Raw genomic sequence first — 57,671 nt, forward strand, 5'->3', positions numbered from 1 at the left:
CAGCCTGTTCTAGTGATTCACGGCCATGTACAAGTGTTGTCACTTCTTCTGCTAGACGGCGCTGTGCTTCACGCTTTTCAGGTGCTGTTTGTACTTTTTCTTCGTAAGATGCGATCTCTTCTTTTGATAAGAACGTAAAGTATTTTAAGTATTTCACGACATCACGGTCATCTGTGTTGATCCAGAATTGGTAGAACTCATAAGGAGACGTTTTTTCTTTATCTAACCAGATGGCGCCGCCTTCTGTTTTACCAAACTTTGTGCCGTCTGCTTTTGTGACAAGCGGCATCGTCAGACCGAATGCTTTTGCCCCTTCTGCTTCGGATTTACGGATCAGCTCAAGTCCAGATGTGATATTTCCCCACTGGTCACTTCCGCCGATTTGCAGCTTACAATTTTCATTTCTGTAAAGGTTTAAGAAGTCTAAAGACTGCAGGATGACATAGCTGAACTCTGTGTAAGAAATCCCTGTTTCGATACGTGAGCTCACGATATCTTTTGCCAGCATGAAGTTCACACCGAAGTTCTTTCCAATATCACGAAGGAACGTGATGACATTCATTTGGCTGATCCAGTCGTAGTTATTGACGATGACGGCTGGGTTTACGTCCGCTTCAAAATCAAGAAATTGAGAGAGCTGGCCTTTGATTTTCTCTGACCACTGTTCGACGATTTCTGCCGGGTTGAGTGAACGTTCTGCTTTTTTGAAACTTGGGTCACCAATCAGTCCAGTTGCGCCGCCAACAAGAGCAATCGGGTGATGACCTGCTTCTTGGAATCTGCGTAATGTCAAAATTGGTAATAGATGACCGATGTGTAAGCTGTCAGCTGTCGGATCAAAGCCGGAGTATAGCTTGATTTTCTCTTCTGCTAATAATTTTGTTAAACCTTCTTCATCTGTTTGCTGCTGAATTAATCCTCTGAACGATAGCTCTTCCATCAATTGACTCATTTCCAAATCTCCTTTTTTTACAATTCAACATAAAAAACGCCCCTTCGAATGAACGAAGGGACGATATATATCGCGGTACCACCCTGCTTAAAAGACAAAAAATCTCGTCTTTTCACTTACACTGATAACGGACAGATCCGTTCTTTCACTAATCAGGGCATGCTCCTTTTCGTAAAAGCGGTTCGTGAGGGTAATTCGAATATCTCTTTGTACTGACTCGCACCAGCCGTCAGCTCTCTTCAACAGGGAAAGATCATTCTACTGAATCTCAGTCAAAACCTTTTCATATTCAACTAATGTCATTTTTAACACACTTTTGATATCAAGTCAACTGATGAAAAAATTAATCTTCCATTGTCGAAAGGTCGCCAGCAGGTAAATTCAGCTCCCACGCCTTTAGCACACGTCTCATGATTTTTCCGCTTCTCGTTTTTGGCAGTTTGTCTTTAAACTCAATTTCTCGCGGTGCCGCATGTGCTGCGAGTCCTTTTTTCACAAACGTACGAATCTCTTCTTTCAGCTCATCTGTCGGCTCATATCCGCTTCTGAGCGCAATAAATGCTTTAATAATTTCACCGCGGACCGGATCTGGCTTTCCAATGACACCAGCCTCCGCAATAGCTGGATGTTCGACAAGTTTACTTTCCACCTCAAATGGACCGACCCGCTCTCCTGACGTCATGATGACATCATCGACACGTCCCTGGAACCAAAAGTATCCGTCTTCGTCCATATAAGCTGAATCTCCTGAAACATACCAATCTCCCGGCATAAAGTAAGATTCATATTTTTCAGGATTGTTCCAGATCGTATGCATCATAGAAGGCCAGCCTTTTTTAATGGCAAGGTTGCCCATCCGGTATGGCGGAAGTTCATTTCCTGCATTATCCACAATCGCCGCTTCTACGCCTGGAATTGGTTTTCCCATCGAGCCTGGCTTGATGTCCATGCATGGATAATTACAAATCAGCTGTGCACCCGTTTCTGTCATCCACCAAGTGTCGTGAATTCGTTTGCCAAAAACAGCATCTCCCCAGCGAATGACTTCTGGATTCAGAGGCTCTCCCACACTTAAGACATGGCGGAGCGAGCTGAGGTCATATTTTTGAATGAGGTCATCCCCTGCCCCCATGAGCATTCTAAAGGCGGTCGGGGCACTGTACCAAACGGTTACACCTAGTGATTCAATGGTTCCATACCACGTATCAGGATTAAACCGGCCGCCTAAAATCACATTCGTCGCCCCATTTAACCACGGTGAAAAAATACCGTACACTGTGCCTGTAACCCAGCCTGGATCAGCTGTACACCAGTAAACGTCATCTTCTTTCAAGTCAAGCACCCATTTACCAGTCTGACCTTGCTGGACCATTGCACCATGGACATGCAGCACACCTTTTGGCGTACCAGTAGATCCTGATGTGTAATGAAGCAGGAAGCCATCTTTTTCATCCATCCATTCAATTTCAAGCTCCTTTGCTGCCTCCTCAAACGCCTTTTCATAGTGAATTGTCCGGACGCCATCGACATCTTCGTTTTCACCGCCGACAATGATGACAGATTCAAGCTTTGGAAGCTCTGCAAATGGAATTCGCTCAAGCAGATCCGGTGTTGTTACGATCACCTTTGCCTCACTATTTTCTAAACGGTCTTTGACGGCGCCTTCCATAAATGCCTCAAATAACGGGCCAACGATCGCACCAATTTTAACTGCGCCAAGCAGAAGAAAATAGAGCTCAGGTGATCTTGGCATAAAGATAAACACGCGATCCCCTTTTTCCACATGCGCCTTTTCTCTGAATAGATTTCCCGCTTTGTTTGTATTGATTTTCATATCCCTGAACGTATACTTTTCATCCCGCTGTGAATCTTTGTAGTGAAGCGCCACCTTGTTCTGGCGAAACGAGTCCGCATGTCTGTCAATCGCTTCATAGGCTGCATTTATTTTTCCTGTTTCATACCAGGAGAAGTTTTTTCTTGCTTCCTCCCATGAAAAATCTTTGTATGCCTGCTCATAATCATTTAAATGATAATCCCCTTTTACTGATGGTAGCGTTTCCAATTTCATCAAACAGTCCCCCTTTGCATACGTTTACAATGACCATTATAGTATAGATGACTTTTTTTCTCAATTTTTAAAAAACTTCTGATGAAACCGTTTTAAATATTGCAAGATTTAAGATAGAATAGAGACGACTCACTAGAATTAGGGGCGGTGGATACGTGGAGCATCCTAAAACTTATTATTCAAAAACCATTGAGCGAGAAACAGGTTCCATCCTGATTGAAGGACCGGTACCTGCATCAGAGCTTGCGAACTATACGTTTCATGAAGGACTAACGGCATTTCGCACGCCTGAGGAGCAGAAACAAGCACTTGTTGAAATAGCAGATCTTCCAGAAGGACGTATTATCATTGCAAGAGTGGATGAGCTTGTCGTAGGTTATGTCACATATTTGTATCCTGATCCACTTGAGCGCTGGTCAGAGGGCAAAATGGACAATTTAATTGAGCTTGGCGCGATTGAGGTCGCTCCTCCATTTAGAGGGTGCTCACTTGGCAAGCATTTACTTGATGTGAGCATGATGGATGAGCAAATGGAGAATTACATCATCATTACAACTGAATATTACTGGCATTGGGATTTAAAGGGGACAAAGAAAAACGTTTGGGAGTACCGCAAAATGATGGAGAAAATGATGAACGCAGGCGGTCTTGTCTGGTTTGCAACAGACGAGCCAGAAATCAGCTCACATCCAGCCAATTGTTTAATGGCCAGAATTGGGAAACATGTGAGTCCTGATTCGATCGAGCGTTTCGATCGTCTTCGCTTCCATCAGCGTTTTATGTATTAACGTTCAATTCGTTTTTTTGGCAAAGGGGATTGGTAAACAATGATGATTGAACAAATTATGGAGCGTGATGTGATCACGCTGCGAAAAACCGATACGATTGAAGAAGCCATTCAAAAAATGAGTGCACACCACATCCGGCATATCCCGATCGTATCTGATCAAGGGTCTGTCATTGGGATGGTGACAGATCGGGATATTAAAAATGCCAGTCCAAGTATTTTTGAAACAGAGAAAAGGAAGCTCTTTATTCAGCGGCCAGTAGAAGAGATCATGGTATTAGAGACAATCACTGCTCACCCGCTTGATTTCGTTGAGGAGATATCAAGTGTCTTTTTTGAGCACGGAATTGGCTGTCTTCCAGTGGTGAGACGCGGCAAGCTTGTAGGTATTATCACAAAGACGGATTTGCTTCGTACGTTTGTAAGACTGACAGGTGCAGATCAGCCTGGATCGCACTTAGAGGTTGAAGTGGAGCAGATGACAGAAGGTCTCGCAGATATTACGGCCATTTTAAAGGAGCAGCATATTCAAATGCTGAGTGTGCTTGTGTACCCGCATGCAAATGAGGCATCTAAAGTGCTCGTATTCCGCCTTCAAACCATTCACGCAGATCATGTGACGAAGCTGATTCGCGCAAAAGGCTATAAGGTGCTCTGGCCTATGGAGCAGACGATCAAATGAAGGAAGCGACCTTTGTTTTTTCACCATCTTTTCAAACGTACCAATTTAATCAAGATCATCCCTTCAATCAGCTTCGTGTCTACTTAACTTATGATCTTCTTCAAAAAATGAAGGCGTTAACAGAGGATGAGATCGTCGCACCGCGTATGGCTACTTTGGAGGAATTAAAGCTTGTCCATACAGCAGATTATATTCAGGCTGTGCAGCGGGCAAGTGAAGGAAAGCTGTCTACGGCAGAGGGTGAACGATACGGTCTTGGCACTGAGGATACACCGATGTTCGCAGGCATGCATGAGGCGGCATCTCTCCTTGTTGGCGGAACATTAACAGCTGTTGATCAAGTGATGCTCGGTCATTCGCAGCATGCACTCAATCTTGGCGGCGGGCTTCACCACGGATTCAAAGGGCGTGCATCTGGCTTTTGTATTTATAATGACAGCTCTGTGGCGATTCAATATATTCAAAAGACATATGGCGCTAGAATTTTATATATTGATACGGATGCTCATCACGGCGATGGTGTCCAGTTCAGCTTCTATGACGACCCAGAAGTATGTACGGTGTCCATTCATGAAACGGGACGCTACTTGTTCCCTGGAACCGGACAAGTACAGGAAAGAGGTCACGATAAAGGCTATGGCTACGCCTATAATATTCCGCTGGATGCATTTACGGAGGATGAATCGTTTCTCGAAGCATATCGAACAGCAGTGACTGAGATTGCTGCTTTTTTTAAACCAGATGTGATTTTGACGCAAAACGGGGCAGATGCACACTACTATGATCCGTTAACTCATTTATCTGCCACCATGAAAATATATGAGGAAATTCCTAGACTTGCCCATGAGCTTGCGCATCAATATTGTGATGGCAAATGGATCGCTGTTGGCGGAGGGGGATATGATATTTGGCGCGTCGTTCCAAGAGCGTGGAGCCGCATTTGGCTTGAAATGAAAGGCATTACACCGCCAGTTGAGCTGCCTCAGGACTGGATTCAGGCATGGAATAAACAATCGCCTGTTACCCTTCCATCCACGTGGAGAGACCCTGACGATTTATATCCACCGATTCCAAGAAAAGCAGAAATCACAGAAAAAAATGCACAAACAGTAGAAAAAGCACTTATGCCTGTTAGAAGAGAAAAGAAAAAGGCATAAGAAAAGCAGGCTATCCCTCATAAGGTAGCCTGCTTTTTTTGCTTTATTTCGTTGATTGTCTTTCTTCAATTCTGTGCGGAAGCTCAACAATTTGATCGTCCACTTGTTCTTTGTTCATCAGCTTTGTGAGCAATCTCATCGCAACAGCACCAATATCATATGTCGGCTGAACCACTGTTGTCAGCTGAGGACGCACCATGAGAGAAAGTCTTGTGTTATCAAAGCCAATCACTTCTAAGTCTTCAGGAATAGATACCCCTCTGTCTTGTGCTCCATGAATGACACCTAGAGCCATTTCATCTGTAGCTGCGATAACAGCTGTCGGCTTGTCAGACTGCTCAAGCAGATGAGCAAGTGCTTCAATCCCAGAATCATAAGAGTAATCGCCTTCAGCGACGAGCGTATCGTCAAACGCTATGCCCGCTTCTTCAAGTGCTCGCTTATAACCTGCAAGCTTTCTCACGGAATTAATTGGTTCTGACATTGGACCAGAAACAAACGCAATTCGTTTATGTCCTTTTTCAACTAACAGCTGAACTGAGTCATAAATGGCCTGCTCATAGTTGATGTTGACGGATGGTGTTTGAGCCTGCTCTTCAACAGATGCTGCAAGAACAATCGGCACAGGAGAGCGCTTAAATTCTTCCACATGCACATCTGTGATATTTCCGCCCATAAAGACAATTCCGTCTACTTGTTTGCCGAGCATCGTATTTAACAAATGAAGCTCTTTATCTGTATTTTGATCTGAGTTGCTCAAAATGATGTTGTATTTATACATCGTAGCGATGTCTTCAATACCGCGTGCTAATTCCGAATAGAAGATACTAGAAATATCAGGGATGATGACCCCAACTGTCGTTGTTTTTTTACTTGCTAGGCCTCGAGCCACTGCATTCGGACGATAGCCAAGGCGGTCAATCGCTTCAAGCACCTTTTTTCTTGTTGTTGGTTTTACGTTTGGATTACCATTTACTACACGTGATACCGTTGCCATACTTACATTTGCTTCTCTTGCTACATCATATATTGTAACATTATTCACATAAATCACTCCTTCAAATACACTTCATATCTATAGCATTCACCAATTGGATAGAGACATGTCAGATACGAGGAAAATAATATCCTATTTGTCATTAAAACGATGAAAAGAGACACATAATTTTTCAATCTACATCAAAATGACATTCTTTTATGAAATTATACACGTTTTTTTGTCATATGAAAACGTTCCCTTTCTTTTTATAACTAAATTAAACAAACTTTAATCAGCTTGTTACCTGTAAATTGAATCATATTTCATAAAAAAACATCGAGAACGCCAGCTATGACAATGATCTTAGCAGATTCTATCGAATTTTAAAAATGAAAACATTGTGAACAAGCACTTTTTAGGGTTGCAATGTGCTTTCTTCCTTTCATTCCCAAACTTCATGGTATTTTCTCCATAAAAAAACCGCCGGGCAGTTATCCGGCGGCTATTTCTATCTATGATTACGCGTGAATATTCACAAGTGGTCTTAACGCATCTAACCATTTTTCAAATTGTGGAATGTCCATTTGCTGCGCTGAGTCAGACAGTGCAACAGATGGATCTGGATGTACTTCTGCCATGACACCGTCTGCTCCAATCGCAAGAGCTGCTTTCGCTGTTGGAAGGAGAAGATCTCTACGTCCAGTTGAGTGCGTCACATCAACGAAGACTGGTAGATGTGTCTCTTGTTTCAAGATTGGCACTGCCGAGATATCTAGTGTATTTCTTGTCGCTGTTTCGTATGTGCGGATACCGCGCTCGCAAAGGATGATTTGATCGTTTCCTTGGGCGATGATGTATTCAGCTGCATTGATGAATTCTGAAATGGTCGCTGCAAGACCGCGTTTTAAAAGAACTGGTTTCTTCACGGAACCGGCTTCTTTTAATAGCTCGAAGTTTTGCATGTTACGTGCCCCAATTTGGATGACATCGATATGCTCAATCGCTTCTTCAATATGAGCAGGATTGACAATTTCACTAATGACAGCAAGACCGTATTCATCCGCTACACGCTTTAGAATCTTTAGACCGTCTACACCAAGTCCTTGGAAGTCGTATGGACTTGTGCGAGGCTTAAATGCGCCTCCGCGAAGTAGTTTTAATCCCTGCTGTTTCGCTGCTGCCGCTACTTCTGCGACTTGCTCGTAGCTTTCAACGGCACATGGTCCAACGATGAAACGCTGCTTTCCATCACCGATCGCTTCCCCATTGATGTTCACGATTGTGTTTTCTGGTTTTTTCTTACGAGAAACAAGAAGTGCTTTGCTGTGGTCATCTTCTTGAAGCTCTAGACCTGCTTTGAAAATCTCTTTGAAAATATGCTGAATCGTTGAGTTTTCAAATGGTCCATCATTTTCTTCAAGAATTTGGTTCAGCATTGTGCGCTCTCTGACAGGATCATAACGGTTGACACCTTGCGCTTCTTTCGCTTTTCCAATTTCTTTTACAATGTTTCCTCTTTCATTGATCAGTTTTAAGATTTGAAGATTTAGTTCATCTGCCTGCTGCCTCAATTTTTCTAGTTCATTGTTGCTCATTTTTGTCATCCTTTCCTCTGCCTGCTCTCGCTTTTTATTTTTTCATTCTTTCATGATAGGGTTTATTATAAACAAAGATTTCGGAATTGTCACGAAAATTTTCTTTATTACCCAAACGCTTTTAAGCGGTAAAGTATTGTATGTAAGATTATAGCATACTTTTCGTTCAAGTAAACCTTTTTTTATAAAAAAAAACGTCAGCCGCTGCTGACGTTTCTTTTACAGATTATGTTCAAGCGCTTCTTTTGTAATGCTTGAGTGGGATGCATGCCACTTCACTTTTCCACCACTAAAGACGAGTGCTTGAGGACTTTCGTGCTTGACACCCGATTTTTCAGCCACGTAGGATGAAAGCTCTCTCGTGTTTTGAATTTGTAAGAAATACGTTGGCACGTCTTCATGTGCAGACGCAAATGCTTCAAACTCTTGAAAAGCTGCTTGGCTGATCGGACATGTCAAACTGTGCTTAAAAAAGACAAAGGTCCCATCTTGATTCGTTAGTTGATCAAACTGTTCTTCTGTTTCAATGAGTTGTTTTGACATGATGTTCTCCTTCTTCACTTCGAGCAGTGAGAGTTAGCCTTTAGTCGATTGTTCTACTTTTTCTTTGACATCTTTGATGCCGTCTTCAATTTCTGATTTTGCTTCTTGTGCTCTTACTTTTGCTTCATCTGCTACATCAGATGCTTCACTTGCCAAATCCGCTGCCGCATCTTCTGCTTCATTTTTCACGTGATTAGCTTTTCCAGCCGCACGCTCTTTTATGTCTTTCACTTTGTCTAAAATCTGGTTTGACTGCTCTGCTACAAGCTGAGACAATTCAGACGTTTTATCTTTCGCAATCGTCACATATTCAGTGCCTTTTTCTTTTGCATCTGTTGTGAGCCGGTCTGTTTTTTCTTTTAACGCATTCGCTTGGGTGTTCAAATCATCGCGAAGCTCTTTCCCTGACTTCGGTGCTAAAAATAATGCTGTTGTTGCACCAACAATTCCACCAATAAGTGTTCCGATCAAAAAGTCTTTGCTATTGATTCCGTCTTTGCTCATGATTATTCCTCCTATGCGAATATGGTTTATTTTTGTTGTTTACGCTGTTTCCATTTTTTATAAATTTCAAGTGCTGCGTTACTCCAGCTTACCACATCCGTCACTTTTTCTTGATTTCTTTCAACGGATGAAGAAACCGCACCAGCTGCCTGCTTTATGCTTGTATTAAATTGGTTGATCGAGCCGCCAATTCCCTGCACCGCATCCACAACTGTGCCTAGTTTTGCTGATTTGTCTTGAATATCTTCAGCAAGCTGATTCGTCTTATGTAGCAACTGTGCTGTCTCTGTGGTGATGCCTTGCATCTGACCTTCAAGACCCTCTAAAGTTGATGCAACATTCTTTAATGTCAGCTGTAAGGATTTTAACGTTTTGGACAAATAGATGACAAGAATGAGGAAAGCAATTGCGATCAGTGCAACGCTTAGATATAGAATAATAATCATCTGATACCTCCTTTGCTGCGGGCATATTCAATTCATTACCCTCTCGTTGTATCATTCAAACATCGCCTAGAATGACCGATTGAATAATAATTCTACACTTATTCGCTAATTCCTGTCCACAGCGAACGAAAAAAAGCGGCAGATGTTGACACATTTAGCCCATTTGTCACATTTTATTCAAAATAAAAAAAGTGCCGTGTTGAACGGCACTTTTCGTTTAAGCATTTATACAGCGACTTTTTCATAAGCACGCAAATATTTTTGAATGTCTCCTGCTCCCATAAAGATCAGAATCGCATCTTCGTGCGCTTTCAGCACAGATGTGTCTTCTTCCTCAATCAATTGGGCCTGCGGGATTTTTTCTCGTAAATCTTCAATGCTCAGCTTCCCAATGTTTTCGCGGGCTGAACCGAAAATATCACAAAGGTAGACATAGTCGGCTTTCTTTAGACTGTCAGCAAATTCACTTAAGAATTGCTGTGTACGTGTGAACGTATGAGGCTGGAAGACAGCCACAATATCACGGTCCGGATATTTTTGGCGAGCCGCTTCAATCGTGACCTCAATTTCAGTTGGGTGATGTGCATAATCGTCAATTAAGACCTGCTCACCGACCACTTTTTCATTAAAGCGTCGTTTCACACCGCCAAATGTCGTTAATGCGCCTTTGATAAGCTCTACATCAATGGACTCATAGTGACATAATGCAATGACAGCTAACGAGTTGAGGACATTATGATTTCCGTAGGCAGGAATGTAGAAGGTATCATAAAACGTATTGCGTACAAATACATCAAATGTGGTACCTTCCGTATTTTTCACAACATTGCGTGCTTGGAAATCATTTTCTTCGTTGAAACCGTAGTACACAACAGGTACCTTCGCTTGAATCTTTGGCAGATGCTCATCATCACCACAGGCAATAATGGCTTTTTTCACTTGAAGCGCCATGTTTTGAAACGCATCAAACACGTCATTAATATCCGAGAAATAATCAGGGTGATCAAAATCAATATTGGTCATGATCGCATAATCTGGATGATAGCTGAGGAAGTGTCTGCGGTATTCGCATGCTTCAAAGACAAAATACTCGCTGTTTTCTTTTCCCATTCCAGATCCATCACCGATTAAGTACGAAGTAGGTTTTGCTGCCTGCATGACGTGAGCAAGCAGTCCTGTTGTCGATGTTTTGCCATGAGCACCAGTAATCGCAACGTTTGTGAATGAATCCATGTATTCTCCAAGGAATTTATGGTATCGAATGACAGGAATCCCTTCAGAAAGGGCACGTTCAATCTCAGGGTGTGTATCAGGGAATGCATTTCCTGCGATGACCGTCATTCCCGGCTGAATATTATCTGGGTCAAATGGTAGAATTTTAATATTTCGTTCTTCTAATGCTTTTTGTGTAAAGATATGTTTTTCGATATCCGATCCTTGGACAGTATACCCAGTATCATGAAGAATTTGGGCCAGTGGACTCATACCTGTCCCTTTTATTCCAACAAAATGATAAACAGTCATAATTGTACCTCCAACAAACGTCTATCTGACTTACAGTATATGACGCTCATTTCAATTTGCAACTTGTGATTTTTGCCTCTAGCTGATCACAGATCGCAGCTCCAAATAAAGATTTTTTCCGATCTTCCTATTCTAATCAATATTAACTATGATTAGTATCCGACAACTTTCCCATTTCTAACACCTGCTTCCGCTTATTTTACATAAAAAAGCGTTCTGGCAGACATGCGAAAAGCGTCCAATTACAAAATTGCACCTATGTGCTATCATACCATGTTTATAAAAAAAATGAAGTGGTTTGTTTAGATCAACTGTTCTAAGTCACTCAGCGTCATGAGCACTTCTCTTGGCTTACTGCCTTTCGCCCCAGAGATCATCCCCTCGCGCTCCATCATGTCAATCAGTCTGGCTGCACGATTGTAGCCAATTCTAAATCTTCGCTGCAAACTTGATGTGCTGGCGCTATTCTGCTCGATGGCAAAACGGCAGGCATCCATAAACAATTCATCTTCGTCTGTAATCGCAGAGCCTTGGAGCATTAGTTCCTCCTGTTCAAAAAGGAACACTGGCTTACGCTGCTTTCTCACATGTGCTACCACTTGATCAATCTCACGGTCTGATACAAAGTTCCCTTGCAGCCTTGTCGGCTTGCCGGATCCATTTTCTAAGAAGAGCATGTCTCCTTTTCCGAGAAGCTTTTCTGCACCTGCCATGTCAATAATGGTTCTTGAATCAACCTGACTTGAAACAGAAAACGCAATTCTTGTTGGGATATTGGCTTTAATGAGACCTGTAATGACATCCACAGACGGTCTTTGTGTCGCAATCAATAAGTGAATGCCGCATGCTCTTGCTTTTTGTGCAATTCGGCAGATGCTTTCTTCGACTTCATTTGGGGCGACCATCATTAAATCAGCCAGCTCATCGATTACCACAACGAGATAAGGCAGTTTTTCACCCATTTGTTTTTCTTTCACAAGTTCATTGAAACGTTTAATTTCTCTCACGCCAGAGTGTGCAAATAGTTCATAGCGTCTTTCCATTTCATCCACTACCCATTTCAGAGCAGCAGTTGCTGTCTTGGCATCCGTGATGACGGGACTCACAAGATGCGGAATGTGATTATACGGCGCTAATTCAACCATTTTAGGGTCAATTAAGAGCATTTTCACTTCATCTGGTGATGCTTTAAACATGAGGCTTACTAAAATCGTATTAATGCAGACGCTTTTTCCTGAACCGGTTGCTCCGGCAATTAAGCCATGCGGCATTTTTTGCAGATCAACCACGACGGGCTGGCCTGAAATATCTAATCCGAGTGCCGCTGTTAAAGGAGATGGATTGTCTCTAAACGCACTGCTTCTGATCATTTCTCTTAAGAACACCATTTTACTGTGCAGGTTTGGCACTTCGATCCCGATCGTGTTCTTTCCTGGAATCGGTGCTTCAATTCGAATATCCTTTGCGGACAAACTAAGTTTAATATCATCTGACAGGTTCGTGATTTTGTTCACTTTGACACCTGGTTCTGGATGTACTTCAAACCTTGTCACAGAAGGTCCCTGTGTGACATGAACCACACTTGCTCTTACGTTGAAATTTTTAAGTGTCGCATTGAGCAGCTCTGCCCGCTCTTTCACCCATGTGCCGTCCTCTTCTTTTTGAGCTGGCGGTACGTCTAAAAGGGCGAGACTTGGAAAAACATACCCTTGTGTATCGGCTGCTTTCTTTTGCCCTTGCACGCGCTGATCGCTTTTTAACATCATGACATTAAACGGAACCGTAGAGGTTTGACCGCTTGCGCGTTGTGGCTGCGGAGATGTCTGTTTTGGTTCTTCTTTCTTGACTTCATGCGTTTGTTCTTGCTGCTCTGTCTGCTCAATGACCGTTTCTGCCGGTTCAGATGCAGTTTGTTCCTCTGTTAATTGTTCTACTGGCATCACTTGTTCTTCTTCAATTTCAGCTTCTTGAACCAGCTGATCTTCTTGAAAGTCATGTTTGACTGTTCCAGCTTCTTCAAATGCTGCCGCTGGCGCTTCTTCTTGTTTGTCTTCTAGTGGATCAGCTTCTAGTTCTTCCACCGGTTCTGCTGAAATGTTTTCTGTTAACGCCGCTTCTTCTGATGGAATGTCTACTTCCATTTCAATTGCAGGCTGCGAAGGTTCCGGTGTTTCGAAGGTCAACATGTCAATTTCCTCAATATGGTCAGGCTCGCCTTTTATTCCTTCGTCATTGCTTGAGACAGCCTGTTCCGGCTCAGACTCTACCGGCTGAGTCTGATAGACTTCTTCTTGCTGCTTATGTAAATCAGCTTCATATTGATCTTCTGGCTCATTTTCTTCTGGCTGGATGAACGGCTCTTCAGTTAAACGTTCTATCGTCGATTGAACATGATCTTGATAAGCGAGTTCCTCTTGCAATGTATGCGGGGTTACTGCTGGCTCTTTGTCCGTTCTCTCTTCTGCTAACGCTGAAGCCATTTCCTCGATACGTTTTTCTTTCTGTATAGACGGGATGTTCATTTGCTGTCTGACATTCCGTTCACGCTCTGCCTCTTCTGATAACAGTGTGACACGCTGCGCCGTTTCTTCTGCTGCTTTCCTTTGAACTGAAGCTGCTTCTTCTTTTGCATCTGCCCGTTTTGGACGCATATCCTGATGATAGCCATAGATCGGTGATGGAATTTGCTCTGGTTTGAATGGCTTTTTATTCATATCAGGCTGAAGCGTTTGTTTAGGCTGATAGGTTGTCTGCTTGGCCTTTGGCTGGCTTGATTTCACGCGTCTTCTCTCCTGCTTCACTCCATCACGCTGAGGTTCATCTGGAACGAGCGGAAAGCGAAAGTTGCCTTTTGGATATTCATAATACACTTTCGTATCTTCGATTTTTTTATATTCTTTATGCTGTTCAAAAGCTGGCTGCTTTGGTGCAGCTAGATCTTCTTCAGGTCTTGCAGCTTTTTCTTCTTTCTTTTCTTCTCCTAAAAATACACTAAAAAATTTATCTAACCAACTCATCATTTATCACTCACTTTAACTCCCCTTACGTTTTCTTGGGCGATTTTTAGTATACCATTGCTTTTTCATGCAGAAAAGCGAGAAAAGTGCCGCTTTATGCTGTTCATGCTGTTACAGATGAAAAAAAGTCACTAAGTACGTACTTAGTGACTTTTGGTATAACACATTCTTCGCTCCTATGTGCCCGTTTATGGGAGGTTAAGCTTTAAAGGGTTCACCAGCTTGGCGGCTTCCATCTAAAACAAGAATCCCTTTTTCAGCAGGTGCGTCTGGAAGATCTAACTCTTTCGCTGAACAAATCATACCGCTTGATGGAACGCCTCTTAGCTCAGCATCTTTGATGACCATACCGCTTGGCATCACTGCACCGACTTTCGCAACCACGACATATTGACCTTGGTCAACGTTTGGTGCACCGCACACGATTTGTAAAGTTTCATCGCCCACATCAACTTGGCAAATGTTTAATTTATCTGCATTCGGATGCTTTTCTTTTTCCTTTACATAGCCGACAACAAATTTTGGTGATAGATCCACAGTCAACGTTTCACTGACACCGTTTCTGTTTAAAATTTCATTGATATCTTGAACAATGGTTTCAGAAAGCGGGACAGATCCGCTTTCTTCAATTTTCATGTAAGTGGATGCATTGAAGATATTAAAGCCTGTTGTTTCTTTTGTTTCTTGATTGAAGATTCGTACAACATCTCCAAACGTCTCATGACCTACTTCTTCTCTCGTCACATCTTTCAATGAGATAAGGAGTGTGTCGCCTACACCTTCTGCATTATAAAAAACGTTCATTCTTCAAAATTCCCTTCTACTGCTGTTTTGGTCTGCTTTTTGCAAGTATAAAGATCGGTTCAAGCTTACCCTCATCATATAAAAATGACAATGCGGTAATCGGAACCGTGCCGCTGGCGAAGAAGCTCATCGACATCTGTCCTAAAATATCATAGCCTGAATCATTGCGAACATCTGCAATGATGAATACATCTTGATGGGGAACAGAAATTGCCATCTGCCCTTCTATTTTTTGCGCGTATTCTTGTAATAACGATTCATTTAAAAGTCTGCTGGCGTCATACCCGTCATTTGCACGGAAGAAATAAAACCGGTTGCCTGCCACTTCATCCATTTTCACCACTGTTTCTAGCGAACGGACGTTGAAGCTTGCAGTTTCTCTGATTCGCTCTTTTGTCCAGTTTTCCTTCTGAAGCATCTTTTCATCAATTAATCGGTAGGTGCTTCCAAGGTCAAGTGCATAGTAGATTCTCGTTTCAGCTGTATGCTCATCAAACACAAGCGGAATCCCATCACTTGATGCCTCAGGAAAGGAGGTGGAACGAATGACCGGATAGATCTGCTTTTCTTTTCCTGAGATGTGCTGCGCTTCGCCTTTCATGGCACTCAGCGCTTCTTTCACATAATAGACGATCTCATCAATTGTTTCATCAGGCTTTACTTCCCACTTTGCAATAATTGGCGGGAGCTCTAGTGTGATGCCTTTGCCTGTTTGTTTATCTTCAATACGAAGCGTATCTTTTTCCCGGTCAAACTCGTGTGACCAGCTGTCATTCGTCAGACGGCTTTTGAGTTCATTCGCAAGCTGTCTTGATGTCATTTTTGCCATCGTTTTAGACTCTCCTTTCGTTATTTAGAAAGAGAATCTGTTAAAAATGCTTCAATCTCTTCCTTTGTCTTACGATCTTTGCTGACAAAGCGGTTAATCTCTTGTCCGTTTTTAAAGACTAAAAAGCTTGGAATACCGTAAATTTCCCACTCTGCACAAGTGTCAATGAACTTGTCTCTATCGACATAGAAGTACTCAAATTCTGGGTAGTTTGCTTCAAGCTCTGGCAAGAATGGCTCAATAAATGTGCAGTCCGGGCACCAGTCAGCCGAAAATAGCAATACGGTTAAGTCTTCTTGAATCACTTTTTGTAATTCTTCGTTTGATTCAATTTTTTTCATGTTTCATTCCTCCAGTTTGTATGGTTAAATCTCCGAATTGTATATAGCCTTTCTTTCTCATCCATTCTGATACTACCAAACTAATCACTGCCGGGCCAACGATATGCAAGAGAGCGATCGCCAGAAATACAGATGGATGAAACCCCATGACGGTTAGGGTCATGAGCTGTCCAACAAGTCCGCTCGTTCCCATTCCCGCTCCTGCCGCATTATTGACCATCCCAAAGCCAATAATACCAATTGGCGCGAGAATCAGACCAGCAATCGTCGGCGGAATCAGGATGAGTGGGTTTTTCACAATGTTCGAAAGCTGCAACTTTGACGTTCCAATGCCGACAGCCGCAAGACCGCCAAAGCGATTTTCTCTAAAGCCTGCAGCGGCAAAGCCGACCATTTGAGCACAGCAACCAATCGTTGCAGCACCAGCAGCTGTTCCGCTTAAGTCAAGCATGAGCGCAAGTGCAGCACTTGAGATCGGAGAACTGAGAGCAAGTCCAACAATGGTCGCTACCAGTATGCCCATGATCAGCGGGCTTTGGTCTGTTCCCCACATGATGAGCCTGCCAAGCCCTGTCATCATGGCTTCAATCCCAGGTCCGATCAAAGCAGCGGTGAAAAAGCCAGTGATAATGGTGACAAGCGGCGTTAAAATAATATCAATTCTTGTCTCACCACTGACCAGCTTGCCGAGTTCCACACCAATTAATGCTGCGGCAAAGCTTCCAGCAGGCCCCCCAAGCTCTGCTCCTGCAGCGCCTGAGACAACACTTGCAAAAATGATCAAAGGAGATGCATGTAAACGGTACGCAACCGCTACACCGATCGCCGGTCCCATGAGCCCCATGGCGAGGGATCCCATTTTAATGATGAGCGGAAGTGATAACAGACCGCCTGCTGTTTTTAAAATCAGCCCTACCACTAATGTAGCAAATAGACCTAAAGCCATATAAGAAAGTGCATCAATAAAATACACCTTTGGCGAAAGGGAGATCCCCTTTCTTTTCAAATAAGTCATCAACGTCGTCTTCCCGCTTTCTCATAGGAAAGACGAAGAGGCCTGTCCTTCCTATTATATGTAGTATTCTTACGATGAAAAATAGTCTCTACCATGAATATCATAATCATATTTTTTTTGCTTTATCAAGCACTTCTTGTGTAACATGAAAAGAAACAGGACAAACCTTTACTAAGTTTGTACAAAAGGAGGAGATCGTTATGCAATTAACTGTCTATTTAGCTGGAGAAATTCATAGCCAGTGGCGTGATGAAATCAAGGAGAAAAGCCAATCTTTGAAGCTGCCAGTGACATTTGTCGGTCCAATGGAGAATCATGACCGCTCAGATAACATTGGTGAGGATATTTTAGGTGAGCAGCCGAATGCCATTTTCAAAGATGATGCTGCTTCTGATTTGAACAATTTTCGTACTGAAATTTTATTAAACAAAGCTGATGTCGTCATTGCGCGCTTTGGTGAGAAATATAAACAGTGGAACACAGCCATGGATGCATCTGCTGCGATTGCAAAAGGTAAACCTCTTATTTTAATCCGTCCAAAAGAGCTGCACCATCCGTTAAAGGAACTATCAAACAAAGCGAATATCACTGTGGAAACCGTGAACCAAGCGATCAAGGCGTTATCTTATGTGTTTGAACAGCAATAATAAAGAAGGCTGCTCTCATTGAAGAGGCAGCCTTTCAGATTGTTGACAAAGGGCTAAAATGATCTTGATTTTAGCCCTTTGTCTTCTATTCAGCGTGATAGAAAACCTTTGCAGTCTAGGAAGGACGAGCACCGGAGCGGAGCGAATGTGAGATTCGTGAGCACCGGCGCGCAGACCTGACACCGAATGCGAGGGTTTGTCTACACGCTGGAAGGCTGCTCTCATTGAAGAGGCAGCCTTTTTCTATCACATTTATACTTGTTGATAAATAGAGTCCACTGTGCTTTGATCACAATTTTTGACAAGGCGGACAATTAACTCTTTTGCCGCTGCGTAATCATCCACATGCAAAACAGAATGACTTGTATGAATGTAGCGTGCGCAAACTCCGATCACAGCAGAAGGCACACCTTGGTTTGAAATATGAACACGTCCAGCGTCCGTACCACCCGGTGATACGAAATATTGATATGGAATGTTGTTTGTCTCAGCAGTATCAAGCACAAAGTCTCTCATTCCGCGGTGCGTGATCATTGTGCGATCAAAAATACGCAGAAGTGCACCTTTTCCAAGCTGACCGAACTGTGTTTTGTCACCTGTCACATCGTTTGCAGGACTCGCATCTAAAGCGAAGAAAAGGTCTGGCTGAATCATATTCGCAGCTGCCTCAGCTCCTCTAAGCCCTACTTCCTCTTGAACAGTTGCTCCTGAATACAGCTGACATGAAAGAGATTCGTCTTTTAATTCTTTTAATAATTCAATCGCAAGGCCGCAGCCATAGCGGTTATCCCAAGCCTTCGCTAAAATCTTTTTTGGATTCGCCATTGGAGTAAAAACCGTTGCAGGAACGATTTGCTGTCCCGGGCGAACGCCAAGCTCTTTTGCCTCTTCTTCACTGTCTGCACCAATATCAATAAGCATATCTGACGGCTTCACAGGTTTGCTTTTTTGTTCTGGTGTGAGAAGGTGAGGAGGTGTACTAGAGACGACACCAGGAATTGGCCCGTGATCTGTATGGACATCCACACGCTGTGCCAGCATGACTTGGCTCCACCAGCCGCCAAGTGTTTGAAAACGAATCATCCCGTTTTTCGTAATCGATGAGACCATGAATCCGACTTCATCCATATGACCCGCTACCATAATTTTCGGTGCGTTTTCCGGCCCCTTGCGTACGCCAAACACTCCGCCAAGACGGTCTTGAATGAGTTCATCGGAATATTTCTCAAGTTCCTTTTTCATAAAAGCACGCACATGGTGCTCATTTCCTGGAGTTCCCTGTAATTCTGTTAAATTTCGGAAAAGCGACAATGTTTCTTCGTTCATTCTACAGTTTACCTCGTTTCTATGTAATGACCATATATATTCCTATAAAAATAACACTCACTTTATACTATAAGAATTCTTTCGGTTTTCCAAGTATCTCTCCAGAAATTTTGAATATGCTTTCAAATATTCGGATTCCTTAACATCAATGGACAAGTTTTGTATAATGGAAAAAACAGCAATACGGAGGTGCAGCACGTTGAAGTTAAAACATGTTCTGATTGGTGCGAGTATTGGCGTAGCCGCTGCAATTGTTGCAAAGAAAGTATTTTTCCCTACGTATATCTCGTCTGAAAAAGCATTAAAAATTGTGAAATCTGCTTTTAAACAGCGCGGCCCGATTGATGGCTCTTGGATTTATACTGTACCAGAACCGTATACCGTAAATGGTGAAACGATTGATGTATACAAATCTGGCATTACCCGCTCTGCCTTTGGCGAGCTTGAACAGTATGAAGTGATGATTGATGCCAAAACTGGCATGATCGTTGATGTAATTGATTCTGTTGCTTGATCAAGAAAGCTTCGCAAAGACGTATCCTTGCGAAGCTTTTTTTATATGGCTTTGATTTTTTTGTACACAGGATGCCACATAGCGTCCTGCACAGCCTGAATAAGATCATCAGGCGTTTCTTCTGCAATTCCTTCATCAATGGCTGCCTGCGCCACACGGACGGCTACTGTCGCTGAAACAGTTCGAAGCTGATCGACACTTGGCAGCATCGCTGCACCCGGCTTCCCAACATTGACCATGCTTGCAATGGCTTCAGCACTCGCAACAAACATACTGTCTGTCATCAACCTTGCTTTTGACACAATTGTGCCTAGACCAAGACCTGGGAAGACAAGGGCATTATTCGCTTGTCCAATTTCATATGTGACGCCGTCATATTCGACAGGATCGAATGGGCTTCCCGTTGTCACAAGAGCGCGCCCTTCAGTCCACTTAATCAGATCTTCCGGCTTTGCTTCTGAAAGAGGTGTCGGATTCGACATCGGTAAAATTGCAGGGCGCTCCACGTGTGACGCCATTTCTTTCACAATTTCTTCTGTAAATGCTCCTCCGACAGTCGAGGTGCCAATTAAGATCGTTGGTTTCGCCTGCTTGACGACCTCTAATAGATCAATCGAATGCTTTGGACCATTACGCGCATAATCTTTTACTTCGTCAGAACGCCTTGCATACGGCTTTTGAAATGGCTGAATGTCAGGTGAATCATCTGTGAGCAGCCCCGTTTTATCAATACACCAGAAATGATCGTAGGACTCCTCTTCTTTGACTCCATCTCTGACAATGGCATCACGGATTTGCTCAGCTATACCAATACCTGCCGTACCCGCTCCAAAAATGACGATTCGGTGATCTTTCAGTGGAACCTTCGAAGCCTTTGCACATGCCATAACTGCAGCAAGTGAAACGGCTCCAGTCCCTTGAATGTCATCGTTAAATGTACAAATACGGTCCTTATATTTTTCCAATATTGCACGGGCATTCTTTGTACCAAAGTCTTCCCAGTGAAGGAGTGCATTTGGGAAAGTAGCACGGGCAAGCTCGACATATTGATCAATGAACTGATCATAGCGCTCTCCTCGAACGCGGGAGTGCTGATTTCCAACATAAAGCGGATCATTCAAGAGACTTTCCTGGTTCGTTCCGGCATCAAGCACTACTGCCAGCACGCGGCTAGGATCAATGCCTGCTGCAGCTGTATAAACAGCAAGTTTCCCAACTGAAATGGCAATCCCGCCAACGCCCCAGTCTCCAATGCCTAAAATGCCTTCTGCATCAGTTGCAACGATCAAGTCAATGGATTCATCGACACCATAAGAAGCAAAAATCTCTTCCATGCCTTCCAGATCATCAATCGATAAATACAGGCCTCTCGGCTTCCGATACTCATGGCTATAACGCTGAATAGCCGTTCCTACAGTCGGCGTGTAGACAATCGGAAGCATTTCCGCCAAGTGCTCATTAAGTAATTTGTAAAAAAGCACTTCGTTTCTGTCATGAAGTGATGTTAAATACACATTTTTCCCTAGCTCATCCGGCTGTGCCTTAAACTGCTCATATGCACGCTTTGCTTGATCCTCTAAGGTTAAGACTTTAGGGGGAAGAAATCCCTTTAACCCGAGCTCCTCCCGCTCTTCCTTTGTAAATGCAACCCCTTTGTTTAAATAAGGGACTGACATGACTTCCATCCCTCTTAATGGTGTTTCGATCACATCACCATGTACACGATAAAATTGGTTCACCTGCACTCTTCCTTTCACAAGTTCATTTTGTCGTTATTTTGTGTGAAAGGCGAAAAAAACATACAGATGATCTTTTATCTTCCTGTTTCTCTTTTGATGTCGTGTGTAATCTGCCCATCTTCGTCCCATTTTACAGCACGATAAATGGCATCATGATAAAACAAGTACCAGGCATTTTTTTCTTCTGCATATGCCTGCCACTTTTGCTTGGCTGGAATCGAAGTCATTGGGTAATCATCATAAGCCAGAACCCAGAGTGGATTTTTATGAGCGTGTGTTGGCATGATATCAGCTAAATGAATCGCTGTTTCGCCCTCACTTGTGAGCGTTAAAATACTATGACCATTGCTATGACCGCCTGTATGATGCAGCTCGATTCCTTCTGTCACTTCGATGCTTTTTTCAAATGTGACGACTTGATCTGCCACAGGCTCCCAGTTTTCTTTCCAATATGTATTTCTTGAGCGAATGTTTGGCGCTCTCATTTCATCCCATTCGATTTTCGATGTGATGATTTTCGCCTGCTGAAAAACAGACACAAGCTTATCGCCTTCACGTTTTGTTAATCCGCTGGCATGATCGAAGTGCAGATGTGTCATTAATACGTAATCAATATCTGATGGGCGCAGGCCAAGGGCTGCTAGAGATTCTTCCAATTTGGTTTCCTCTGTCACGCCGTAATTGCGTTTTTGTTTATCTGTCAGCTTCCCTGATCCGATGCCGGAATCCACTAATAGATGAAGACCGTTCCACCGAATGAGAATTGGATCACATCGTAATTCAATTTGATTGCGGTCATTTACCGGGTATTTTTTTGACCATAATGGCTTTGGCACGACACCGAACATCGCACCGCCGTCCATGTGCGTATCTCCCCCGTTTAACCAAATCAGTTCCATTTCACCTATTTTCATTGTCTCCATTGCTGTCATCCCTCCTTTTTCTATCGTAGCAAATACAGCCAAAAATCGCATGCACCAATCTTTTCATAAAAAAAGCTGACTGCAATTTTTCTATTGCAGCCAGCTTGATATCACTTGTTATTCTGGGAATTTGACTTCTGATCGATAGATGGGTTGTCCCATAGACGAGAATTTCTCTTCATATTCAGTCATCACGTTTCCTTCTAAGCCGTCCTCATGTAAATCTAGGCTGACATACGTTAAAAGAAGGCCATATGCAGAAAAACTTTTTAAGGAATATTCAAATAACCCGCGGTTATCTGTTTTGAAATGCAATTCACCGCCTGGACGAAGAATATGTTCATATCGCTCTAAAAAGGTTTTAAACGTCAATCTGCGCTTTTCGTGTCTTGCTTTTGGCCACGGATCAGAGAAATTCAAATACACCCGGTCAATCTCATTTTCCGCAAACACATCTGTCAGCGTCTCAGCATTGATATTCAAAAGCTTTACATTTTCAACATCTGTCTCTTTGATTTTATCTACTGCTGTCACAATGACACTTTTAAATAATTCAATGCCAATATAGTTGATATCAGGATGAAGCTTGCCCATTCCAGCAATAAAGCTCCCTTTCCCTGTCCCAACTTCGATATGGATTGGATGATCATTTCCAAACAGCTCATGCCATTTCCCTTTATATTGCTCGGGACTTGATAAAGCAATATGAGCATTCTCAGCTAAGTAATCATCAGCCCATGGTTTATGTCGCATTCTCAATTTGATACACCTCTATTTTCTTTACATTTTATCAAGATACCATGAAACATAAAGACCCGCAAGACAGCACCTTCTATGTCCATATAAAAAGACCAGCCCTTCGCTTGAGCTGGTCTGCCGCATGTATAAATTGGGCGCTGAATGCACAGTTTAACCTCATAAATGACACGCAGGAAAGGAGCATTCGTATGGGTTTAAACCGTCAACATCAGCTTCAATTAATCAAAGATATTTTAACCGATCACCAGCTGGATTGCTGCGGGACTGTTGCAGAATATGAACAGGTGGGACGCGTGATTCAATTAATGCTGGCAAAAGAAGATCTGGATGCCGACATTCGTCAGCTGTTAACAGATATTTATGATTACAGCCAAAAGGGCACCTCTGTCAGTTCAATTGATGCACATATCGAGGAGCATCAATCACATCTGTCCGAGTGGGTCGAAAACATTCCACTGTCTTAATGGATGTTTAACCGTTTTAAAAGTGCATTTAGCTCCGCTTGCACTTCTTTTTGCGCCTTTTCATTTCCTTTTCTTTTATGCCAAACGACAAACGATACGGTTTCAGCGAGCACGTACCACGCCATGCGCTTTCGCAAATTGTCCGTCAGCGGGGCGCCGTACATAGAGAGCCAGCTTTCCCAGTTCTCTTCCTCAACATAATGGTATAAAAGCGGTCCAAGATCAATCGCTGGGTCTGCAATCATCGCCCCATCCCAATCGATCAAATAGAGCTGATTTTCATCTGTCAGCAGCCAATTATTATGATTGAGATCACAATGACAGACGACCTTGTCCTCAAAATGGACAGCCTCCACATTCTTCTCTAAATACTGGATTGCACGTGTAATGTCTTGTGAATCAATTTGCTCGTTTAATATGGATTGTTTCAGATGCATCAAAATGGATTCTGGGTCTAGAGAGTGCTTCTCTAATCGCTTCAGCATATCGAGCAATTCTTTTGATGTATGAATTTTTCTTAGCTGTTCTGCTACAGGACGATCATTCATGTCCTTTGGCTTCAGCTCTCTGCCGCTCAGCCAGTGCTGTGCAGTAATCACATCTCCATTTTCCATCCGTTTTGTCCAGACAAGCTTCGGCACAATGCCTTCAGCTGACAAAACCGCAAGAAACGGTGACGTATTGCGTTTTAAAAATAGCTTTTGGTCATTGTGTGTTGCGAAGTACGCATCTCCCGTAGCGCCTCCAGCAGGAGAGATGTGCCATTCGCTACCTAATATTTGTCCCAACCAGTTCATATCAATTTTCAACCCATCATTTCTTAAAATATTTTAAATCTTGCTTTTTTAGTCGACAAAATTCAGCCGATTGAGGATCAATTGGCTGTTTCTTTTTTTATTTATATGATCATAAAAACAAAAAGGACAGCTATTGAGAATGAGATGCTAAACAATAGCCGTCCTATAGATTTTATCGTTACCTTCTTATACTCGTCAAGCAAAACTAAAAAATCAGGACAAGAACCTTATGAAAAAGAAGGCTTTTTTCATGGTTCTTTGACTGCGGATATACCGCAAATTATTTAAGCACGTAATTTTAAGGATCGTTCACTTGCCTTCACAAAGACAGGCGTTGCACCGATCACTTCTCCATCTGCGTGAAATAAGATTTTTTCATCTGCTTCTAAGTACGCTTCCTCATGCTGAAACAGGGTAACCCCCTTCATCCCAAGGTGCTTTCGAAACACCATTGCACTTAGAAACACAAGGACTTTGAATGGATTCAAATCTGTGACAACCATCGTTTGAAAACCTGGCTGCCTTGCACTCACTTCCGGCGCTGCTTCCAGCCCTCCCCCGTAATACGGGTGATTGCAGACAATCACAAACCACACTTGGCGAAAGACTTTCTTCTCATTTTCAATAAATAGCGCAAGATCAAACGGCTTAAACGACCATAAAGAATGGAGAAATGACAGAGGATAGATGATAAAGCCAAACCCCAGCCGTTTCAGCCACTTTTTCCCTCTAAAATACACCGTTTTCCTCAGCACATGTGCGTCAAACCCCACACCGATATGATTGAGAAAGAGAACTGATTGCGGACTTTCGGCATGATCTTGAAAGGAGCCGAGAGAAAATGTTTTGGTGAGCATTCTCTTTTGCTTTTTCACTTCTTTTAAGACATCGTGACGATGAATACCTAGACCCTTCGCAGCATCATTCCAATGACCAGCAGGGACAAAACTAAGCTGTACATGATCGATTTCCTTTAAGCCATTCAGTACTTCATGAATAGTGCCGTCACCGCCAATGACAATTAAGCGCTTCAGCCTGTCATCCTGCATGGCACTGATTTGTCTTGCCAAAACTTCTGCATGACCTTCATGCTGGGTGAGAAACGATCGATAAGAGACCTCCACCTTTTGTAATTCTTTCTCTATGCTCCTCCATGTGCGGAGTCCTTTTCCATGTCCTGCTTCTGGATTAACGATAAAGTACCATTCATTCATATATTAGCTCCACTCAGGTGTCATTTTTCGTGACCTTCCGTCATTTCTTTAATCGAGCCATTCCTGCCTTCTTTTGCTGTCTGATTCACCATAAGCAAGCAATGCTTTTGTCGCCTTAAATTGCTGATGCTTTGTCGGCGCCGTATTTTTCCGCTGCTTTTCAAACCACTCTTCTGCCTTCTTCTTATCGACAACCTCCATCCCGTATGGAACTTCAGGTAAATCAATATATGAGGTTCGGCTGATGAGGATTTTTTTCACAGGAAGATCTACACCACTTTGCTGTAAAATCTTTGACACGACGGTGCCAGAGCGCAGAAGGCTTGCACACGGATTCAACACGGACTGTACAGCTTTGCCAGTCGCCCGTTTTTCCCAAAAACGTTCCTTCGTTCCGATATAGACGCTGTCTGGCTCGGCCTCTAAGAAGGATAAACAGATCACTTCGAGCGGCGTTATGAGTATTGGACATAATTCCATCTCAGCTTTTTGAATGAGCAGCACCGGCTTGTACATCACAAAATAAGAATCCGGAAGCTGTCTTGCAAGCATCCGCAGCTTCTCATCATACCGAATATGATGGGAAACGGTTGAAATATGTGAAATCGTCGAACTCGCCCATTTTAATTGCACCTCGAAGAGGTGATCCTTAAAAAAGTGAATCAGCTGCGTTTCATCGGTAGGAACGTTTCTGAAAACCCCTTGCTCTATATCTGTCGGCTCGTTAAAAAGACGCAGGTCCCGTTCCTTTTTCATATCGGCTTCTTTTTGCTTTCTTTTTAAGGAGAATTTCTTTCTCTTTTCTTCCTCTTGTTCAGGCGCTTGTTGAGGAATTTGGTCAGCCGGTTGCTGCGTCTCCTCTTTTGAAGCCTTTTTTAATTCGTCCCATCTTTGTTTTTTCAACCGATTGAATTGATTGATGTAGTGATACGGGTCCTGTTCATATCGTGATATATAATCTTGGATTTTGATAATTTGCGCCATCTGCTGCTCACTCCAACTTCTAGAATCATTTATGTAGTGTAAATTGTTTGATTGCGTGATAACGAGGGGTTTCCTTCGGACGTATTTCAAATAAAGTGATACGAGAAACCTCCATCACATATGGCTCTTTGCGTAAAGGCGCTTGCTTTTCATAAGAGTCCTCTGCGTTCCATTTGCGCGCGATCGTCATATGCGGATGAAACGGTCTTTTTTCAACAGGGTGTCCTGCTGACAAGACGGCTTCTTTCACCTTTTCTCTTAAGTGCATGAGCGGCTCACTTTCATGAGGCTTTGCAAAAAAGACTCTCGGGCGCTCCTTCGCACCAAACTGCCCTACCTCATTCAGCTCTAGTGGAAACGCAGACGCTTCATTTGAAAGAATGTCAAGCAGCTGGACGATCTTTTTTAAACGCTCTTCTGGAATGGCGCCTAAAAAGACAAGGGTCACATGGTAATCATGTGGTGCTGTCCATTTTTGAAAGTACAGTCCGCTCCTTTGATCAATGTCTTGTTTGATTTGATGCGCAAGTTGTTCAGGGATATGAATCCCTATAAAATAATGACGGCTTTCTGACACATTATCACCTGTCCTTTTTTAACAAACTTTACGAATCCCCATTGATGATAGTATAACTAAAGAAATGCGTAATGAGAAGAAAGGGTGTCATCTGATGAAAGTTGCACAAAATATAGCTGAGCTGATTGGCGATACACCGCTTGTCAAATTACAGCGGCTTCAGCCAGAAAATGCGGCGGCTGTTTACTTAAAGCTGGAATCATTTAATCCCAGTGGAAGTGTAAAAGACCGCGCGGCTTACAATATGATCATCGAAGCAGAAAAACAAGGGAAGCTCACAAAAGGAGCAACCATTATTGAGCCTACGAGCGGGAATACAGGGATTGGTTTAGCCATGAATGCTGCCGCAAGGGGCTACAAAGCCATCCTTGTCATGCCTGATACGATGACAAAGGAAAGAATCAATATTTTGAAGGCATACGGGGCGCAGGTCGTCTTAACCCCAGGAGAAGAAAAAATGCCAGGCTGCATCCGTAAGGCTGAAGAACTGGCTGCTCAAATTCCTCATAGCTTTATTCCCATGCAATTTGACAATAGAGCGAACCCAGATGCACATAGAGGAACAACAGCGGTCGAAATTATGGAAGCCGTAAAACAACTTGGACAGCCTCTTGGAGCCTTTGTCGCAACAGCTGGGACTGGCGGTACTATTACAGGAACTGGAGAGGAATTAAAGAAGGCCTTCCCTCATTTGACCATCCGTGTGGCAGAGCCGAAGGGATCTCCTGTCTTATCTGGCGGGAAACCTGGGAAACATAAGCTCGTTGGCACAAGCCCAGGATTTATCCCCCATATTTTAAACGAGCATGTCTATGATGACATCGTTCAGGTAAGTGACGAAGATGCGTACCACATCACACGGCAGCTCGCTCAGCTTGAAGGAATTTTAGTAGGCCCATCCTCTGGGGCGGCTTGCTATGCAGCCATTGAAACAGCCAAGCAATTGCCGGCAGATCAAATCGTCATCTGTATGACAGCAGATACGGGCGAACGATACTTATCAAGTGATGTTTTTCAAGATTAAAAAAGGAACAGGGCGATGAATCCCTGTTCCTTTTTCTTCATTTTACGGTTAAGACGCTTTGACAGATTTCACCTCAGCCTGCTCCCCTGTGACGAGTAAAGCCTGTTCATCAGTAAGCGGGCATAAATCAAGCGTCTGCTGATGCTTCTCTATGATTAGCTGCGCAGCCTCGCCTAAATAGGCATTGTGCATATGCGGTACTGGATAGCGGCTTATTTCATTGAAAGCTTGAAATGATGAAAGCTCCGGTGCCTTCTTCTGATCATCCATCAGAGAGATATATTCAATGCTTGGCGCCATGATGATACTCCCCGCAGACTCTCCAATATACAGTTTGCCGCTGTTGATTTCTTCTTTCACTACGTCATCGAGACGATGCTTTCTTAATTCCTGCAATAAATAAAAAGTGTTGCCTCCTGACACGTAGATCACATCATTTTGTTTGAGCATCTGTGAGATCTCTTCAGCAGACTGTTCATCTATCTGCACAGTCTCAAGCTGCATCCCTAATTGCTGAAAGGCTTCCTTCGCTGCCTCCACATAGTGTGTGACTTCTTCTACAGCACTTGCCGTTGGAAAGAAAGTCACGCGCTTTCCTTTTAATGATTCACCCGCAAAGTCAGACAAGAGAGAATAGCTGTCTTTGAATGAAGAGCATAAGAACATTTTTTTCACTATGAATCCCCTCTTCTCTTTTCCAATTTCTATTTTGCTAATTCATACATAGCTTGTGCATAAAGAGCTGCTGCTCTTAGTAAGTCATCGATTTCGATATATTCATCCTTCTGATGGGCGCAGTCAGGTCTGCCAGGAAATAGAGGCCCAAAGGCAACGCCAGCTTCTAAAGATCTCGCATACGTTCCTCCCCCAATGGCAATAAGGGTTGCAGGGTCTCCCGTTTGCTCCTCATATACCCGCTGCAAGGTTTTCACAAGCGGATGATCTTTTGAGACGTGATGCGGAGGGCTGTCTTCGAATTTTAGAAGAGACGCTCCTTTTATGCTTTCAATTCCTTTTTTGACGTCCTTGCCGTCTGCTGTTACTGGATAGCGGACATTTAACCCTAGCTTTGCTTCCTCATTCTGTTTATAGCGGATTGTCCCAACATTCAACGTCAGATCCCCACTAATATCATCTTTGCAAGCAATTCCCAGCTTTTGTCCTCTTGTATCTTGATCAAATAAAGCGTTGATTTGGGAAGTAAAGGCAAGTCCCTGCTCATCTAATTCGTATCCGCATAAGAAATTCGCCATATGAATGCCCGCATTTGTCCCATGCGCCGGCTCCATAGCATGAACGGATACCCCTTTTAATGTAAAATGCAGTCCATCTGCTGTGTTCTTTACCTCGCCAAATAATTGATGATCAGCAAGATAGGCTTCGAAGGCTGTTTTTAATGATTCAGCATCGTGTTCCTGTGCAGCAGTCACAGTAGCAGCTGCCTCATCTGGTACCATATTGAGCCTCATACCCGATGTAAATTGCTTCAGCGTATAGCGCTGATGATTCGCTGTTTGTTGATATGTAAATGACACAACCGCATCAATGATCCCTTTTTCCGCATGAATAATCGGAAAATCGGCATCTGGTGCAAATCCAATTTGCGGCATTGCCTCATGCTTGAAATAATGGTCCACACAGCGCCAATCACTTTCTTCATCTGTTCCAATGATCATTCGGATTTTTTTCGACAGCTGCAGACCAGAATCTTTTAAGATCTTCAGCGCATAGAATGCCGCCATGGTTGGGCCTTTATCATCAATAGCCCCGCGTGCAAAGATTTTATTTTCTCTGATGTCAGCTGAAAATGGCGGGGTTGTCCAGCCATCACCAGCAGGCACCACGTCCACATGGCAAAGCACACCTACAATATCTTCGCCTTCCCCATATTCAATATGACCTGCATAGCCATCGACATTCTTGACTGTGAAGCCTTCGTCTTCCCCTTTTTTCAGCATATACTGAAGGGCATCATCGACTTTTTCACCAAATGGCTTTCCTTCTTTGCCGCCTTCTTCATCAAGGACACTTTCAATTTGTAAAAAAGATTGTGTGTCCTTGATCAAGTCGTCTTTTTTTCGTATCACTTCAGCTTCCCAATTCATTTTTTCCATTCCTCCTTGAAAAAAGGTTGCAATCCACCCTTAAAACGAATATTATATTAATTGTTTTGTAATAATGTTCGTAAATGGAGGATTTTATGTTTCAGTTAAAAGAAAATCAAACCAACATAAAGAAAGAAATCATCGCTGGTATGACGACATTTTTTACCATGGTCTATATTGTTGCCGTCAACCCGGGAATTCTTTCAAAAGCAGGCATTCCTTTTGACCAAGTCTTTACTGCAACAATCATCGCTGCTGTCGTCGGTACGCTCTGGATGGCACTATTTGCAAACTATCCGATTGCCATTGCACCAGGCATGGGGCTGAATGTCTATTTCACCTTTACCGTTGTCGGCGGTGGCGGCATCAGCTATCAAACAGCGTTTAGTGCGGTATTTGTTGCTGGTATACTCTTTATTATTTTATCGTTAACATCCCTTAGAAAACAACTGATTCAAGCCATTCCAGATAATTTAAAGTACGGCATTACAGCAGGCATCGGGCTTTTCATTGCATTCATCGGCCTCCGTCAGTCTGGAATCATCGCTGCTGATCCAGAAAACCTTGTGAAGCTTGGCAATTTAAGCTCGCCTGTTGTCATTTTAACGCTTGTCGGCTTAATGATTTCGGTTATTTTAATGGTTCTTCAAATAAATGGTGCACTGTTTATCGGCATGTTAGCAACCACATTGATTGCGCTCGCAACAGGCCAGCTTCATTTCCCTAAAATGCTGATGGACATTCCTGCACTGCCTGAAGGCATGCTGATTACAAATCCAATCGCTGCCTTTGGTGACGTGTTCTCTCATCATTTGTATGCTGTCGTCTTCTCCTTCTTACTGGTGACGATTTTTGATACAACAGGCACTATGATCGGCGTTGCCGAACAAGCCGGATTAATGAAAAATGGCCAGCTGCCAAAAGTGCGCAGAGCCCTGCTCGCTGACTCTGCTGCAACAACGGTTGGTTCTATGTTTGGTACAAGCCCAACCACTGCTTATATTGAATCATCATCAGGAGTTGCTGCTGGCGGAAGAACTGGGCTGACTTCTTTAACAGTCGCTGCATTGTTTATTGTGGCATTATTTTTTGGCCCGCTCGTTCAAGCGATTTCTTCTTTACCATCCATCACATCACCTGTTTTAATCATTGTTGGCTGCTTGATGATGAACTCAGTGTCACGCATTCGCTGGAACGAACTAGATGAAGCATTCCCTGCTTTTCTTGTCATTCTTTCGATGCCGCTGACTTCTAGTATTTCTACAGGGATTTCACTTGGATTTATTTCATATCCGCTTGTGAAATTGGCAAAAGGGAAATGGAGAGAAGTACATGTGCTTGTTCTTATCTTTGCGGTCTTATTTTTCATTCAGCTCTTTTTCTTAGAAGGATAACAGAAACAAAAAAGGCACATCCTAACATGGAATGTGTCTTTTTGCCTTCACTGATTTTTTTATTTTGTAAATTTTCTGTGTTTATTTTTGGACGTTTGGAAGTGTTAGCTTCTTCCGTATCCCCTATGATAATTGGGTTGTAACCGGATTCAAATCATGATATATATCATATTTCATTTCATGAAGACAAGTTTAAAAACACGTAAAGTTGACTTTTTGGTGGAACTAGATGCATAATAACGTGTATAATAGAATAAAACATTAACAAACACGAACATTTACCATTGTTGCATGTCCTTATTTCGCAGTTTTAGTGTAGTAAGTTGTGGTTAGTCAAGTCCATCCGATCTTATTGATAGGGAGTGGTTTTTTGAAACCTTCAACAAACCGTATGATGACTCGAATCAAATCAGTCTATATGTTCATTCAAGAGAAAGGTCTTGTGACGACACAAGAGCTGGTTGATGAATTCGGGATCACACCTAGAACCATTCAAAGAGACTTAAACGTGCTTGCCTATAACGATCTTGTTCATAGTCCAAGCAGAGGCAAATGGGAAACAACGAGAAAAAAAGTAAAAATATCATCTTAAGTGAATAATGAACTGTCCATATAATAAAAAGAACCGGCGATATGCCGGTTCTTTTCTTTTGCAGATTGTTGACAAAGGGCTAAAATGATTTTTATTTTAGCCCTTTGTCTTCTTTTCAGCGTGATAGAAAACCTTTGAAGTCTAGGAAGAACGGCTACTTTTGCGGAGCGAATTGAACATTCGTGAGCACCAGCGCGCAGGACTGACAAAGAATGCGAGGGTTTGTCTACACGCTGATGAACCGGCGATATGCCGGTTCTTTTCTTTTGTTCTTATGTTATTCACGATTCATTAAGCTGTCTAATTCTTCATCCGTCAATTCACGGTACTCTCCAGGTGCTAGATCTTTATCTAAAGAGACAGCCCCCATCGAGAGCCTTTTTAAAAAGATCACTTCATTTCCCACCGCTTGCGCCATCAGCTTCACTTGATGGTACTTCCCTTCAGTAATCGTCAAACGGATGCGTGCATCATCTTCTTCATTCGCATCTACTTCAACCTTCGCCGGCTTCGTGTAATAATCATCTAAGATGACAACGCCCTCTTCAAGACGCTTGATGTCTTGATCTCCTAAAGGATATTTCAAATGAACCTCGTACGTTTTCGGCACATGCTTTTTTGGAGAAAGTAATTGATGAGCAAGCTGTCCATCATTTGTGAGGAGAAGGAGACCGACCGTATCCTTATCAAGTCTCCCCACAGGGAATGGCTCCCTTGCGATATCCTCCGGCTCGAGTAAATCAACAACCGTTTCATCACGCAGATCTTCAGTTGCTGAGATCACCCCGTCAGGCTTATTCATCATTAAGTAAATGAATTCTTTATACTCTACACGCTCTCCATGTACGAGCACTTCATCATTTGATGGATCAACATGATCTTTCACCTGCTTCGCCACTTCTCCATTTACTGTGACAGCCCGGGCCTTGACAAGCTTTTTCACATCTTTTCTTGAACCAAAGCCACTGTTAGCAAGTAATTTATCAAGCCTCATGAATATCTACCTCTTCTTAACTCTTTTTTCTTAAAAATTTCGGCATACGGCTGCCAAGTACACGCTCTAGTAATCCCACCTTATAAGACAAGAACATATATACACCGCCGCCAGTGATCATGGAAATCAAAATGACGATACCTGCTTGTACAATTCCGCCTTCATAAGAAATCACTTGGCTTACAAGTTGACTTGTCACATATGCCACGACAGCCATGATCGCCGTTAAAATACCAATGAGAATAAAACGTTTGAAAATTCTGCGGAACGAATAGCCGGCATGGCGTTTAATCATGATAAACATATACAAGATGGACGCACTGTAGCCTAATGCTGTTGCCAATACAGAACCATTTCCTTGCAGCCAGCTGATCAGCGGGATGTTCAGAACCGTTTTAATAATGATCCCTAACAAAAGACTGACGATGGCAAATTTTTGTTTGTTGATCCCTTGCAGAATCGCTGCATTAATAGTGAATAAAGAAAATAATAATGCAACAGGTGCATACCAGAACAAAATGGAGATCCCAATCTCAGGATGAACAGACGGATAGAAAAACCAATAAACCGGTCCAGCCAATGCAGAGATACCAAATGAAGCAGGCAGCACGAAAAATAGAACGCCTTGCATCGTCTGGTCAATTTGTCTGTTTAATAATTTATAATTTCGTGATGTAAAAGATTCTGTAATAGTTGGAATTAATGTTAAACCAAATGCCGTCGCTAATGATACTGGAATCATTACAAGCTTGGGTAAATATAAAGTAACTATAGAAAGTACTGCAGTACTTATATCTTTAAAACCAGCATTAATCATTGCTTTATTAATAGTATTAGTATCAATGTACGAGTATAGAGGAATGGCTAATCCAACAAAAACATATGGAGCAGCATAACTAAATAACTCAATAAAAATTTTTTTATATCCAAGACCTAAATTTGGTCCAGAATTAGGCTGCATCGCAAGTAATTTATCTTTCCGCTTGATCCAATATACATATAACGTGAATAAACCTCCAAAAGAACCAATCAGAGCAGCAAAAGTAGCATATCCTACTGCGATGACAAGCCCCCCGTTAAGCACCTTTAAGATGACATAAGTTGCCGTCAACAAGAAGATAATTCGGACTATCTGTTCAACAACTTGTGAAACTGCTGTTGGTCCCATCATTTGATGCCCTTGAAAAAAACCACGTATAAGACCCATAATCGGGACAACTAAGAGAGCCAAACTCACCATTCTAATTACATATGTCACCTGATCAACCGTTAGTCCACCAGTTTCGGTTGATCCGCCGAGCTGTATCTCAGCAAAAATTGGGGCTGATAAATATAAGATACTAAAAGCAATGATACCTGAAACAAGCATGACAGACATGCCGGCTCTAAACATTTTCCGTGTTGTCTCAAAGTCACCAATCGCATTATATTTTGAAACAAATTTAGACACTGCTGCTGGAAAACCCAGAGTAGCAATGCTAATGAAAATCGTAAACTGATTGTATCCATATTGGAATAGCGCACCACCAGTTGCTCCAACCATTGCGCTAAATGGAATTAAATAAATCATACCAAGAATACGAGAGAGATACGTCCCTATCGTTAAAACCAACGTACCACGAAGCAGTTTATTAGACATGCGCTTAACCACCATTTTTCTAATGAATATTCAACTTAATTATTTTACCACATCATTTCAACACACAGGTAACAAATCCAATACGGAAGTCACAAAACCAATCAATTCATATTTCAGCCTTCCCTAATCTTCGTTATAATAGAAAAATGACTGAAAGTAGAAAGAGGAATGTAACATGAAACATTATGATGTCATTGTCATTGGCGGCGGACCTTCTGGACTGATGGCCGCGATTGCATCAGCAGAGCACGGTGCGACTGTTCTGTTAATTGACAAAGGAAACAAACTTGGCAGAAAGCTGGCCATTTCTGGCGGAGGACGCTGCAACGTCACCAATCGCCTTCCAGTAGAAGAAATCATCAAGCATATTCCCGGAAACGGCCGTTTTCTATATAGTGCATTTTCTGAGTTCAACAACGAGGATATTATTTCGTTTTTTGAAAACCTTGGCATTGAACTAAAAGAAGAAGACCATGGACGTATGTTCCCTGTCTCAAACAAAGCACAATCTGTTGTGGATGCCCTTCTAGACAGGCTCCGCGCCCTCAATGTCACCATTCGAACGAACGAAAAGATTAAAACGGTTCTGTATCAAGACGGACAAGCAGCTGGAATTGTTACAAATAATGATGAAAAAATTTCAAGTAAGGCTGTCGTTATTGCTGTAGGCGGAAAAAGTGTGCCGCATACCGGCTCTACTGGCGACGGCTATGCATGGGCAGAAGCAGCGGGTCATACCATTACAGAGCTCTTTCCAACAGAGGTACCGGTCACATCAGATGAACGATTTATTAAAGAAAAAGTGCTTCAAGGTCTTTCTTTAAGAAGTGTGGCTGTCAGTGTTTTAAATAAAAAAGGGAAAACCGTCGTCACACATGTCATGGATATGATCTTTACTCACTTTGGTTTATCCGGTCCAGCTGTTCTTAGATGCAGTGGATTTGTTGTGAAAGAATTGAAAAAGCAGCCGGCAGTCCGCCTGCAAATTGACTTATATCCGAAGCTGAATGACGAAGAGCTGTTCCAAAAGCTTCATCGTGACCTAAAAGATGAACCAAAGAAAGCCATTAAAAACGTCCTCAAGTCTTGGATGCAAGAACGCTATTTATTGTTTCTGTTAGAACGGAACGGTATTGATCCACAAGACACATTTTCTGGTCTAGCCAAGGATAAACTGCGTGCATTTGCCCATGATTGCAAACATTTTATTGTTCATGCAAATGGGACGCTATCCTTGGACAAAGCGTTTGTGACAGGAGGCGGCGTTTCTGTGAAGGAAATTGAACCGAAGAAAATGGCGTCTAAAAAAATGCCCGGTCTTTATTTCTGCGGAGAAATTTTAGACATCCATGGCTACACAGGCGGATACAATATCACGTCAGCACTTGTGACAGGCAGGCTTGCCGGCATGAATGCTGCACTAGAAGCAAAGGAGAGAGATCAATGATCAGACGCGCACTACCAATTGTTCTTGCGGTCGTTATCAGTTTGACAGCCGCTATTTTCTTGAAGCTGTCCATTACCCCGTTAAAAGTCGCCATTGTTTTGGCGTTTACCATTTTCGCAGTATGTTTAAAAGAATATGTCTACCGTCTTCGCAAACGAATTGAGGAAAAATCGTCTTCACATATCGATAGTTGATAAATGGAAGCAAAACATGTTACGGTAAAGTGGAGGTCGAGTGAGAAGCTCGCCTCTTTTTGTTTGAAATAAGTTGAGTTAGGGGATATTAAGCAAAATCCTCTGCTTAAACGTGTAGAACAACAGGAGAGTGAGATGGTGTGAAAAAAGTATCAAGTGTATTTTGGATTGTGATTGCGATCACATTTGTTGCCGTGATGTGGGGAGCGTTTTCTCCAGACACACTGCAAAATGTCACAGATCAAATTCAAACATACATTACAAATGACTTTGGCTGGTATTACTTGTTAGTGGTATCACTGCTTGTCGGCTTTTGTCTATTCTTTATCTTTAGCCCAATCGGTAAGATTACGCTAGGAAAACCGGGGGAAGAGCCTGAATTTGGTCTATTTTCTTGGTTTGCGATGCTATTTAGTGCCGGTATGGGAATTGGTCTTGTTTTTTACGGAGCAGCTGAACCGATCAGCCACTATGCCATTCAGTCACCAACAGGTGAGACTGAAACTGCGCAGGCATTCCGCGATTCCCTTCGCTATACATTTTTCCACTGGGGGCTTCATGCATGGGCTATTTATGCCATTGTTGCACTTTGCATTGCTTACTTTAAATTTAGAAAAGATGCACCTGGCTTAATCAGTGCAACGTTGCAGCCCGTTTTAGGAAATAAAATTCACGGATGGATCGGTAAAACCATTGATTGTATTGCGGTATTTGCAACTGTAGTTGGTGTTGCAACAAGCCTAGGATTAGGCGCGGCACAAATAAATGGTGGATTGAATTACCTCTTTCATATTCCAATTGCCTTTAGCACACAATTGATCATTATCATCATTGTGACGGTGCTTTTCCTTGCATCAGCTTTAAGCGGGATTGGAAAAGGCATTAAATACTTAAGTAATATCAACATGGTATTAGCAGCTGTTCTGATGTTTTTCTTACTTTTGGTAGGTCCAACTGTTTTTATCTTAAACTCATTTACTGACTCGATTGGACAATACTTATCCAATATCGTTCAAATGAGCTTCCGGCTATCTCCAAATGATCCTGAAAAGAGAGAATGGATTAATGGATGGACGATCTTTTATTGGGCTTGGTGGATTTCTTGGGCACCATTTGTCGGAATCTTTATCGCTAGAGTGTCACGCGGACGAACGATTCGTGAATTTTTAGTGGGTGTCTTAGTTGCCCCTTCTATCCTAGTCTTCCTTTGGTTCTCGATTTTCGGTGTATCTGCGATGGACTTACAGCAAAAGAATATTGTCGATGTTGCAGGTCTTTCAACAGAAACGATGCTCTTCGGTGTGCTTAATGAATATCCGCTGGCGATGATTACATCGATACTAGCACTCATATTAATCGCCGTATTCTTTATTACATCGGCTGATTCAGCTACATTTGTGCTTGGAATGCAGACAACCTACGGATCATTGAATCCTTCTGGCAGTGTCAAAGTCAGCTGGGGCATTATCCAATCTGCTGTTGCTGCTGTGCTTTTATTTTCAGGGGGACTTGAAGCCCTGCAAAATACGGCCAAGCTCGCAGCCTTGCCGTTCTCCGTTGTCATCATATTGATGATTGTCTCGCTGTATAAATCACTAAATGATGAACGAAGAATCATCAAACAAGCCAATCAAGTCAATAAACCAAGAAGTCCAAGAGTAAAAAAAGCATAATCGCAAGCGAGAAAAAGCCGTTCCTCATCCGAACGGCTTTTTTCTATATAAACAATTTAAGATTGTCTCGAGCTTGAGGATTCCTTTAAAATAGTGTTGAATCATTACTTTCTACATAATGGAGATTTATATGACGTTACCTACGTTCAAGTACAACCCAGACCCAGTTTTGTTAAACGTGATTAAAAAAGAGCATACGACATGTCCTGTTTGTGAGAAAGAAAGAGATTATGTGTACCATGGCCCTTTTTATGCTGTTGAAGATGTGGAGGGAATTTGTCCTTGGTGCATTAAAGATGGATCAGCTGCTAAAAAATACAATGGAACCTTTCAAGACGATGCGAGCTGTGATGACGTCGATCATGAGGAATATATCGATGAGCTGATCTTCAGAACGCCAGGCTATCGCGGATGGCAGCAGGAATATTGGTTAAGTCATTGCGGAGATTTTTGCGCAATCGTCCAGTATGTCGGCTGGAAAGAGATTGAACATCTAGAGGAAGAACTCGCCGAGGATATCGAAGACATTTGCAGCGGCGAAGGATTAACGAAAGAAAACCTAAAGCAATGGCTTGTCAACGGAGGAGACTTACAAGGCTACCTCTTCCAATGTGTTCACTGCCAAAAGCACCGTTTATATATTGACGCCAGCTAACCAAAGAAAAAGGACCCTTCAAGCAGGTCCTTTTTTGGATGCCGTCTATTTTTTATATAAAATGAGTGCAGAAAAACAGTAGAGCTGTTCCCCTCCCTGCTCACAGATCACCGCTACATTGTACTTGATGTCAATGATTTGGTCGTCATCCATTCCTTTTAAAAAATGATTGATTTCGCTCTGCAAATCTTTCTCATGCTCTTCATCAAATACAGCTACCTTTAGCACCTATGCCACTCTCCCTTCTCTCGCTACTCTATCTTTATGCACATAGAGAGAGGCATATGAACAAAAAACCTTTCATCGTTAAAATGAAAGGCCTTCTGTTTACAGCTTCGGTTTTGTTTCTCCTGTCCAAGCAAGCATCCCGCCAACGACATTAGTCGCTTGGTAGCCTTGATCTTCTAGGTAATAGCAGACATTTTCACTACGTTTACCAGAGCGGCAAATAATATAATATTCCTGCGTTTGATCGAATGCATCCAGCTTCTCAGGGATATCGCCCATTCGAATGTGGATTGCTTCCGGGATCATGCCTTCTGCTACCTCTTCATCCTCACGTACATCGACAAGCTGAATGGCGTCTTCCTGCTCTAGCTTTTGTTTTAATTCTTCTATTGAAATTTCTTTCACTGACACGACTCTCATCTCTCCTTTTCATCACGGTGACATCATTATAACAAATGATTCACTTCACTGCGTATTCACCCGCTTCGATTGAAGGAAAGACGGCAGCCGCTTCTTCACTTCGGCTGTCTCGTGCTCACTTTCAAACTCTACCTTTTTAAAGACTTGATAGGCCAGCCACATATGACCGTAGGCCAGTATGCTCACGCTGAAAAATGGCACGATTCCTGGTAAATAAGCAAACAGAACAAACAGCACAGCCGAGAAAACAAGCATAGAGAGTGTATATTGCAAGTATGAGATACCGAGCAGAAGAGAGAATTTCAGATAGAGACGTTTTTTCCAATCGTAATGCGCAAGCAGCGGAAAAATATAAAATAAGCTCACAATAAACAGAAAACCGAAAATATATATAGCAAAGCGGAGCACATGTAAGAGCCAGCTCGTCGGATAGATATAAGCAAGGTCGACATAAATAATCGTTCCAATGATGAATAGCACCACTCCAATGATGTTAGAGCGTACAAACTCCTCCCTGAATACCTTCCAAAAAGTGCGGAATACATTGACTTGCTCATGTCCTTGAATCCACTTTCTCATCACGGAAAATAACGCAGTGGTCGCAGGCATCAGGCCAAAGATGCCAAGCCCTAGGATGGTGAACAAAAGCCATAACAAATTCGTATAGGCAAGCCTCATCACCCACTCACACATCCTCAGCATTCTGCTCATTGAACCATCATGATCCATCTCTTTCCCCTCCTCTCTTTCTCTTTACACCGTCTCTTTATGAAATAATTCATCGATTTCAATTGGACGCTTTTCTGTGACAGAGCGCCACATGCCTTCCCCAAGAGCAATCGAATAAGCTCCAGCCTCTGCTCCTGCTAAGATATCATAATGAATCAAGGGATCTTTTCCTATAAATAAATCAGCCAAAAGCAGAGGATCTCCTCCGCCATGTCCGCCTGGCTGCTTGACGACTTCAATCGTCTCCTTTGATCCAAACATCGGGTAATAAGAAATTGTTTGTTCTGGGAATTGAAAAGGAATTCTTGATGGCACATGAAACTCATTTGTTTCGATACGCCCCTTCGTCCCATTAATGGCAAGACGATAGCCTTCATATGGGGCTGAGAATTGAATCGAGTAGCTGAGCAAAGCCCCTTGGTCATAAGCGACCGACGCCACATATGTATCCTCAATATCAATTTCCTCATCAAAAATGCAGGCATCCGGACGATAATTTGAGTACTGCTGCGTTTGCTCCTGACCGGATTCAATATGGTCGTCCTCCACCTTCGAACGCTCAACCCGCGGATTCCACCTTGCTTCATAATGACATATATCCTTCACATGACATGTTCCGCAAAATCTATTTTCCTCCCCCTGCAAGGGATTCCAAGGGCTTTCGCTGCCGTAATAGTTCAGCGCCCCGTAGGCAAATACTTGCTTCGGTTTTTGATCAATCCACCAGTTGACCAAATCAAAATGATGCGTCGACTTATGAATGGACAGCCCGCCAGAAAATTGTCGTGTGCGGTTCCACCTTTTGAAATAACTAGCACCATGATACGTATCAATGAGCCAGCTCAGTTCAACAGAAGTGACCCTTCCAATTTTCCCGTCTAATATAAGTTCTTTTACCTTTCGATGGAAAGGATTGTAGCGATAATTAAAGGTGACCGTGACCTTCCCTTTACTTTCCGCCTCTTTTTCCATCACTTTTTTGGCGTCTTTTGCTGTTGTCACCATCGGTTTTTCAGTGATGACATCTAGATCATGGTCAAGTGCCTGCATGATATACGTGACATGTGTGTCATCCCTGCCTGCCACAATGACGATATCTGGGTTTGCTTCTTTGACCATCTGTTCAAATGCATTTTCATGAAAAAACGAAACGCCCCGGAGTGATGGAAAACGCTCCTGACAAAGTGTATACCGCTGATGATCTATATCTAGGAGCCCTGTAATCCGATAATGCTCTTTGAAATCCTCTGTGAGCGGTTTAATAAACATATTAAACGCACGATGACTCAGCCCGCATATCACGACCCGTTTCACATTCCCCACCCCATTTTCTATTGTTTTTCACGAAGCTGTTTCATAAGAGACAGTGCCTCTTCCGTCTTGTCGGCATACACGGGAATGAAAGCAACCATATCTCGATGTAATTGAAAGGTATAGCCGTTGAGTTTTTTCTTTCCTTTATTGATTTGAACTGCATAATCGACCGTTTTTCCTGTCTTTTTGTCCTCGACCGTATATGGTCCTGCTGCTTGATCGCCTATTTCCATCTCTTCCAGCAGCTGAAAGCTTTCAGGATCATCATACGTTCTAAACATTTCTTCTGGGACAATCATCACGTCCCCCTCTTTTGAGGTAATTTCAACCAGAAGCTTTTCAGGAATCGCCGGAAAGATGTGGACGCTATAAGTCTCTTGTTTCGGCTGAAAAGCCTTCTCTACTAATTGATCCTTCATTCCTTTTGACATATCAGAAAAAATCAGAACATCGATTCCATTTGTTTTCTCCTGACAGGCAGATAAACAAAGAGCAGCGATGAAACTGATGAGCCATACGGAGGCTCTTTTTCCCCTCCTCATGCCTTTTGAAAAACAGACAGCTTTTCTAGCTCAGTTAACGCCATGATAAAAGCGCCTGCCCCGTGCAAGTCATTTGTACTCCGCTCTCTTCCAACGTAGTAATCATAAAATCCCGCAGATGTTCCAATACAAATATCATTGATGGTAAAGTCACCATTTTCTTTCTCAGCCGTCTTATGCTGAATCAAGCCTTGATATGCTTTGACCACATGATCAACATAACGGAGGCTCACATACCCTTCATTCATGGCCTTTGCCATGGCATACATGAATAAACACGATCCCGAGCTTTCAAGCCAATTGTCACTGTGATTTCCTTTATCAATGATTTGATGCCAGAGACCTGTCTTTTGATCCTGATACTTTGCCACACTTTCCAGCATGTCTGTCAGCGTTTCCTTCCACACCTTCCGCCCTTCATGCAGCTCGGGCAGATCCTCGATCATATCTGCTAATGCAAGGACATACCAGCCAAATGATCTTGCCCAAAACTCTGGGGAACAGCCGGTCTTTTGATCAGCCCATGGCATCGTTTTTTGTTCATCCCACGCGTGATAATACAGACCTGTTTGTTCATCTTTCGTATGCTTTCTCATGAGATGCTCTTGATGGATGACCATATCCACTAGTGACTCTTCACCTTTAAGCTGAGCATACTTTAAGGCAAAAGGACCGCCCATGTAGAGACCATCGAGCCACATTTGATAAGCATAATTGTCTTTATGCCAAAATCCGCCCTCAGACGTGCGATTTAGCGTACGATAAAGTCCGCGCAGCTTCTCCGCTGCCAGCACATACCGCTTCTCTCTCGTTCGTTCGTAAAGAGGGAATAAAATGAGTCCTGCTTGAATGGCATCAAGCTCATCTCTTCGAAATAACAGATTACCGTACTCATCAATGAGGGAGTCCGCATAGTTTTTCACATAATCGAAATACGCCTCGTTCCCTGTTGCCTCATATAGCTTCATGACGCCGCAAAGGAAAACGCCTTGATGATAATGCCACCTTCCAGCTGGCGGCAGCTTAATCGGTGTATACGCTTTCATAATGGTTTGTGCTAATTTCTCTGCATGCTCAAGCGGTGATCCCTTTTCAATCGATAATGTCATTCTTCCTCATCTCCCTTTTTAATAAATACCTTCTTCTCCGAATTTCTTCGCTAAACGGTTTGCCAGCATGACCAAAATAAGTCCAACGGCTGCTTTAAATAAACCAACAGCGGTACTATAGCTGAATTGTCCTTGCTTAAGACCTGCTGTATAGACGTACGTATCAAAAATCTCCGCTACTTCCCGATTCGTTGCGTTCAGTAATAGATAGACATGCTCAAAGCCAAGCTCAAGCGTATCACCGATTTTTAAAATAAGCAGAACCACAATGACACTTTTAATGGCAGGAAGTGTGATGTGCCACATTTGTCTCAGTCTTCCGGCCCCATCCATTTTTGCTGCTTCATATAGCTGCGGATCTACCGCTGTAATCGCTGCAAGGTAAATGATTGTTGACCATCCTGCTTCCCGCCAGATTACTTGTAAAATGTACATCGGTCTAAACCATTCCTGACTAAGAAGGAAGTTAATCTTTTCTCCTCCAAAGAAAGCAATCAATTCATTCATTAACCCGCCGTCTACTGTTAACAAAACAAAAGATAAGGACACGACAATCACCCATGACATGAAGTGAGGGATATAAATCATCGTCTGTACAAATTTCTTAAACAATGCCAATCTCACTTCGTTTAAAAGAAGGGCTAATAAGATCGGAATTGGAAAGAAAATCACGACATTCATGGCAAATAAAATCAGCGTATTTTTTAATAAGATGAAAAATGTTGGTTCTGTAAACAATCGAATAAAGTGTTTGAAGCCAACCCACTCACTGCCAAGAATGCCGAGAAACGGCTGGTAATCTTGAAAGGCAATGATGAGCCCCCACATTGGCACATATTTAAAAACAATAAAATAAATGAGCCCCGGCAAAATCATTAAATACAAAAACTTTTGACTTAGCAACTGATTAAGTAAGCGCTTTCTTTTTTCGCTTTTCAAAGCTGCCGCAGGCACACCCTTGGCAGTGACATCCTCTGTTTTCATTGATAAAGCCTCCCCTCATGCTAATGCATGTGTTAACTGTATCTTAAGGATGAAAAATTCGTCTACAATCATATCAACAGATCATATTTTCATAGGTGATGCTACTCAAAACGTTACATAAAACATAAGAAAATGATCCTAATCTCAGAAAATGATTATTGACAAACCTACCAGATTTTTGGATTAATAAATTAAGGGGAAAAGATTGTTTCGTTTGAAATGGGGGGTTTTATGAAAAGAAGGCAGTATAAATTTTATTACAAGCTTGTGACGTTTTTTTTCATACTTAGTACGATTCCTGTTATCATTGTCGGCATTTTTTCTTATCAGCATTCGCAAAAAACAGCACTTGAAAATATCTCAAATGAAAAGCTCGACAGCGTCAAACAAACGCAATCCAATATTGAGCATATTTTAAAAACTGTTGATCATTCTCTCACTCACTATGTCAGTTCGCCGCCTCTCCTTCAAACACTGGCAGAACCTTTAAATCCAGACCAATTCCAGCTTTATAATCAAGTACAGCAGGAACTGAACTACTTGCAAACCTTTGACACAGACCTTTCCAATATTACACTCGTCAGTAAAATGGAAGACTGGTACATGAACAATTCGGGGCTTTATCATGTCACAAGCGAAGACCAAGAAAAAGCGCTGACCTCTTACCTCAATATACCAAGTCACTCCAGCTGGGCACTTGAAGAGAATAATCCACTTGTTGCAACCAAAGAAGGAAAAGCATCCTTTTGCAAGTACAATGTGAATTTAATCAAACAACTGCCTATGAACAGCGTTCAAAAAAAGGGAATCGCTGTCGCCAGCATTCCAAGCTGCGTGATTGCTGATAACATGCCTGACTTCTCTCAATCAGATAGTATGTTTGTCATTGATACAAACGGAAAAGTGCTGCTACATAACCGCAAAGAACAAATTGGTGAATCGCTGAAACATCAGGATTTCGTCAAGCATGTGCTCTCACTTGAAAAACGATCAGGGCAATTTGATATGAAGATCGACGAACTCAACTATCAAATCACATTTCAAAAATCAGATTATAATGAATGGACGTACCTATCCTTTGTTTCTATTCCAGAGCTTAAACAGCAAACGAAATCAATTGGGTGGATTACCTTTATTATTTGCACTATTTTGTTAGCGCTTTCATTACTATTTTCATGGTTTGGTTCCAGACATTTTTATAAACCAATTCGCTTATTATACGAGTCATTTGCACGCAATGAATCATTTTTGCAAAAACAGCCCTTTCAAAATGAATTTGAGTTGATTGAATCGAGTATTAAACAAATGAAGGATCAAAACAATGATTTAGAGGAACGGATTGAGCAGCAAGTGACACACTTACAGCAATACTTCATGGTACGGCTGCTGCTTGGAAAGCTGACAGATGAAGAAGTAAACAACCGGTTCCAAAGCTTAGGCTTTCCGCAAGGCTGGTCTCATTTGTCTATGCTTGTGACCCAAATTGATACGTTAAAAGGAACACCTTATGAAAAAAAAGATGCTGACTTGCTTTTATTTGCGATCAATGGACTGATCGAGCAGATTATTCCGCAAGAGGAGCACCTTCAGCCAACCGTTGTCAATCAGCATCAAACAACGATTATCCTCAACCACTCAAAGTCAAATGAAGAGTTTACTGAATATTTACACCAATTAGCAGAAGCCATTCAGCAGCGTATCGAGGAAGAGCTCGGTTTATCGATCAGCATCGGGATCAGCCGCCAGTTTAAGGAGCTGACGATGGCAAAACACGCTTACATTGAAGGAAAAGAAGCCTTAAAATACAGACTCAAAGCAGAGAAAAAGTCTATTATCTTATATGAGCATATAAAGCAAGGAAAGACGTTCAAAACCCATTTTCCAAAGCAGCTGCAGCATGATTTATTTGATGCGATGAAAGCTGGCGATCAAGGCAAAGCGGATCACTATTTACATGTGCTCCTGCAATCCATTTTCTCTAAAAATGCAGGGCCGCACGAATATCATATTGCCCTCGCTCGTTTTTTAAACAATTTAATTGAGCTGATGCATTTGCTGGGCATTGAATTATTTGAGGTCGAAGATAACAAAATGCTCTATGATACGATTTTTGAATTTAAAACCTTTGAAGATACAGAAGCATGGCTGAAACATGAGATCATTCGGCCAATTATTGACCAGCTTGCTGCACGTGAAGACTCACAATACAAAAACATCTCAGAAAAAATCATTCATATTATTCATCAAGAATTCGACTCAGATCTCACATTGGATGAAATCGCCACACGCCTGCATTACAATCCAAATTATTTAAGCAGTATTTTCAGAAAGGAAATGGATATCTCCTTTAGTGAATATCTCTCTTCCTACAGACACCATGTCGCTAAAAACTGGCTTGTAGAAACCGATATGTCCGTCAAAGAAATTTCGGAAAAACTGAAATATAAAAACCCGCAAAATTTCATCCGATCCTTTAAAAAGCTGGAAGGCACAACCCCTGGGAAATACCGCGACCAGAAAAAAGGCACGTAAGACAAAGAGTCCCGCTCTCACAAGAAAGCGGGGCTCTTTTATTTAAACTGTTCATTTAAGATGCTGTCTTCCAGCACGGAAAGCGGCTCTCCATACACACGTTCAATATGAGCTGCTCCCCAATCGCATAGCGCATTGAGAATTCTTTCGAGCGACTGTCCGTATTCACTTAATTCATATTCCACTTTAGGCGGCACCTGTTCATAGACAATCCGATTAATGACCCCGTCACTTTCAAGCTCTCTCAGCTGCTGCGTGAGCATTTTTTGTGTGATGTTTGGCATGAGCCGCTTCAATTCGCTCGTTCGTTTTTTCCCATGTGTCAAATGACATAAAATCACACACTTCCACTTCCCGCCAATGACCTCAAGCGTTGCTTCCACAGAGATATTATATTTTTTCTTTTCCATCGAATGTTCACTCCTCTTTGTACGAACAGGCACTTTTTAGTACCTATATTACAAAAAAGTACGTACTTTTTTTTTCATCATCTATGTTAGATAATAACTCTTGCCGATCGGCTTCGTCTATCAAAATGTCATCACAGAAGGATGTGAACTTACTTATGAAGAAAAAGCAAAACCATTTTGCTCTTCTCGCACTAGCGATTAGTGCTTTTGCTATAGGAACAACTGAGTTCATTAGTGTCGGTCTTTTGCCAATGATCTCAGAGGACTTTGGAGTGAGCGTCAGTCAGGCGGGCTGGACTGTCTCTTTATATGCACTTGGTGTGACATTTGGTGCACCTATTTTGACTTCCCTTACTTCCACGATGAAAAGAAAGACATTGCTTTTGCTCATTATGCTCGTCTTTTTGATTGGTAATACACTTGCCACCATTGCCCCGACTTTTTCAGTGCTGTTAATCGGCCGGGTGATTTCAGCTTTATCCCATGGCATCTTCATGTCCATCGGCTCTACGATTGCTGCAAGCCTTGTCGTGAAAGAAAAACGGGCAAGCGCGATTGCCTTTATGTTCACTGGTTTAACAGTAGCTACTGTGACAGGTGTGCCATTCGGGACATTTCTTGGTCACGAGTTCGGCTGGAGGACATCATTTGGTGTGATTGTGATCATTGGTCTGATCGCACTGATATCCAACTATTTTCTTGTTCCGTCTCAATTAAAGCAGGGTGTGAAAACATCTTTTAAAGATCAAGCTGTCCTATTAAAAACAAAAAGAATCTTGCTTTTATTTGTCATTACAGCCACAGGGTATGGAGGAACTTTTGTTGTCTTCACGTATTTATCTCCTCTCTTGCAGCATGTGACAGGTCTTGCGCCTGGGGCAGTCGCCTTGATCCTTCTTTTATACGGAATCACGATCGCAGCCGGAAATGTCATTGGCGGAAAAGCTGCTAATGAACAGCCAATGAAAGCTCTGATCTATATGTTTATTATCCAAAGCATCATCTTGTTTATCCTTAGCTTCACTGCAGGATTCACAGTGTTAGGCATTGGAACCGTCATGCTGATGGGACTATTTGCATTCATGAATGTGCCTGGGCTGCAAGTAGCCGTCGTTGATTTTGCAGAAAGATACACACCCGGAGCGGTCGACGTCGCATCTGCTATGAATATTGCTGCCTTTAATGCCGGTATTGCCATTGGCTCATTTTTAGGCGGCATCGTGACTGATACACTTGGTCTTGTGCATACAGGCTGGGTCGGCGGCATCATGGTCCTCATCGCAGCCATTCTTACGATGATCAGTTATCAAATGGAACAAAAAGAACAAACACAAACCATTTAAAGGAGTTTTTATGATGGAACATTTACAAAGTACAAAAACATTAAACAATGGAGTCCTCATGCCAAGCTTTGGCCTTGGTGTATTCAAGGTAGAAGATGGAGCAGAATTAGTTGATGCTGTCAAAACAGCCATTCAATTAGGCTATCGCAGTATTGATACAGCAGCTATTTATGGAAATGAAGAAGGTGTTGGACGAGGCATACAGCTTGGTTTAGCAGAAACAGGACTGCGCCGCGAGGACATCTTTGTCACATCAAAAGTGTGGAATGCCGATTTAGGATATGAATCTACCCTTAATGCATACGAAGAAAGCTTGAAAAAACTTCAGCTTGATTACCTTGATCTGTATTTAATCCATTGGCCGGTTGAAGGAAAATTCAAAGAAGCTTGGCGTGCACTGGAAACCTTGTATCGTGAAGGAAAGGTCAGAGCCATCGGAGTGAGCAACTTCCAGCCTCATCACCTAGACGAGCTATTAAAAGATGCAAACATCACACCAGCGATCAATCAAGTGGAGTTTCACCCAAAGCTTACGCAGGAAACACTCTATACGTATTTGAACTCTCGCGGCATTCAAATGGAAGCTTGGTCACCGCTGATGCAGGGTGAACTGCTGCATCACCCGCTGATTACAGAGCTTGCAGACACATATGGTAAAACACCTGCTCAAATTATTTTACGCTGGGATGTACAAAAAGGTATCATCACCATCCCAAAATCAACGAAAGCACATCGTTTAAAGGAAAACGCTGATATATTTGATTTTGTCTTAACTGATGAAGATATGAAACGTCTTTCTGACTTAAATGAAAACAAACGTATTGGTCCAGATCCAGACAATTTCGACTTTTAATGAAAACACCCCCGCTTTTTTGCTTTGCGGGGGTGTTCCTATTGATCATTTTGATTTTTTAAAGGAAGCTTCATATTCTTCTATGATTTTATTTCCACCATTTGATTTCCACTTCTCTACATCTTTCTTAAATTGATCTTCACTGATGTCTCCAAGAATGAACTTATAGGTCGCATCATCGATGATTTTCTTCAATTCGTTTCCTCGCTCTGATGCTGTTTCTGAATACAAGCTTTCAGCAGGATTGGCAACGATGATGTTTTTATTGTCTTCTTCCAGCTCTTCATATTTAGAACGAACTGCATCCCCTTTATTTTTCAAGTAACGTTTATCAATTCCTACAAGACTGACAAGCGGCTGTACATCTGTCTGCCAGCCTTTTACTTGGCTTTCTTCCCTGACAAATGTATTCCCTTCTTCTTTCTTATAATGCTGGCCATCTATACCGTACGTCATGAGACCATATACATCTTCTTCGGCAATGCGGTCAAAGAAGGCCAAAATCCGCTTTAATTCCGCCTCTGATTTCACGCTTGTTTTAGGGAATGCGAAGATGCCATTATGACCACCTGATGCCCACACACGTTCTTTGCCATCTGGGCCTTTGATTCGGTTGATAATATCTACTTTCATGTTTTTATCTGTCGCATCATCTCTCAGGTTCACGGCATCTACCATATTTCCAACATAGATGCCTGCTTTTCCTTGTGAGAATAATTCCTGCTGCTGTGTTTTGCTTGTCACTGGGAAGTCTTTGTTGATATAGCCATTGTCACGCAGCTTTTTCATGTATTTCATTGTATTCATGTACTCATTTGTCATAAAGTCCGGCGTGAATTTCCCGTTTTCTTCTTTCCAGTCTGTTGGCATTCCTTCATATGATCCAAGTGTCTTAAATGCTCCATAAATTAAATCGTTACGATCCGTAAAGCCAATTGTATCGGCTTTTCCATTTTGATTCGGGTCTTTTTCAGTAAAGGCTTTGGCTACTTCATACAAATCATCCAATGTTTTTGGTGTATCCAAATTTAAATTTTCAAGCCAATCCTTTCGAATGACAATCCCTTGTCTTGAAAGTGGTCTTTCTCTATAGATCCCATAAAGCTTACCGTCTATAGAAGCATTTTTATTAATCAGTTCGTTCATCTTACTTAAATTTGGATAATCCTTTAAATACGGACCGACTTCCCAGAACATGCCTGATCTGAACGCATTAATCGCAGACGAATTTTTAATGTCTTGAATCGTCACAATTTGCGGCAAATTCCCTGCTGCAAGTGCAGAATTTAAACGATCTTCCTTCACAGCATCAGGCACCCATGTAATATCAAGCTCTGTATTTGTGAGCTTCTCAATCTCTTTTAAAACGGAATCCTTCGGCGGCTGCTGATGATATAAAATCGCCATCCATGTCAACTTTACCTTTTTGTCTAAATCAACCTTCTCATCTGATGAGTTTGCCCCTTTACTTGAACATGCTGACAGAATACCGCTTGCTGCAAATAACAGGACAAACGCAATCAGCCATAATTTCTTTCTCCCCATAAGATCCCTCCGTTGTTCCATCTTTTTAACCCTTTACAGAACCTAGTAATGCCCCTTTGTTGAAATGCTTTTGAATAAATGGATAGACAAGCAGAACCGGAATGGTTGCCACAACAATCACAGCCATTTTAATCGTCTGGTCTGGCGGTGGTGTGGATGAGCCCATATCCGACATATCTCCCTGCATTCCGCTTGAGACAATGACAATCTGTCTCAGCAGCACCTGAATCGGCCATTTCACTGAATCATTTAAATACAGAATGGCGGTCATATACGTATTCCAATACGTCACGGCATAAAAAAGTGAAATGGTTGCAATGGCTGGCAAAGAAAGTGGCAGCACAATTTTAAAGAAAATCCCTAAATCGTTACAGCCGTCCATCTTCGCTGATTCCTCAAGACTTGCCGGTATGTTTTGAAAAAAGTTTTTCAAAATGATTAAGTTGAACGCATTGATTGCAACCGGTAGAATAAGTGACCAATACGTATCAAGCAGACCAAGTGTTTTCACCACAATAAACGTCGGAATCATACCTCCGCTAAACAGCATCGTGAAAACAACGAGAAACATCAGTGTTCTTCGGCCTTTTAGCTCCTGACGAGACAGCCCGTATGCCATAAGCGAGGACAAAAACATGCTGACAGCTGTTCCAACGAGCGTCACAAGAATGGACACAATGAGGCTGCGATACACAATATCTGTAGAAAAAATATATCGATATGCCTCTAGAGAAAACGTCGTCGGGAACAAGATAAATTTCTTCGTGATGACCTCTTCTACTGTTGCAAAAGAGGCGGCGATGACATGGATGAACGGAAGCACACATATTAATGCGAACATGAGTAGAAAAGAGTAATTAAATAAATTGAACAATCGGCCTTTAATAGAACGATCTATGTTCATCACGCCCTTTCTTTGTAAGCGTTATCATTTCATCTGAAAGTAAGCTGCAGCCTGTGACGATATCGTGATTAAAATGTAACAAACTGGGGAAGAAAGCGTCTATAATCATCTTGACAGACCAACTGTATAGATCATGTCAGCCGTGCTTTTATGCTCATGAAACAAAAGAATAAGATCATTAGCTCATGACATGATTATGCCCTATGCTTGATCATTGTCTCCAAGGATCTCCGTCGTATTGACATCTGGTTCATAGCCTAACTCCTGCTTCGTTTTCTCAGTAGACCACGGCTTTTCTTCATTCTCTGATACAGCATAATAGGTCCCAAAGGGAATATTCGTTTCAATCGCTGCCTTTATCATACCTGCAAGATCTTCATGTGACAGCAGTGTTCTTTTTGTTCTTTGTTTTTTGTGTAATGCCTTCATCTCATCTGTCACAACTGTTCCAATTCTTAAATTGATGACAGACATTCCCGTTTGATCGTGGAACAAACGCCCTAGCTGTTCGGAAGCAAATTTTAAAATGCCATATACATTTTTAGTCGCAGGCACATCATCAGTTGTAATCTGCCGCCCAAGTAAGGAGCGTCCATCCTCTTCATAACGATCTGTCACATGGTTGCTGCTTGCAAAAATGACTTTTCGTATGCCAAGCCGCGCGGCTGAACGAAACATATAATAGGTACTCCTCCAAAAAACATCATTCATTTTTGCAAATTCTTCATGATCCATCACGTCATGCGTCATGTCCATGTTTAGTAGATGTATGATGACATCCGTATCCTGCGGAATTGCCTCATATACATTCTGTTCATTCACTGCATCTGCTATAATGACTCCTTCTACACACCTCGATTGATCAATGATCGTGACGTTGTACTCAGTAGAGAGCGCTTTTGTTAAAATACGTCCAATCACACCGCATCCGCCAATGATGGTGATTTTTTTCATCTGTCTCCTCCTTTCTTTTGACGTAGTATGTCCAAGCGTTTCTTGATTACAGCCACTTTTTCAAAAATCGTGTCGCCTCGTGGCGCATAACGGCTGTTTCAAAATGACCTGCATGAAGATGAACAAGCTGATATCGTTCTTTCAATGAAGCAGCTTGATAGATTTGACCCAATACCTTTTGAATCCTTCCAACGCCTTCAGCAGGCGTGAGCTGATCAAGTTTACCTACTAAGCTTAAATGCGGTCTTGGAAAAATCATTTCTTGAATGTCAGCTGCTGTAAAATGCTTCGCTAAGCTCGGTACATAGTAATAAAAGCCATGCCTGTCTAAATTATTCGTTTCAATTAATGTATGATGATCTACCTGTGCGCAAAGATCAATACACACACTGACCCTCTCATCAAGCGCAGCCGTCCACCAGGAAAGAAGACCGCCCATCGACATCCCAAAGACAGCTAACCGGTCCGCCAGCACATCAGATCGAGACAGCAAATAATCGATCGCACACATGCTTTCATACAGCATCATGCCCCACATCACTTTTCCTGTTAAAAGCATTTCCTTAAAAATTTCACTTTCTGTTCTTCCTCTTCTCTCACCAAACCCTGCATGATCAATGGCGAGTACACTATATCCTTTTGACGTAAACTCTTTTGCATATGAAGGTTCTTGCAAATAATGGGCACCCTTTAACAGCTCTTCCTTCCCATTCACGTAATTCCCGCCGTGAGAGTGCTGGAACAGCACAACGGGTCTTTTTTTCACTGTATCCTTCGGTTTCACGAAATAAGCAGGGACTTCCTCTACACCATTCATGGAGAGAATGAGTGTTTCCACTACATATGATTCACGTTCCTCCATTTTTAACGTATAAGCCTCCACGCGATGACGTTCTGGCATTTCTCCTAACAGACTGAGCAGTTGTTCACGTTTGCTTTCCTTTTCCATTGACGTCACTCCTCATTTTCTTGATCACCTGTTAAAATACGAGACCGATGCGGGAATCACCTTGTTTTCGACAAAATTATGTCCCGGGAAATAAAGAACACCCACCGGTTTATACCGATGGGTGTCATCATTAGTTCGCAACAATATTGACAAGCTTCCCAGGAACTGCAATCACTTTACGAATGGTTTTCCCTTCAAGCTGTTCTTTTACACGTGCATCATTTTTCGCAAGCTCTTCTAACTGCTCCCTTGTTGCATCAGCAGGAACGGTTAATTTTGCTTTCACTTTACCGTTAAGCTGTACGACAATTTCTACTTCATCGTCGACAAGCTTTGACTCATCATATTGCGGCCATGCTTCATAAGAAATAGATCCTTCATGACCAAGTTTATTCCAAAGCTCTTCTGCTAAATGCGGGGCAATTGGAGAAAGAAGCTTTACAAAGCCTTCTGCATATTCTTTCGGCAATGTATCAGCTTTATAGGCATCGTTGATAAACACCATTAATTGTGAAATGCCTGTATTGAAACGCAAGCCTTCATAATGATCCGTTACCTTCATGACTGTTTCATGATAGCTGCGTTCTAATGCGCCGCCAGATTGCTCTGTCACTTTATCACTGAGTGAGCCATCTTCATTTGTAAAGAGACGCCATACACGATCAAGGAAACGACGAGCGCCATCAAGTCCTGTTTCAGACCAAGCAATTGACGCATCTAAAGGTCCCATGAACATTTCATAAAGTCGTAATGTATCCGCACCATGAGATTCTACGATATCATCCGGGTTGACCACATTTCCTTTTGATTTACTCATTTTTTCATTGTTTTCCCCAAGAATCATGCCTTGGTTGAACAATTTCATGAAAGGTTCTTTTGTTGGAACAACACCGATATCATACAAGAACTTATGCCAGAAGCGTGCATATAAAAGATGCAGTACAGCGTGTTCTGCTCCGCCGATATACACATCAACTGGAAGCCATTTCTTCAGCTTCTCAGGAGATGCAAGCTCTTCTGAGTTATGAGGATCAATATAACGTAAGAAATACCAGCAGCTGCCTGCCCATTGCGGCATTGTATTCGTTTCACGGCGGCCTTTCTTACCTGTCACAGGATCTACAACCTCAACCCAGTCTTTAATATTGGCTAATGGTGATTCACCTGTACCACTTGGCTTAATCTCTGTCGTCTTAGGTAAGATCAGTGGAAGCTCTTCTTCTGAAACAGCTGAAGATGTTCCGTCTTCCCAATGAATGATTGGAATCGGTTCACCCCAGTAGCGCTGACGGCTGAATAGCCAGTCTCTTAAACGATAAGTGACTTTCTTTTCACCTTTTTGATGTTCTTCAAGCCATGCAATCGCTTTTTCAATCGCTTCTTCTTTTCCTAAGCCATTTAGGAAATCAGAGTTAATGTGCTTTCCATCACCTGTGTAGGCTTCTTTTTCAATGTCTCCGCCTTCTACAACTTCTTTGATTGGAAGATCAAAGGTTTTAGCGAATTCATAATCACGTTCATCATGAGCAGGAACCGCCATAATGGCTCCAGTTCCATAAGTCGCCAGCACATAATCGGCAATCCAAATCGGCATCTTTTCACCGTTTAAAGGATTGATGGCATACGCCCCTGTGAAAATACCCGTCTTCGTTTTAGCAAGATCTGTCCGCTCTAGGTCACTCTTTGATTGAATCTCTTTGATATATGCTTCGACAGCTTCTTTTTGAGCAGCTGATGTGATTTTTTCAACAAGTGCATGTTCTGGTGCAAGCACTGCATATGTTGCGCCAAATAGTGTATCAGGACGCGTTGTAAAAACCGTAAACTGTTCGTCATGCCCTTCTACTTCAAAATGAACGTGCGCACCTTCAGAGCGTCCGATCCAGTTGCGCTGCATATCTTTGATGCTTTCAGGCCAATCGATGTCCTCTAAATCTTCTAACAGCCTGTCCGCATATGCCGTAATCTTTAGCATCCATTGCTTCATAGGACGTCTTTCAACAGGATGCCCTCCGCGTTCACTTTTTCCATCAATAACTTCTTCATTTGCAAGCACTGTGCCAAGCGCTGGGCACCAGTTCACTGGTACTTCATCGATATAGGCCAATCCTTTTTCGTACAATTTTAAGAAAATCCATTGTGTCCATTTGTAGTAATTCGGATCGGTCGTGTTGATTTCTCGATCCCAATCATACGAGAACCCTAGTGATTGAATTTGGCGGCGGAAGTTATTGATGTTCTCTTCTGTAAAAGCCGCCGGATCATTTCCTGTATCAAGTGCATACTGTTCTGCCGGGAGACCAAATGCGTCCCATCCCATTGGATGAAGAACATCATATCCCTGCATACGTTTCATGCGTGATAAAATATCCGTTGCTGTATAGCCCTCAGGGTGCCCGACATGAAGCCCTGCTCCTGATGGATATGGAAACATATCAAGTGCATAAAACTTCGGTTTATCTTCCGAGTCAGATGTGGCGAATGTTTTATGTGTCAGCCAATAATCCTGCCACTTCTTTTCAATTTCCCGATGCTGAAAACTCAATGTGAAAACCTCCTTTAATATGTACGGCTTTATCTGCTTAGATGACCACTGCAAGAATTCAGATTTTTCTAAAATCAACAAAAAACCCTCATCCCTGGAAAGGGACGAGAGATTTTTTGGTTCCCGCGGTACCACCCTTGTTAGCGTAACATGCTGTTCGTACGCTCACTTAATATCTTTAACGCAGACATGCGACAGAAGCTTTAACGCAACTGCAACTCTGAGGCGAGTTCAGAAGCAGATTTGATTGACTTTCACCAGCCGTCAATTCTCTAAAGACAAATACTGCTTTCCTACTACTCCTCTTCACTGTTCTTATCGTAACCGTCATCTAAGTAGTATTTTATAGAATTATGATCATAAGTGCAAGCAGGTTTGTATACAATGGGAATGTACCCTAGACTAGGGTAAAGTGAGGATATTATTCGTGTGGAGATCGGTTATGACGGTTGGAGCCTGCATCCTGTGAACGTTCTTCTCTCACAAAATCGAAGCTTCGCAGAACTGCTTCTCCTCCGTAACCTGAAATAATGGATAAGATGATCAAGTGCAGACTAGATTCGGGATTTGAGGATAAGACAAGCAGTGTAGCGGCAATCATCCCAACGAGCCAATCTTCAATAAACCCTAAGTAAATAAACTTTTTTGTCATTCTGGGCTTCTCTAGCCTGCCTTTTTTCTTTACGTGACCGAGAATGCCCATGACCCCTCCAATGGCGCAAGCAATAATGACTTGTTGCAGCATTTTCATCACCTTCCTAAAGCCCTTAGAATAGTAAAGCGACTTCAGGCTGTCCAGCCCCCTGTAATGCCATTCTGCTGTTCCGTCATAATCCATGTAAAAGGTCTATTCTCTCTAACGAAGAAAAAAAGCTTGTTTCTTCCATTATATGTGAATGACCTAAAAACAATCTTGATGCATTGGAATCATTTTCACCTAATCCATATTAACTATTTTTGTCATTTTATGAATTATGAGCAATTGATTCCTTCTTTTTCTAATGAAAAGTCTCCTTACTTATTCTATTCTAATGGAGGACAAACTATGATGACAAATTTAACAAAGCGTTTGCAATCGTTGAAACAGAACATATGTTATGTTACGTTTATAAGGATTCATTTGGTTGAAAAGATTAACCATTTGATATGTCTTATAGCAGCAGCAAAGGAGGGTAATATGGTCAGCTCGAACATCTTCGGCTTGCAAAAACAGCTTGAACTCATCAAAAAAGCGCTGGATCATGCGCGGATCGGTGTTGTCATTACAGACCCTTCCTTAGAGGATAACCCTATCGTTTATGTGAATCATGGCTTTACACAAATGACTGGATACAAACCAGATGAGATTCTTGGGCGTAATTGTCGATTCCTTCAAGGAAAAGACACAGATCAAAAGCAGCTTGCTT

At 42.3% G+C, this 57,671-nt stretch carries 56 protein-coding genes and 2 other annotated features (2 of these 58 cut by a window edge); of the genes, 17 read left to right on the forward strand and 39 right to left on the reverse strand.

Going from position 1 to position 57,671, the window contains the following annotated elements; all coding sequences use genetic code 11:
* On the reverse strand, positions 1-952 hold the 5' portion of the coding sequence (gene tyrS, locus ACLGGR_RS15860) for a tyrosine--tRNA ligase (protein ID WP_142945644.1). 317 nt of this gene lie to the left of the window's left edge; only the first 952 of its 1,269 coding nucleotides appear in the window; the start codon lies at positions 950-952; the stop codon falls past the left edge of the window.
* A 53-nt stretch (positions 953-1,005) separates the two neighbouring features.
* Positions 1,006-1,237, reverse strand: a binding site (T-box leader).
* A gap of 58 nt (positions 1,238-1,295) precedes the next feature.
* A complete protein-coding gene (gene acsA, locus ACLGGR_RS15865; protein ID WP_410973436.1) occupies positions 1,296-3,020 on the reverse strand; it encodes an acetate--CoA ligase in 1,725 nt (574 codons plus the stop codon).
* Between the two features lie 155 nt (positions 3,021-3,175).
* On the opposite strand from acsA, the gene ACLGGR_RS15870 reads away from it, so the two are divergent.
* From ACLGGR_RS15870 to ACLGGR_RS15880, 3 genes are read left to right on the forward strand one after another with little or no spacing between them, the layout of a single operon-like run.
* Entirely contained in the window at positions 3,176-3,808 is a 633-nt protein-coding gene (locus ACLGGR_RS15870; RefSeq protein WP_095409301.1) for a GNAT family N-acetyltransferase, read from the forward strand.
* Positions 3,809-3,847: 39 nt separating this feature from the next.
* Positions 3,848-4,489, forward strand: coding sequence for a CBS and ACT domain-containing protein (locus ACLGGR_RS15875; protein WP_095409302.1), 642 nt, complete (start codon positions 3,848-3,850; stop codon positions 4,487-4,489).
* The gene (locus ACLGGR_RS15880) at positions 4,486-5,646 is read left to right on the forward strand and encodes an acetoin utilization protein AcuC (RefSeq protein ID WP_251216359.1); all 1,161 of its coding nucleotides are present in this window, start codon (positions 4,486-4,488) and stop codon (positions 5,644-5,646) included. Before ACLGGR_RS15875 ends, ACLGGR_RS15880 begins: the two co-directional genes overlap by 4 nt.
* A 43-nt stretch (positions 5,647-5,689) precedes the next feature.
* Here the strand turns inward: ACLGGR_RS15880 and ccpA are convergent, their stop codons facing one another.
* From ccpA to ACLGGR_RS15935, 11 genes are all read right to left on the reverse strand, one after another.
* On the reverse strand, positions 5,690-6,691 hold the full coding sequence (gene ccpA / locus ACLGGR_RS15885; RefSeq protein ID WP_034279529.1) for a catabolite control protein A: 1,002 nt from the start codon (positions 6,689-6,691) through the stop codon (positions 5,690-5,692).
* Positions 6,692-7,143: 452 nt separating this feature from the next.
* Positions 7,144-8,220, reverse strand: a complete 1,077-nt coding sequence (locus tag ACLGGR_RS15890) for a bifunctional 3-deoxy-7-phosphoheptulonate synthase/chorismate mutase (protein WP_034279528.1) — start codon at positions 8,218-8,220, stop codon at positions 7,144-7,146.
* Between the two features lie 219 nt (positions 8,221-8,439).
* Positions 8,440-8,763, reverse strand: a complete 324-nt coding sequence (gene ytxJ / locus ACLGGR_RS15895) for a bacillithiol system redox-active protein YtxJ (protein WP_046312088.1) — start codon at positions 8,761-8,763, stop codon at positions 8,440-8,442.
* Between the two features lie 33 nt (positions 8,764-8,796).
* Entirely contained in the window at positions 8,797-9,267 is a 471-nt protein-coding gene (locus ACLGGR_RS15900) for a YtxH domain-containing protein (RefSeq protein WP_034279523.1), read from the reverse strand.
* A 26-nt stretch (positions 9,268-9,293) separates the two neighbouring features.
* Positions 9,294-9,713: a DUF948 domain-containing protein gene (locus ACLGGR_RS15905; RefSeq protein ID WP_323648421.1), complete on the reverse strand. Its 420-nt coding sequence runs from the start codon at positions 9,711-9,713 to the stop codon at positions 9,294-9,296.
* Positions 9,714-9,938: 225 nt separating this feature from the next.
* Complete coding sequence (gene murC / locus ACLGGR_RS15910) at positions 9,939-11,237, reverse strand: UDP-N-acetylmuramate--L-alanine ligase (RefSeq protein ID WP_095409305.1); 1,299 nt, start codon at positions 11,235-11,237, stop codon at positions 9,939-9,941.
* Between the two features lie 302 nt (positions 11,238-11,539).
* Positions 11,540-14,257: a DNA translocase FtsK gene (locus ACLGGR_RS15915; RefSeq protein WP_410973437.1), complete on the reverse strand. Its 2,718-nt coding sequence runs from the start codon at positions 14,255-14,257 to the stop codon at positions 11,540-11,542.
* 195 nt (positions 14,258-14,452) lie between these two features.
* Positions 14,453-15,058, reverse strand: coding sequence for a YtpR family tRNA-binding protein (ytpR, locus tag ACLGGR_RS15920; protein WP_410973438.1), 606 nt, complete (start codon positions 15,056-15,058; stop codon positions 14,453-14,455).
* A gap of 16 nt (positions 15,059-15,074) precedes the next feature.
* Positions 15,075-15,887 carry a DUF1444 domain-containing protein gene (locus tag ACLGGR_RS15925; protein WP_034279516.1) on the reverse strand — a complete coding sequence of 271 codons (813 nt, stop codon included), beginning with the start codon at positions 15,885-15,887 and terminating at the stop codon, positions 15,075-15,077.
* A gap of 20 nt (positions 15,888-15,907) precedes the next feature.
* Complete coding sequence (locus tag ACLGGR_RS15930) at positions 15,908-16,228, reverse strand: thioredoxin family protein (RefSeq protein WP_024424860.1); 321 nt, start codon at positions 16,226-16,228, stop codon at positions 15,908-15,910.
* Complete coding sequence (locus ACLGGR_RS15935) at positions 16,215-17,243, reverse strand: PTS sugar transporter subunit IIC (RefSeq protein ID WP_410973439.1); 1,029 nt, start codon at positions 17,241-17,243, stop codon at positions 16,215-16,217. Before ACLGGR_RS15935 ends, ACLGGR_RS15930 begins: the two co-directional genes overlap by 14 nt.
* Positions 17,244-17,443: 200 nt before the next feature.
* On the opposite strand from ACLGGR_RS15935, the gene ACLGGR_RS15940 reads away from it, so the two are divergent.
* Positions 17,444-17,890, forward strand: coding sequence for a YtoQ family protein (locus ACLGGR_RS15940; protein ID WP_024426182.1), 447 nt, complete (start codon positions 17,444-17,446; stop codon positions 17,888-17,890).
* A gap of 252 nt (positions 17,891-18,142) precedes the next feature.
* Here the strand turns inward: ACLGGR_RS15940 and ACLGGR_RS15945 are convergent, their stop codons facing one another.
* Positions 18,143-19,216 carry a M42 family metallopeptidase gene (locus ACLGGR_RS15945; RefSeq protein ID WP_095409310.1) on the reverse strand — a complete coding sequence of 358 codons (1,074 nt, stop codon included), beginning with the start codon at positions 19,214-19,216 and terminating at the stop codon, positions 18,143-18,145.
* Positions 19,217-19,415: 199 nt separating this feature from the next.
* Here ACLGGR_RS15945 and ACLGGR_RS15950 point away from each other — a divergent pair, with 199 nt between their 5' ends.
* Positions 19,416-19,730, forward strand: a complete 315-nt coding sequence (locus ACLGGR_RS15950; RefSeq protein ID WP_003217759.1) for a PepSY domain-containing protein — start codon at positions 19,416-19,418, stop codon at positions 19,728-19,730.
* A 41-nt stretch (positions 19,731-19,771) separates the two neighbouring features.
* Here ACLGGR_RS15950 and ACLGGR_RS15955 read toward each other — a convergent pair whose 3' ends face one another.
* The 3 genes from ACLGGR_RS15955 to trmB form a co-directional block, all read right to left on the reverse strand.
* On the reverse strand, positions 19,772-21,469 hold the full coding sequence (locus tag ACLGGR_RS15955; protein WP_142945654.1) for an NAD-dependent malic enzyme: 1,698 nt from the start codon (positions 21,467-21,469) through the stop codon (positions 19,772-19,774).
* A gap of 74 nt (positions 21,470-21,543) precedes the next feature.
* Positions 21,544-22,392, reverse strand: a complete 849-nt coding sequence (locus ACLGGR_RS15960) for a YtnP family quorum-quenching lactonase (RefSeq protein WP_410973440.1) — start codon at positions 22,390-22,392, stop codon at positions 21,544-21,546.
* Between the two features lie 117 nt (positions 22,393-22,509).
* The gene (trmB, locus tag ACLGGR_RS15965) at positions 22,510-23,151 is read right to left on the reverse strand and encodes a tRNA (guanosine(46)-N7)-methyltransferase TrmB (RefSeq protein ID WP_142945656.1); all 642 of its coding nucleotides are present in this window, start codon (positions 23,149-23,151) and stop codon (positions 22,510-22,512) included.
* Between the two features lie 188 nt (positions 23,152-23,339).
* Between trmB and ACLGGR_RS15970 the strand changes: the two genes are divergently transcribed.
* Positions 23,340-23,615, forward strand: a complete 276-nt coding sequence (locus tag ACLGGR_RS15970; RefSeq protein ID WP_024424867.1) for a YtzH-like family protein — start codon at positions 23,340-23,342, stop codon at positions 23,613-23,615.
* On the opposite strand, the gene ACLGGR_RS15975 is transcribed toward ACLGGR_RS15970, so the two are convergent.
* The 4 genes from ACLGGR_RS15975 to thpR all read right to left on the reverse strand — a co-directional run bounded on the left by ACLGGR_RS15975 (position 23,612) and on the right by thpR (position 27,187).
* Positions 23,612-24,412 (reverse strand): phosphotransferase family protein, encoded by an 801-nt coding sequence (locus ACLGGR_RS15975; protein ID WP_410973441.1) that lies wholly within the window; start codon positions 24,410-24,412, stop codon positions 23,612-23,614. The genes ACLGGR_RS15970 and ACLGGR_RS15975 overlap by 4 nt on opposite strands.
* A gap of 284 nt (positions 24,413-24,696) precedes the next feature.
* Positions 24,697-25,626, reverse strand: coding sequence for a YegS/Rv2252/BmrU family lipid kinase (locus tag ACLGGR_RS15980; protein ID WP_410973442.1), 930 nt, complete (start codon positions 25,624-25,626; stop codon positions 24,697-24,699).
* A 48-nt stretch (positions 25,627-25,674) separates the two neighbouring features.
* Entirely contained in the window at positions 25,675-26,610 is a 936-nt protein-coding gene (locus tag ACLGGR_RS15985) for a hypothetical protein (protein WP_142945660.1), read from the reverse strand.
* 25 nt (positions 26,611-26,635) lie between these two features.
* On the reverse strand, positions 26,636-27,187 hold the full coding sequence (thpR, locus tag ACLGGR_RS15990) for an RNA 2',3'-cyclic phosphodiesterase (RefSeq protein ID WP_410973443.1): 552 nt from the start codon (positions 27,185-27,187) through the stop codon (positions 26,636-26,638).
* Between the two features lie 94 nt (positions 27,188-27,281).
* Here thpR and cysK point away from each other — a divergent pair, with 94 nt between their 5' ends.
* Positions 27,282-28,211, forward strand: a complete 930-nt coding sequence (gene cysK, locus ACLGGR_RS15995; protein WP_046312104.1) for a cysteine synthase A — start codon at positions 27,282-27,284, stop codon at positions 28,209-28,211.
* Positions 28,212-28,259: 48 nt separating this feature from the next.
* Here the strand turns inward: cysK and ACLGGR_RS16000 are convergent, their stop codons facing one another.
* Complete coding sequence (locus ACLGGR_RS16000) at positions 28,260-28,886, reverse strand: Type 1 glutamine amidotransferase-like domain-containing protein (RefSeq protein WP_251216349.1); 627 nt, start codon at positions 28,884-28,886, stop codon at positions 28,260-28,262.
* A 29-nt stretch (positions 28,887-28,915) separates the two neighbouring features.
* Positions 28,916-30,316 (reverse strand): dipeptidase PepV, encoded by a 1,401-nt coding sequence (gene pepV / locus ACLGGR_RS16005; protein WP_410973444.1) that lies wholly within the window; start codon positions 30,314-30,316, stop codon positions 28,916-28,918.
* A gap of 95 nt (positions 30,317-30,411) precedes the next feature.
* Between pepV and ACLGGR_RS16010 the strand changes: the two genes are divergently transcribed.
* Positions 30,412-31,710: an NCS2 family permease gene (locus ACLGGR_RS16010; protein ID WP_142945665.1), complete on the forward strand. Its 1,299-nt coding sequence runs from the start codon at positions 30,412-30,414 to the stop codon at positions 31,708-31,710.
* Between the two features lie 370 nt (positions 31,711-32,080).
* Positions 32,081-32,302 carry a DeoR family transcriptional regulator gene (locus ACLGGR_RS16015; protein ID WP_008356419.1) on the forward strand — a complete coding sequence of 74 codons (222 nt, stop codon included), beginning with the start codon at positions 32,081-32,083 and terminating at the stop codon, positions 32,300-32,302.
* A gap of 277 nt (positions 32,303-32,579) precedes the next feature.
* Here the strand turns inward: ACLGGR_RS16015 and ACLGGR_RS16020 are convergent, their stop codons facing one another.
* Both ACLGGR_RS16020 and ACLGGR_RS16025 read right to left on the reverse strand, forming a co-directional pair.
* Positions 32,580-33,296: a pseudouridine synthase gene (locus ACLGGR_RS16020; RefSeq protein ID WP_410973445.1), complete on the reverse strand. Its 717-nt coding sequence runs from the start codon at positions 33,294-33,296 to the stop codon at positions 32,580-32,582.
* Between the two features lie 16 nt (positions 33,297-33,312).
* Positions 33,313-34,935, reverse strand: a complete 1,623-nt coding sequence (locus ACLGGR_RS16025) for a putative polysaccharide biosynthesis protein (RefSeq protein ID WP_410973446.1) — start codon at positions 34,933-34,935, stop codon at positions 33,313-33,315.
* A gap of 175 nt (positions 34,936-35,110) precedes the next feature.
* Here ACLGGR_RS16025 and ACLGGR_RS16030 point away from each other — a divergent pair, with 175 nt between their 5' ends.
* The 4 genes from ACLGGR_RS16030 to ACLGGR_RS16045 all read left to right on the forward strand — a co-directional run bounded on the left by ACLGGR_RS16030 (position 35,111) and on the right by ACLGGR_RS16045 (position 38,904).
* Positions 35,111-36,382 carry a BaiN/RdsA family NAD(P)/FAD-dependent oxidoreductase gene (locus ACLGGR_RS16030; RefSeq protein WP_410973447.1) on the forward strand — a complete coding sequence of 424 codons (1,272 nt, stop codon included), beginning with the start codon at positions 35,111-35,113 and terminating at the stop codon, positions 36,380-36,382.
* Positions 36,379-36,576, forward strand: a complete 198-nt coding sequence (locus ACLGGR_RS16035; RefSeq protein WP_142945670.1) for a hypothetical protein — start codon at positions 36,379-36,381, stop codon at positions 36,574-36,576. Before ACLGGR_RS16030 ends, ACLGGR_RS16035 begins: the two co-directional genes overlap by 4 nt.
* A 140-nt stretch (positions 36,577-36,716) precedes the next feature.
* The gene (gene opuD / locus ACLGGR_RS16040) at positions 36,717-38,249 is read left to right on the forward strand and encodes a glycine betaine transporter OpuD (RefSeq protein WP_142945671.1); all 1,533 of its coding nucleotides are present in this window, start codon (positions 36,717-36,719) and stop codon (positions 38,247-38,249) included.
* Positions 38,250-38,379: 130 nt separating this feature from the next.
* Positions 38,380-38,904 (forward strand): CbrC family protein, encoded by a 525-nt coding sequence (locus tag ACLGGR_RS16045; RefSeq protein ID WP_410973448.1) that lies wholly within the window; start codon positions 38,380-38,382, stop codon positions 38,902-38,904.
* 45 nt (positions 38,905-38,949) lie between these two features.
* Here ACLGGR_RS16045 and ACLGGR_RS16050 read toward each other — a convergent pair whose 3' ends face one another.
* The 7 genes from ACLGGR_RS16050 to ACLGGR_RS16080 all read right to left on the reverse strand — a co-directional run bounded on the left by ACLGGR_RS16050 (position 38,950) and on the right by ACLGGR_RS16080 (position 44,230).
* Positions 38,950-39,132 carry a sporulation protein Cse60 gene (locus ACLGGR_RS16050; RefSeq protein WP_024424881.1) on the reverse strand — a complete coding sequence of 61 codons (183 nt, stop codon included), beginning with the start codon at positions 39,130-39,132 and terminating at the stop codon, positions 38,950-38,952.
* Positions 39,133-39,231: 99 nt separating this feature from the next.
* Positions 39,232-39,543: a rhodanese-like domain-containing protein gene (locus ACLGGR_RS16055; protein ID WP_024424882.1), complete on the reverse strand. Its 312-nt coding sequence runs from the start codon at positions 39,541-39,543 to the stop codon at positions 39,232-39,234.
* A 54-nt stretch (positions 39,544-39,597) separates the two neighbouring features.
* Positions 39,598-40,281 carry a YesL family protein gene (locus tag ACLGGR_RS16060; RefSeq protein ID WP_142945676.1) on the reverse strand — a complete coding sequence of 228 codons (684 nt, stop codon included), beginning with the start codon at positions 40,279-40,281 and terminating at the stop codon, positions 39,598-39,600.
* 24 nt (positions 40,282-40,305) lie between these two features.
* Positions 40,306-41,595, reverse strand: a complete 1,290-nt coding sequence (locus tag ACLGGR_RS16065) for a Gfo/Idh/MocA family protein (protein ID WP_410973449.1) — start codon at positions 41,593-41,595, stop codon at positions 40,306-40,308.
* Positions 41,596-41,612: 17 nt separating this feature from the next.
* Entirely contained in the window at positions 41,613-42,137 is a 525-nt protein-coding gene (locus ACLGGR_RS16070) for a lipoprotein YteS (RefSeq protein WP_410973450.1), read from the reverse strand.
* Positions 42,134-43,246, reverse strand: a complete 1,113-nt coding sequence (locus tag ACLGGR_RS16075) for a glycoside hydrolase family 88/105 protein (RefSeq protein WP_410973451.1) — start codon at positions 43,244-43,246, stop codon at positions 42,134-42,136. The genes ACLGGR_RS16070 and ACLGGR_RS16075 overlap by 4 nt, the downstream gene beginning before the upstream one ends.
* 18 nt (positions 43,247-43,264) lie before the next feature.
* The gene (locus tag ACLGGR_RS16080) at positions 43,265-44,230 is read right to left on the reverse strand and encodes an ABC transporter permease (protein ID WP_024424886.1); all 966 of its coding nucleotides are present in this window, start codon (positions 44,228-44,230) and stop codon (positions 43,265-43,267) included.
* A 231-nt stretch (positions 44,231-44,461) separates the two neighbouring features.
* Between ACLGGR_RS16080 and ACLGGR_RS16085 the strand changes: the two genes are divergently transcribed.
* A complete protein-coding gene (locus ACLGGR_RS16085) occupies positions 44,462-46,762 on the forward strand; it encodes a helix-turn-helix domain-containing protein (RefSeq protein ID WP_410973452.1) in 2,301 nt (766 codons plus the stop codon).
* Positions 46,763-46,800: 38 nt separating this feature from the next.
* Here the strand turns inward: ACLGGR_RS16085 and ACLGGR_RS16090 are convergent, their stop codons facing one another.
* Positions 46,801-47,172, reverse strand: a complete 372-nt coding sequence (locus tag ACLGGR_RS16090) for a winged helix-turn-helix transcriptional regulator (protein ID WP_003217763.1) — start codon at positions 47,170-47,172, stop codon at positions 46,801-46,803.
* Between the two features lie 155 nt (positions 47,173-47,327).
* On the opposite strand from ACLGGR_RS16090, the gene ACLGGR_RS16095 reads away from it, so the two are divergent.
* Both ACLGGR_RS16095 and ACLGGR_RS16100 read left to right on the forward strand, forming a co-directional pair.
* The gene (locus ACLGGR_RS16095; RefSeq protein ID WP_323648471.1) at positions 47,328-48,515 is read left to right on the forward strand and encodes an MFS transporter; all 1,188 of its coding nucleotides are present in this window, start codon (positions 47,328-47,330) and stop codon (positions 48,513-48,515) included.
* A 10-nt stretch (positions 48,516-48,525) separates the two neighbouring features.
* Positions 48,526-49,368, forward strand: a complete 843-nt coding sequence (locus ACLGGR_RS16100) for an aldo/keto reductase (RefSeq protein ID WP_410973453.1) — start codon at positions 48,526-48,528, stop codon at positions 49,366-49,368.
* A gap of 45 nt (positions 49,369-49,413) precedes the next feature.
* Here the strand turns inward: ACLGGR_RS16100 and ACLGGR_RS16105 are convergent, their stop codons facing one another.
* From ACLGGR_RS16105 to ACLGGR_RS16130, 6 genes are all read right to left on the reverse strand, one after another.
* A complete protein-coding gene (locus ACLGGR_RS16105; protein WP_111291859.1) occupies positions 49,414-50,913 on the reverse strand; it encodes an extracellular solute-binding protein in 1,500 nt (499 codons plus the stop codon).
* Between the two features lie 25 nt (positions 50,914-50,938).
* Positions 50,939-51,799: a carbohydrate ABC transporter permease gene (locus ACLGGR_RS16110; RefSeq protein WP_087976618.1), complete on the reverse strand. Its 861-nt coding sequence runs from the start codon at positions 51,797-51,799 to the stop codon at positions 50,939-50,941.
* 219 nt (positions 51,800-52,018) lie between these two features.
* Entirely contained in the window at positions 52,019-52,771 is a 753-nt protein-coding gene (locus ACLGGR_RS16115) for an NAD-dependent epimerase/dehydratase family protein (protein ID WP_410973454.1), read from the reverse strand.
* 46 nt (positions 52,772-52,817) lie between these two features.
* Complete coding sequence (locus tag ACLGGR_RS16120) at positions 52,818-53,720, reverse strand: dienelactone hydrolase family protein (RefSeq protein WP_410973455.1); 903 nt, start codon at positions 53,718-53,720, stop codon at positions 52,818-52,820.
* A gap of 130 nt (positions 53,721-53,850) precedes the next feature.
* Positions 53,851-56,265, reverse strand: coding sequence for a leucine--tRNA ligase (gene leuS / locus ACLGGR_RS16125; RefSeq protein WP_197198372.1), 2,415 nt, complete (start codon positions 56,263-56,265; stop codon positions 53,851-53,853).
* Positions 56,266-56,362: 97 nt separating this feature from the next.
* Positions 56,363-56,584: a binding site (T-box leader), on the reverse strand.
* Between the two features lie 102 nt (positions 56,585-56,686).
* The gene (locus ACLGGR_RS16130) at positions 56,687-57,016 is read right to left on the reverse strand and encodes a DUF4257 domain-containing protein (protein ID WP_008343006.1); all 330 of its coding nucleotides are present in this window, start codon (positions 57,014-57,016) and stop codon (positions 56,687-56,689) included.
* 426 nt (positions 57,017-57,442) lie between these two features.
* Here ACLGGR_RS16130 and ytvA point away from each other — a divergent pair, with 426 nt between their 5' ends.
* Positions 57,443-57,671, forward strand: partial view of a YtvA family blue-light photoreceptor gene (ytvA, locus tag ACLGGR_RS16135; RefSeq protein WP_048239145.1) — the 5' portion only. Its footprint extends 575 nt past the window's final position; only the first 229 of its 804 coding nucleotides appear in the window; the start codon lies at positions 57,443-57,445; its stop codon lies beyond the right edge, outside the window.

Source organism: Bacillus sp. BD48, assembly GCF_046566805.1.
GTDB lineage: Bacteria > Bacillota > Bacilli > Bacillales > Bacillaceae > Bacillus > Bacillus safensis.

Excerpts from the sequence above, each read along its gene's own strand:
- ACLGGR_RS16100 (WP_410973453.1), top strand. The coding sequence starts at position 48,526 with ATGATGGAACATTTACAAAGTACAAAAACATTAAACAATGGAGTCCTC.
- ACLGGR_RS16080 (WP_024424886.1), bottom strand. The coding sequence starts at position 44,230 with ATGAAAACAGAGGATGTCACTGCCAAGGGTGTGCCTGCGGCAGCTTTG.
- ACLGGR_RS16090 (WP_003217763.1), bottom strand. The coding sequence starts at position 47,172 with ATGGAAAAGAAAAAATATAATATCTCTGTGGAAGCAACGCTTGAGGTC.
- ACLGGR_RS15880 (WP_251216359.1), top strand. The coding sequence starts at position 4,486 with ATGAAGGAAGCGACCTTTGTTTTTTCACCATCTTTTCAAACGTACCAA.
- ACLGGR_RS16085 (WP_410973452.1), top strand. The coding sequence starts at position 44,462 with ATGAAAAGAAGGCAGTATAAATTTTATTACAAGCTTGTGACGTTTTTT.
- ACLGGR_RS16020 (WP_410973445.1), bottom strand. The coding sequence starts at position 33,296 with ATGAGGCTTGATAAATTACTTGCTAACAGTGGCTTTGGTTCAAGAAAA.
- ACLGGR_RS16120 (WP_410973455.1), bottom strand. The coding sequence starts at position 53,720 with ATGGAAAAGGAAAGCAAACGTGAACAACTGCTCAGTCTGTTAGGAGAA.
- ACLGGR_RS16030 (WP_410973447.1), top strand. The coding sequence starts at position 35,111 with ATGAAACATTATGATGTCATTGTCATTGGCGGCGGACCTTCTGGACTG.
- pepV (WP_410973444.1), bottom strand. The coding sequence starts at position 30,316 with ATGAATTGGGAAGCTGAAGTGATACGAAAAAAAGACGACTTGATCAAG.
- ACLGGR_RS15975 (WP_410973441.1), bottom strand. The coding sequence starts at position 24,412 with ATGAACTGGTTGGGACAAATATTAGGTAGCGAATGGCACATCTCTCCT.
- ACLGGR_RS16075 (WP_410973451.1), bottom strand. The coding sequence starts at position 43,246 with ATGACATTATCGATTGAAAAGGGATCACCGCTTGAGCATGCAGAGAAA.
- ACLGGR_RS16105 (WP_111291859.1), bottom strand. The coding sequence starts at position 50,913 with ATGGGGAGAAAGAAATTATGGCTGATTGCGTTTGTCCTGTTATTTGCA.
- acsA (WP_410973436.1), bottom strand. The coding sequence starts at position 3,020 with ATGAAATTGGAAACGCTACCATCAGTAAAAGGGGATTATCATTTAAAT.
- ACLGGR_RS15985 (WP_142945660.1), bottom strand. The coding sequence starts at position 26,610 with ATGGCGCAAATTATCAAAATCCAAGATTATATATCACGATATGAACAG.
- ACLGGR_RS16115 (WP_410973454.1), bottom strand. The coding sequence starts at position 52,771 with ATGAAAAAAATCACCATCATTGGCGGATGCGGTGTGATTGGACGTATT.
- ACLGGR_RS16025 (WP_410973446.1), bottom strand. The coding sequence starts at position 34,935 with ATGTCTAATAAACTGCTTCGTGGTACGTTGGTTTTAACGATAGGGACG.
- ACLGGR_RS15980 (WP_410973442.1), bottom strand. The coding sequence starts at position 25,626 with ATGAATGAATGGTACTTTATCGTTAATCCAGAAGCAGGACATGGAAAA.
- ACLGGR_RS15960 (WP_410973440.1), bottom strand. The coding sequence starts at position 22,392 with ATGGAGACAATGAAAATAGGTGAAATGGAACTGATTTGGTTAAACGGG.
- ACLGGR_RS15915 (WP_410973437.1), bottom strand. The coding sequence starts at position 14,257 with ATGATGAGTTGGTTAGATAAATTTTTTAGTGTATTTTTAGGAGAAGAA.
- ACLGGR_RS16035 (WP_142945670.1), top strand. The coding sequence starts at position 36,379 with ATGATCAGACGCGCACTACCAATTGTTCTTGCGGTCGTTATCAGTTTG.
- ACLGGR_RS16130 (WP_008343006.1), bottom strand. The coding sequence starts at position 57,016 with ATGAAAATGCTGCAACAAGTCATTATTGCTTGCGCCATTGGAGGGGTC.
- ACLGGR_RS16010 (WP_142945665.1), top strand. The coding sequence starts at position 30,412 with ATGTTTCAGTTAAAAGAAAATCAAACCAACATAAAGAAAGAAATCATC.
- ACLGGR_RS15970 (WP_024424867.1), top strand. The coding sequence starts at position 23,340 with ATGGGTTTAAACCGTCAACATCAGCTTCAATTAATCAAAGATATTTTA.
- ACLGGR_RS15890 (WP_034279528.1), bottom strand. The coding sequence starts at position 8,220 with ATGAGCAACAATGAACTAGAAAAATTGAGGCAGCAGGCAGATGAACTA.
- ACLGGR_RS16045 (WP_410973448.1), top strand. The coding sequence starts at position 38,380 with ATGACGTTACCTACGTTCAAGTACAACCCAGACCCAGTTTTGTTAAAC.
- ACLGGR_RS15900 (WP_034279523.1), bottom strand. The coding sequence starts at position 9,267 with ATGAGCAAAGACGGAATCAATAGCAAAGACTTTTTGATCGGAACACTT.
- ACLGGR_RS15875 (WP_095409302.1), top strand. The coding sequence starts at position 3,848 with ATGATGATTGAACAAATTATGGAGCGTGATGTGATCACGCTGCGAAAA.
- ACLGGR_RS15930 (WP_024424860.1), bottom strand. The coding sequence starts at position 16,228 with ATGAAAAAAATTGAATCAAACGAAGAATTACAAAAAGTGATTCAAGAA.
- ytxJ (WP_046312088.1), bottom strand. The coding sequence starts at position 8,763 with ATGTCAAAACAACTCATTGAAACAGAAGAACAGTTTGATCAACTAACG.
- ACLGGR_RS15905 (WP_323648421.1), bottom strand. The coding sequence starts at position 9,713 with ATGATTATTATTCTATATCTAAGCGTTGCACTGATCGCAATTGCTTTC.
- ACLGGR_RS15945 (WP_095409310.1), bottom strand. The coding sequence starts at position 19,216 with ATGAACGAAGAAACATTGTCGCTTTTCCGAAATTTAACAGAATTACAG.
- ytpR (WP_410973438.1), bottom strand. The coding sequence starts at position 15,058 with ATGAACGTTTTTTATAATGCAGAAGGTGTAGGCGACACACTCCTTATC.
- ACLGGR_RS15935 (WP_410973439.1), bottom strand. The coding sequence starts at position 17,243 with ATGACTTATTTGAAAAGAAAGGGGATCTCCCTTTCGCCAAAGGTGTAT.
- ACLGGR_RS16070 (WP_410973450.1), bottom strand. The coding sequence starts at position 42,137 with ATGAGGAGGGGAAAAAGAGCCTCCGTATGGCTCATCAGTTTCATCGCT.
- ACLGGR_RS15940 (WP_024426182.1), top strand. The coding sequence starts at position 17,444 with ATGCAATTAACTGTCTATTTAGCTGGAGAAATTCATAGCCAGTGGCGT.
- ACLGGR_RS15925 (WP_034279516.1), bottom strand. The coding sequence starts at position 15,887 with ATGGCAAAAATGACATCAAGACAGCTTGCGAATGAACTCAAAAGCCGT.
- ACLGGR_RS16060 (WP_142945676.1), bottom strand. The coding sequence starts at position 40,281 with ATGGATCATGATGGTTCAATGAGCAGAATGCTGAGGATGTGTGAGTGG.
- cysK (WP_046312104.1), top strand. The coding sequence starts at position 27,282 with ATGAAAGTTGCACAAAATATAGCTGAGCTGATTGGCGATACACCGCTT.
- ACLGGR_RS16095 (WP_323648471.1), top strand. The coding sequence starts at position 47,328 with ATGAAGAAAAAGCAAAACCATTTTGCTCTTCTCGCACTAGCGATTAGT.
- murC (WP_095409305.1), bottom strand. The coding sequence starts at position 11,237 with ATGACTGTTTATCATTTTGTTGGAATAAAAGGGACAGGTATGAGTCCA.